We start from the raw sequence: 57,671 nt of genomic DNA on the forward strand, positions 1-57,671 counted from the left end.
CCCCTCTCCCATGAATGGGAGAGGGGAGCTAATCGAGCACTCTCTATGTGAACAGCATTACTGCCACGGCGGGGCTTTTCTTTGCCAATAAAAAAGCCCCGCCAAGAGGCGGGGCCGAGGAGTGAGGCGTCGAGCCTCCAAAGCACAGCTTGGTTCGTTACAGCAGCAGGGTGCGGATATCTCCCAGCACGTCGCCCAGGCGCTTGGTGAAGCGTGCGGCGGCGGCGCCGTTGATCACCCGGTGGTCGTAGGACAGCGACAGCGGCAGCATCAGGCGCGGCTGGAAGGCCTGGCCGTCCCACACCGGCTGCATTGCGGCCTTGCTCACCCCGAGGATCGCCACTTCCGGCGCGTTGACGATCGGCGTGAAGCCAGTGCCGCCGATATGGCCGAGGCTGGAGATGGTGAAGCAGGCGCCCTGCATGGCGTCCGGCGACAGCTTCTTGGTGCGCGCCTTCTCCGCCAGCTCGGCGGCTTCGCCGGCCAGCTGCAGCAGGCTCTTCTGGTCGACGTCGCGGATCACCGGGACCAGCAGGCCGTCCGGGGTGTCCACGGCGAAGCCGATGTGCACGTACTTCTTGCGGATCAGCGCCTTGCCGCTTGGCGCCAGCGAACTGTTGAAGTCCGGCAGCTCCTTGAGCAGGTGGGCACAGGCCTTGAGCAGCAGCGGCAGCACGGTCAGCTTGACCCCGGCCTTCTCCGCCACCGCCTTCTGCGCCACGCGGAAGGCTTCCAGTTCGGTAATGTCGGCGCTGTCGAACTGGGTCACGTGCGGCACGTTGAGCCAGCTGCGGTGCAGGTTGGCGGCACCGACCTGCATCAGGCGGGTCATCGGCACTTCTTCCACCGGGCCGAACTTGCTGAAGTCCACTTCCGGAATCGGCGGGATGCCGGCACCGCCGATGGCGCCGGGCGCCGGAGCGTTCTTGGCCTGTTGCAGCATGGCCTTGACGTAGTTCTGCACGTCCTCCTTGAGGATGCGACCTTTCGGGCCGCTGCCCGGCACGGCGGCCAGGTCGACGCCGAACTCGCGGGCGGTCATGCGCACGGCAGGACCGGCGTGGACCTTGCTGCCGTCACGTACCGGGGCGCTGACCGCAGCGGCAGCCGCGGACAGCGCGGCGATGGCGCCGACTTCGGCGGCCACCGCCGGCGCGGCGCCCGGCGGCGTGCTGTGCACGGCCGCTGGCGCAGGAGCAGTGGCGGCCGGAGCCGGTGCTGGTGCGGGCGCCGCGCCGGCAACCTTGAGCTTGAGAATCAGATCGCCGGTGCCGACTTCGGCGTCCAGCTTGACCAGCACTTCCTCCACCACGCCGGCGGCCGGCGAGGGGATCTCCATGCTGGCCTTGTCCGACTCCAGGGTGATCAGCGACTGGTCGGCGGTGATGCTGTCGCCAGCCTTGACCATGACCTCGATGACCTTGACCTTGCCGCTGGTGCCGATGTCCGGCACATGCACGTCCTGCACGCTCTCGCTGGCGGCCGCAGCCGCGCTCGGCTGGGGCGCCGGTGCGCTGGGCGCCTCGGCCTCGTCGACGGCCTGGGTCGGTTTGCTCGGTACCGGAGCCGCGGCGGGCTCGGCGGCCGAGGTGGCGCCCTCGACCTCCAGCTCCAGCAGCTCGTCGCCGGTCTTCAGCTTGTCGCCCAGCTTGACCTTCAGGCTCTTGATCACGCCGGCCTTGGGCGAGGGCACCTCCATGGAAGCCTTGTCGGATTCCAGGGTCAGGATGCTCTGCTCGGCCTCGACGCGATCGCCGACCTTGACCAGCAGTTCGATTACTTCACCTTCGCCGCCGATATCGGGTACGCGTATCAACTCGCTCACAATGCGTCTCCTCAGCAGTCCAGGGGGTTGGCTTTTTCGGGGTCGATGCCGAACCTGGCGATGGCATCGGCCAGCACCTTGGCTTCGATCTCGCCACGGTCGACCAGCGCCTCCAGCGCGGCCAGCACCACCCAATAGCGGTCCACCTCGAAGAAGTGGCGCAGTTTCTTGCGGCTGTCGCTGCGGCCGAAGCCGTCGGTGCCGAGCACCTTGTACTCCTTGCTGGGCACCCACTGGCGCACCTGCTCGGCGAACAGCTTCATGTAGTCGGTGCTGGCGACCACCGGGCCCTTACGGCCGGTGAGGCATTCCTGGATGAACGCCTGCCTGGGCTTCTGCCCCGGGTGCAGACGGTTCCAGCGCTCCACGGCCAGGCCGTTGCGGCGCAGTTCATTGAAGCTGGTGACGCTCCACACGTCCGAGCCGATGTTGAATTGCTCGCGCAGAATCTTCGCCGCCTCGCGCACTTCGCGCAGGATGGTGCCGCTGCCCAGCAGCTGCACATGGTGGGCGGCTTCCTTCTTGTCCTCTTCGAGCAGGTACATGCCCTTGATGATGCCGTCCTCGGTGCCGGCCGGCAGGGCCGGCTGCTGGTAGGACTCGTTCATCACGGTGATGTAGTAGAAGACGTTCTGCTGCTGCTCGATCATCTCCTTGATGCCGTGGCGAATGATCACCGCCAGCTCGTAGCCGTAGGTGGGATCGTAGGTGCGGCAGTTGGGGATGGTCGCGGCCATGATGTGGCTGTGGCCGTCCTCGTGCTGCAGGCCTTCGCCGTTGAGCGTGGTGCGGCCGGCGGTGCCGCCGATCAGGAAGCCACGGGCACGGCTGTCGCCGGCGGCCCAGGCCAGGTCGCCGATGCGTTGGAAGCCGAACATCGAGTAGAAGATGTAGAACGGCAGCATCGGCTGGTTGTGCGTGGAGTACGAAGTACCGGCGGCGATCCAGCTGGACATGGCGCCGGCCTCGTTGATGCCTTCCTCGAGGATCTGGCCCTTCTTGTCCTCGCGATAGAACATCACCTGGTCCTTGTCGACCGGCTCGTAGAGCTGGCCGACCGAGGAGTAGATGCCGAGCTGACGGAACATGCCTTCCATGCCGAAGGTACGCGCCTCGTCCGGCACGATGGGCACGATGCGCGCGCCCAGGTCCTTGTCCTTGACCAGCTGCGAGAGGATGCGCACGAAGGCCATGGTGGTGGAGATGTCGCGGTCGCCGGTGCCGTCGAGGATGGCCTTGAGGGTCTCCAGCGGAGGAGTCGGAATGCTGAAGCTCTGGTTGCGGCGCTGTGGCACGAAGCCACCCAGCGCGGCGCGGCGCTCGTGCAGGTACTTGTATTCCGGGCTGCCCGGCTCGGCGGTGACGAAGGGCAGGTTCTCCAGCTGGTCGTCCTTGACCGGGATGTCGAAGCGGTCGCGGAATTTCTTCAGGCTGTCGATATCGACCTTCTTGGTGTTGTGCGCGGTGTTCTTCGCCTCGCCCGCGCCGGTGCCGTAGCCCTTGATGGTCTTGGCCAGCACCACGGTCGGCTGGCCCTTGTGATTCACCGCCTGGTGGTACGCCGCGTACATCTTGTAGGGGTCGTGGCCGCCGCGGTTGAGGTTCCAGATTTCCTGGTCGGAGAGGTCCTTGACCATCTCCTTCAGCTCCGGGCTGTTGAAGAAGTGCTCGCGCACGTAGGCCCCGTCCTTGGCTTTGTAGTTCTGGTACTCGCCGTCGATCACTTCGTCCATGCGGCGTTGCAGGATGCCGTCGACGTCCTTGGCCAGCAGCGGGTCCCAGAAGCGGCCCCAGATGACCTTGTTGACGTTCCACTCGGCGCCACGGAACACGCCTTCCAGTTCCTGGATGATCTTGCCGTTGCCGCGCACCGGGCCGTCCAGGCGCTGCAGGTTGCAGTTGATCACGAAGATCAGGTTGTCCAGCTTCTCGCGGCCGGCCAGGGAGATGGCGCCGAGGGATTCCGGCTCGTCGCACTCGCCGTCGCCCATGAAGCACCACACTTTTTGCTTGCCAGCAGGGATATAGCCGCGGCTTTCCAGGTACTTCATGAAGCGTGCCTGGTAGATCGCCTGGATCGGGCCGAGGCCCATGGACACGGTGGGGAACTGCCAGAAGTCCGGCATCAGCCAGGGGTGCGGGTAGGAAGACAGGCCCTTGCCGTCCACTTCCTGGCGGAAGTTGTTCATCTGCTCTTCGCTGATGCGCCCTTCGAGGAAGGCGCGGGCGTAGATGCCGGGGGAGGCGTGGCCCTGATAGAAGATCAGGTCGCCGCCGTGCTCCTCGGTGGGGGCCTGGAAGAAGTAGTTGAAGCCGATGTCGTAGAGGGTCGCGCTGGAGGCGAAGCTGGAGATATGACCGCCCAGGTCCGGGTCTTTCAGGTTGGTGCGCATCACCATGGCCAGGGCATTCCAGCGCACCAGGGAGCGGATGCGGCGCTCCATGAACAGGTCGCCGGGCATGCGTGCCTCGTGGCCGACCGGGATGCTGTTGCGGTAGGGCGTGGTGATGGCGTAGGGCAGCTGGGTGCCGCTGCGGGTGGCCAGCTCGCCCATGCGGGTCAGCAGGTAGTGGGCGCGGTCTTCACCTTCTTTGTCGAGGACGGACTCGAGGGCATCCAGCCATTCCTGGGTTTCGACGGGATCGAGGTCTTGCATGGCTTGCTCCAGGGCGGAAAGGCTTCCAGAATCGGAGGCCTGGGCTCGTGCACGCTTTTTGGGCGGGCTACGGGAAGTCGTTATCGACCAGGGCGTTCATGGTCGTTTTTGTAGTTTTACTACATTTCGATGGCGCCTGTGGAGTCCGGGACACATTCTTTAGTAGTAAAACTACAGTTTCAGGAAGGGCAGTGGCGCCTGGGATAGATCGGGTCTGACTGCCCGCCCCCAAGGATAGACCATGAGTTTGCCGCCACTGGCTGCCCTGCCGACCACCCTGTTGCCCCACGCCGAACGCGCTGCCGCGCTGCTGCCATCCGACTGGTCGGGCGAGCGCGCGGAGGCGCTGCGGCGGGTCTGCGCGCTCAGCGATTTCGTTCATGAACAGGCCGTGCGTGCTCCCGAGCTACTGGCCGAGTTGGGCGCCAGCGGCGAGCTGGAGCGGCGTCTGCAGGGCGGCGAGTTGCGCGCCCAGTTGCAGGCCGCGCTGGCCGACTGTGCCGACGAGGACGAGCTGGGCCGGCGCCTGCGGCGCTTCCGCAACCGCCAACAGGTGCGCATCATCTGGCGCGACCTGACCCGCCAGGCCGACCTGGCCGAGACCTGCCGCGACCTCTCCGACCTGGCCGATGCCAGCATCGATGGCGCCTACCAGTGGCTGTTCCCGCGCCATTGCGAGCAGTTCGGCACGCCGATCGGTCGGCGCTCCGGCGAGGTGCAGCACATGGTCATCCTCGGCATGGGCAAGCTCGGCGCCCACGAACTCAACCTGTCCTCGGACATCGACCTGATCTTCGGCTACCCGGAAGGCGGCGAGACAGAGGGCGTGAAGCGCTCGCTGGACAACCAGGAGTTCTTTATCCGCCTCGGCCAGAGAGTGATAAAAGCGCTGGACGCGATCACCGTCGAGGGCTTCGTGTTCCGCGTCGACATGCGCCTGCGACCGTATGGCTCGGCCGGCGCGCTGGTGCTCAGCTTTAACGCCCTGGAACAGTATTACCAGGACCAGGGCCGCGACTGGGAGCGCTACGCGATGATCAAGGCGCGGGTGGTCGGCGGCGACCAGGCCGCCGGCAAGCAGCTGCTGGAGATGCTGCGACCCTTCGTCTATCGCCGCTACCTAGACTTCTCCGCCATCGAGGCGCTGCGTTCCATGAAGCAGCTGATCCAGCAGGAAGTGCGGCGCAAGGGCATGAGCGACAACGTCAAGCTCGGCTCCGGCGGCATCCGCGAGGTCGAGTTCATCGCCCAGGCCTTCCAGCTGATCCACGGCGGTCGCGACCTCAGCCTGCAGCAGCGGCCGCTGCTCAAGGTGCTGGCGACCCTGGAGGGGCAGGGCTATCTGCCGCCGCCGATCATCGCCGAGATGAAGGAAGGCTACGAATTCCTGCGCTACACCGAGCATGCCCTGCAGGCCATCGGCGACCGCCAGACGCAGATGCTGCCGGATAACGACATCGACCGCGCGCGGGTGGCCTGCATCATGGGCTGCGAGTCCTGGGCGCAGTTCATGGAGCACCTGGCGCAGTGGCGCGGGCGCATCGAGTGGCACTTCCGCCAGGTCATCGCCGACCCGGACGAGGACGAGGGTGGCGAGGTCGAGACCTGCGTCGGCGGCGAGTGGCTGCCACTGTGGGAAGAGGCGCTGGACGAGGAAATGGCCGGCCGCCAGTTGGCCGAGGCCGGCTTCAAGGAACCCGCCGCCGCGCTCAAGCGCCTGATCGACCTGCGCAGCGGCAGCCAGGTGCGCACCATGCAGCGCCTCGGGCGCGAGCGCCTGGATGCCTTTATCCCGCGCCTGCTGGCGCAGACCGTGGAACACGCCAACCCGGACCTGGTGCTGGAGCGCGTGCTACCGCTGATCGAGGCGGTGGCGCGGCGCTCCGCCTACCTGGTGCTGCTCACCGAGAACCCCCTGGCGCTCAAGCGCCTGCTGACCCTGTGCGCGGCGAGCCCGTGGATCGCCGAACAGATCACTCGCTTCCCGCTGCTGCTCGACGAGCTGCTCAACGAGGGTCGTCTGTTCAAGCCGCCGCTGGCGCCGGAACTGGCCGCCGAGCTGCGCGAGCGGCTGACGCGGATTCCCGAGGACGACCTGGAGCAGCAGATGGAGGCCCTGCGCCACTTCAAGCTGGCCCACGGCCTGCGGGTGGCCGCCTCGGAGATCGCCGGCACATTGCCGCTGATGAAGGTCAGCGACTACCTGACTTGGCTGGCCGAGGCCATCCTCGACCAGGTGCTGGCCCTGGCCTGGCGCCAGACCGTGGCCAAGTACGGCAACCCGCGCCGCGCCGACGGCAGCCTGTGCGACCCGGACTTCATCATCGTCGGCTACGGCAAGGTCGGTGGCCTGGAATTCGGCCACGGTTCTGACCTGGACCTGGTGTTCATCCACGACGGCGATTCCCAGGCCGAGACCGACGGCGCCAAGCCCATCGATGGCGCGCAGTTCTTCGCCCGCCTGGGCCAGCGCATCATTCACCTGCTGACCACCCAGACCACCTCCGGCCAGCTGTATGACGTCGATATGCGCCTGCGCCCTTCGGGTGCCGCGGGCCTGCTGGTCAGTTCCCTCGGCGCCTTCCAGCGCTACCAGGAAAGCGAGGCCTGGACCTGGGAGCACCAGGCGCTGGTGCGCGCTCGCGTGCTGGTCGGTTGCGCGCGGGTCGGTGCGGCCTTCGAGCGAGTGCGCGCCGAGGTGCTCGGCCGCGAGCGCGACCTGCCCAAGCTGCAGGCCGAAGTCAGCGAGATGCGCGCCAAGATGCGCGACAACCTGGGCACCCGGGAAACCGCCGCCGGCACCGCGGAAAATGCCTTCGAGGCGGCGTCTTCCTTCGATCTGAAGCAGGACGCCGGTGGTATCGTCGATATCGAATTTATGGTGCAATACGCGGCCCTGGCGTGGTCGCGGCAGCACCCCGAGCTGCACCGCTACACCGACAACATCCGCATTCTCGATGGCCTGCGTGACGTGGGATTGCTGCCCGCCGCAGACGTCGAACTGTTGCAGGAGGCCTACAAGGCCTACCGCTCCGCCGCCCACCGGCAGGCGTTGCAGAAACAGCCGGGCAAGGTCGGCGGTGACCAGTTCGCCGCCGAGCGCCGCAGCGTGATGCGCCTGTGGCGCGAGCTGGGCCTGAGCTGACCGACGATTTGAACGAGACGAACACTGAGGAGTGGCAACGATGTCGATGGCCGACCGCGATGGCGTGATCTGGTATGACGGCGAACTGGTGCAGTGGCGCGAAGCGACCACCCACGTGCTGACCCACACCCTGCACTACGGCATGGGCGTGTTCGAGGGCGTACGCGCCTACAACACCCCGCAGGGCACCGCCATCTTCCGCCTGCAGGCGCACACCGACCGCCTGTTCGACTCGGCCCACATCATGGGCATGAAGATCCCCTTCACCAAGGAGGAGATCAACGAAGCCACCCGCGCCGCCGTGCGCGAGAACAACCTGGAAACTGCCTACATCCGCCCGATGGTGTTCTACGGCAGCGAGGCCATGGGCCTGCGCGCTACCGGCCTGAAGGTGCACGTGATCGTCGGCGCCTGGCACTGGGGCGCCTACATGGGCGACGAGGCGCTGCAGAAGGGCATCAAGGTGCGCACCAGCTCCTTCACCCGTCACCACGTCAACATCTCCATGACCCGCGCCAAGGCCAACGGCAACTACATCAACTCGATGCTGGCCCTGCAGGAAGCCATTTCCGGCGGCGCCGACGAGGCCATGCTGCTGGATACCGAAGGCTACGTGGCCGAGGGTTCGGGCGAGAACATCTTCCTGGTCAAGAACGGCGTGGTGTACACCCCGGAAGTGACCTCCTGCCTGAACGGCATCACCCGCGCCACCGTGCTCACCCTGGCCAAGGAACTGGGCATCGAGGTGGTGGAGAAGCGCATCACCCGCGACGAGGTGTACATCGCCGACGAAGCCTTCTTCACCGGCACCGCCGCGGAAGTCACGCCGATCCGCGAAGTGGATGGCCGCCAGATCGGTATCGGCAGCCGCGGTCCGGTGACCGAGAAACTGCAGAAGGCCTACTTCGATCTGGTCACCGGCCAGACCAGCGCCCATGCCGAGTGGCGCACACTGGTCAAGTAAGGCCCAGACATTGAATGATCGTGACCAGAACCTTATGTATTGGTCACGATTGCCCCGTTCCGGGCTGCCGTGGTTCGCTCGGGGCATGTGAAACAGAGATAACAGGGTAGTGACTGGGGAGGCGTTAGCCTCCCCGCTCATTTCCGGAGTCGTGATGAGAATACTGATCGTGGGCCCCAGCTGGGTCGGTGACATGGTGATGGCGCAGACCCTGTTCGTCTGCCTCAAGCAACGCCACCCCGGCTGCGAGATCGACGTGCTGGCGCCCGAGTGGAGCCGGCCGATCCTCGAGCGCATGCCCGAAGTGCGCGCGGCGCTGAGCTTCCCGCTCGGCCACGGCGTGCTGGATATCGCCACCCGCCGCAAGATCGGCAAGTCCCTGGCCGGCCAGTACGACCAGGCGATCCTGCTGCCCAACTCGCTCAAGTCCGCCCTGGTGCCGTTCTTCGCCGGCATCCCCAAGCGCACCGGCTGGAAGGGCGAGATGCGCTACGGCCTGCTCAACGACATCCGCAAGCTGGACAAGCAGCGACTGCCGCTGATGATCGAGCGCTTTATGGCGCTGGCCTACGAGCCGGATGCCGAGATTCCCAAGCCCTATCCGCAGCCGCGCCTGGCGATCGACGAAGCCAGCCGCGCCGCCGCCCTGGCCAAGTTCGGTCTCGGGCTGGATCGCCCGGTGCTGGCGCTGTGTCCCGGCGCAGAGTTCGGCGAGGCCAAGCGCTGGCCGGTGGAGCACTACGCCAAGGTCGCCGAGATCAAGATCCGCGCCGGCTGGCAGGTGTGGCTGTTCGGCTCGAAGAACGACCATCCCGGCTGCGAAGACATCCGTAGCCGCCTGATTCCCGGCCTGCGCGAGGAGTCGGTCAACCTGGCCGGTGCAACCTCGCTGGCCGAGGCCATCGACCTGATGTCCGCCGCCGGTGCCGTGGTGTCCAACGATTCCGGCCTGATGCACGTGGCCGCCGCGCTCAACCGTCCGCTGGTGGCGGTGTATGGCTCCACTTCGCCGCAGTTCACCCCGCCGCTGGCGGACAAAGTGGAGATCGTGCGCCTGGGCCTGGACTGCAGCCCCTGCTTTGACCGCACCTGCCGTTTCGGCCACTACAACTGCCTGCGCGAACTCAAACCGCGCCCGGTGCTGGAGGCGCTGGATCGCCTGGTCGCCGACCCCATCGAGGTCGCCGGATGAGGGTGCTGCTGATCAAGACCTCGTCCCTCGGTGACGTGATCCACACATTGCCGGCGCTGACCGATGCGGCGCGGGCGATTCCCGGCATCCAGTTCGACTGGGTGGTGGAGGAGGGCTTCGCCGAGATTCCGGCCTGGCACCCGGCCGTGGCCCAGGTGATCCCGGTGGCCATCCGCCGCTGGCGCAAGCACCTGCTGCAGACCTGGAAGAGCGGTGAGTGGAAGCGCTTCAAGCAGCGCCTGGGCGAGGTCGATTACGACCTGGTGATCGATGCGCAGGGCCTGTTCAAGAGTGCCGTGCTGACCCGCTACGCCAAGGCGCCGGTGGTCGGCCTGGACCGCGACTCGGCGCGCGAGCCGATCGCCTGCCGCTTCTACGACCGCCTGTATGCCGTGGCCAAGGATCAGCATGCCCTGGAGCGCACCCGCCAGCTGTTTGCCCAGGCCCTGGGCTACGAGCTGCCGCAGCAGATCGGCGACTACGGCCTGGATCGCGCGGCCATGGCCGATGCGTCGGCGCAGCCCTATCTGCTGTTCCTGCATGGCACCACCTGGGCCAGCAAGCACTGGCCGGAGGCCGACTGGCGTGCCCTGGCCGAGCGCATGGCGGCGCAGGGCTGGGCGATCCGCCTGCCCTGGGGCAACGAGGTGGAACGCGAGCGCGCCCAGCGCATCGTGGCGGGCATCGATAACGCCGCGGTGCTGCCCAAGCTCAACCTGGCCGGCGTGGCCAAGGTGATCGCCGGCGCCACCGCCTGCGTCGCCGTGGACACCGGTCTCGGCCACCTGGCCGCGGCGCTGGATGTGCCGACCATCTCCCTGTACGGCCCGACCCTGCCGGGCAAGGTCGGCGCCTATGGCCGCGGCCAGGTGCACCTGTGCGCCACCGGCCCGCATGCGGGCCTGGGCGACCGCCGCAAGCCGTGCTTCGACGGCCTCGACGCCCGGCGCGTGGGCGATCAACTGAACGCCATGCTGTTGGCGCAGCAGGAGGCGGTCTGATGCAGCTGGCCTTCGTCCTCTACAAGTACTTCCCGTTTGGGGGATTACAGCGCGATTTCATGCGGATCGCCCTGGAGTGCCAGGCGCGTGGCCACGCCATTCGTGTCTACACGCCGATCTGGGAAGGCGAGATTCCCGCCGGTTTCGATGTGCGGGTGGCGCCGATCAAGGCGCTGTTCAACCACCACCGCAACGAGCGCTTCAGCGCCTGGCTGGCCGCCGACCTGGCGCGTGACCCGGTGGATCGCGTGGTCGGCTTCAACAAGATGCCCGGCCTAGACGTGTACTACGCCGCCGACGGTTGCTACGAGGACAAGGCGCAGACCCTGCGCGCGCCGATCTACAAGCGCTGGGGCCGCTACAAGCACTTCGCCGACTACGAGCGGGCGGTGTTCGCCCCCGAGTCGAAGACCGAGATCCTGATGATCTCCGAAGTACAGCAGCCGCTGTTTATCAAGCACTACCGGACGCCTGCGGCGCGCTTCCATCTGCTGCCGCCGGGCATCGCCCAGGACCGTCGCGCACCGGCCAATGCGGCCGAAATCCGCGCCGAGTTTCGTCGCGAGTTCAAGCTGGCGGACGACGACCTGCTGCTGGTGCAGATCGGTTCCGGCTTCAAGACCAAGGGCCTGGACCGCAGCCTCAAGGCGTTGGCCGCCTTGCCGCGCGAGCTTAAAAAACGCACGCGGTTGATCGCCATCGGCCAGGACGACCCCAAGCCCTTCCTGCTGCAGGTCAAGGCTTTGGGACTCTCCGACCAGGTGCAGGTCCTCAAGGGGCGCAGCGACATTCCGCGCTTCCTGCTCGGCGCCGACCTGCTGGTTCATCCGGCCTACAACGAGAACACCGGCACCGTGCTGCTGGAGGCTATGGTCTCCGGCCTGCCGGTGCTGGTCAGCGAGGTCTGTGGCTACGCCCGCTACATCGTCGAGGCCGATGCCGGGCGCGTGGTACCGGCGCCGTTCGAGCAGGATGCCTTCAACCGAATGCTGGCCGAGATGCTCGGTGATGGCGCGGCGCGGGTGAAGTGGGGCGCCAATGGCCTGGCCTTCGCCGCCAGTGCCGACCTGTATTCCATGCCGCAGCGCGCGGCCGATGTGATTCTGGCGGAGCGTGCATGAGTAGCGGGTTTTTCCTAGGAGCGAGCTCTGCTCGCGAAGCTTTTTCCGGGCCTGGTTCGCGAGCAGAGCTCGCTCCTACATGGAGGCTCGTATGCGCCTGATCCTCGCCGAACCGTTCCAGTCGCTGTGGGCCGGGCGTGATGCCTTCGCCGCCGTGGAGGCCCTGCAGGGCAAGGTCTACCGCGAGCTGGAAGGGCGCCGCACCCTGCGCACCGAGGTCGACGGGCGCGGCTACTTCGTCAAGATCCATCGCGGCATCGGCTGGGGAGAGATCGTCAAGAACCTGCTCACCGCCAAGCTGCCGGTGCTCGGCGCCGGTCAGGAATGGGCGGCGATCCAGCGTCTGACCGAGGCCGGCGTGCCAACCATGACCGCCGTAGCCTATGGCGAACGCGGCAGCAATCCGGCGGCGCAGCATTCGTTCATCGTCACCGAGGAACTGGCGCCGACCACCGACCTGGAGCAGTTGACCCTGAACTGGCTTCAGCAGCCGCCAGAGCCACGGTTCAAGCGCGCGTTGATCGCCGAGGTGGCGAAGATGACCGGCAACATGCACCGCGCCGGGGTCAACCATCGCGACTGCTATATCTGCCACTTCCTGCTGCACACCGACCGGCCGGTGACGGCGGACGACTTCCGCCTGTCGCTGATCGACCTGCATCGCGCCCAAGTGCGCAGCGCCACGCCGACCCGCTGGCGCAACAAGGACCTGGCCGGCCTGTATTTCTCCGCCCTGAACATCGGCCTGACTCGCCGCGACAAGCTGCGCTTCCTCAAGGCCTACTTCCAGCAGCCGCTGCGCGACATCCTGCGTGACGAGGCGGCGCTGCTGGCCTGGCTGGAGCGCAAGGCGGACAAGCTGCTGGCGCGTTACGCGCGCAAATACGCACCGGGAGCCCAGGGATGAGCGGTTGGCGGCTGAATGCCGAACTGCCAGCGCCCCTGGCGGCCGAGCTGGCCAGCCTGGAGCGAGTGTTCGCCCTGGAGGGCAAGCGCCTGACCCGCGACCCGTTGTCGGAAGTGATCCTGATCGAGCGCGACGGCGTGCGTTACTACGTCAAGCGCTACTGGGGCGCCGGCAAGGGGCTGCGCCGCTACCTGGGCCGGCCGCGGGTCAAGGCCGAGTGGCAGAACCTCAAGCACTTCGCCACATGGGGCATTCCCACCGCGCCCATCGTCGCCTACGGTCTGGAGCGCAAGGGCGGCGCGTTCCTGCGCGGCGCGCTGATCACCCGCGAGCTGGAAAACACCCAGGACATGGCGCTGCTGGCCAAGCGTCGTGACGAGCGCCTGCGCGATCCGCAGTGGGTGGACGGCATCAGCCGCCAGCTGGCGACGGCGACCCGGGCGCTGCATGACCACCACTTCGCCCACAACGACCTGAAGTGGCGCAACCTGCTGGTCAATGATCGCGCCGAGCTGTTCTTCATCGATTGCCCGACCGGCACCTTCTGGTGGGGGCCGTTCCTGCGCTACCGCATCGTCAAGGACCTGGCCTGCCTGGACAAGGTCGCCAGCCAGGTGCTGTCGCGCAGCCAGCGTCTGCGTTTCTACCTGCAGTATCGTGGCCGCGAGCGCCTGAGCGCCGGGGACAAGCGGCGGGTAAGAGAGATAGTGAAATTCTTCGAGGGCAGGGAATGAGCGACTTTATCGCCGCCGAGGATCGCGCGATCCTCGAACGCCACGGACTGGCGGACTACGACGCGCTGTGGGCGCTCAAGCTGGAGGCGGTGGACGAGCCCAACACCGAGCGCGGTGGTTGGAGCAGCGTCTATCGCCTGGACCTGGGCGAGGCGGCCTACTACCTCAAGCGCCAGAGCAATCACCTGACCCGCACCCTGACCCGGCCGTTCGGCGAGCCGACCTTCGCCCGCGAGTTTCGCAATATCCAGCGCTATAAAGAGCTGGGCGTGCCGGCCCTGCAGGCGGCCTTCTTTGGCGAGCGCCAGTTGCCCGGCGAGCAGCGGGCCATCCTGCTGACCCGCGCCCTGGATGGCTGGCAGGACCTCGACCAATGGCTGCAGCGCTGGCCGCAGCTGGCCGAGGCGCAGCGCAGCGCCATCCTGCAGGCCTGTGGCGAGCTGGCCGGACGCCTGCACGGCGCCGGCCAGGTGCATGGCTGCTTCTATCCCAAACATATTTTCCTGCGCGAGCAGGGCGCTGGCTTCGCCGCCCAGCTGATCGACCTGGAGAAGACCCGGCCGCTGCTGTTCGGCCGTCGCGACCGGATCAAGGATCTGGAGCCGCTGCTGCGCCGCGCCAGCGCCTGGAGCGAGGCCGACGTACGCCAGTTGCTGGTCGCGTATCTGGGTGCCGAGGCGGATATCGCGCCCTGGAGCCAGCGCCTCGGCGCGCGCCGCCGGCACAAGGAGGCACGCTGATGCAGCTCGCCGAGCTGGCGTCGTCCGGCCGCGCGCCGACCCTGCCGTTGGCGTTGCAGCTGGCTGGCGAGGAACTGGTCATCGAACGTCTGCTGCGGGTGCTGCCGGGGCAGCGCTATGTCGGCCTGGCCCGTTGGCAAGGCCGCGCCGTGCTGGCCAAGTTGCTGGTCGGGCCCAAGGCAGAACGCCACTTTCAACGTGAGCTGCTCGGCGCGCGCCTGCTCGCCGAGCAGGGCCTGACCACGCCGCAACTGCTGGCGCAGGGCTTTGCGGCGGAGCAGGGCGGCTGGCTGCTGTTCGACTACCTGGACGGCGCCGAGAGCCTGTGGGACGCCTGGCGCGCGGTGGAGCGCGAACCGCTGCTGTCCGATGCCCAGCAAGCGGTGCTGGGCGAGGCCCTGGCCGCCATCGGCCAGCTGCATGCGCGAGGGCTGTGGCAGTCCGACCTGCACCTGGACAACCTGCTGCGCCAGCAGGGGCAGCTGTACCTGATCGATGGCGGCGGTGTGCTGGCCGAAACGGCCGGCCAGCCGCTGTCGCGGGCGCGGGTGCTGGCCAACCTGGGTGTGTTCTTCGCCCAGCTGCCGGCGGAGCTGGAGCCCTTCACCGAAGAGCTGCTGGTGCACTACCTGCTGGTCAATGCCGAGCACGCCCTGCCGCTGGAGGCGCTGCTCGATGAGGTGGCCAAGGTGCGCCAGTGGCGCCTGCGTGACTACCTGAAGAAGGTCGCCCGCGATTGCAGCCTGTTCGCCGCGCAGATCGGCGCCTTCGGCCTGCGCGTGGTGCGCCGCGAGCGCGTCGAGCAGTTGCAGGCTCTGCTGGCCGATCCGGACGCGGCGATCTCCCGGGGCCAGGCGCTGAAGAATGGCGGCAGCGCCACGGTGGCGCTGGTGCAGGGCGAGAGCGGGCCGCTGGTGATCAAGCGCTACAACATCAAGAACTGGCGGCACTGGCTCAAGCGCTTCTGGCGGCCCAGTCGCGCCTGGCACAGCTGGGTCGAGGGTAATCGCCTGCAGCTGTTGGGCATCGCCACGCCGCGCCCGCTGGCGGTGCTCGAGCGGCGCTGGTGCTGGCTGCGCGCCCAGGCTTATCTGGTGACCGAGCATTGCGCCGGCGAAGACCTGCTCGCGCGCTTCGCTGCCCATGTCGACGGCGCACCGCCAGAGGCGGAACTGCAGGCCCTGGACCGGTTGTTCGCCGCGCTGCTGCGCGAACGCATCAGCCATGGCGATCTCAAGGGCACCAACCTGTTCTGGGACGACGGGCACTGGAGCCTGATCGACCTGGATGCCATGCAGCAGCACCGCGGCCAGGCCGGCTTCGTCCGTGCCTATGTCCGCGATCGGGCGCGTTTCCTGCGCAACTGGCCGCAGGATTCGGCCCTGCACCGCTTGCTCGACCAGCGCCTGCCGCGGCTCTAGAGGCCTCGGCGAGCGGACCGCATGGTCAGCTTCCTGGCGGAATACCCTAGGTCGGGTGCAGCGGCTATAATCCCCGGCTTTGTTTGGGCGAGCGCATGCTCGCCTTCCACCCTTCCGTGGCGGCACGCCCGCCCGCAGCTGCAAGAGGCTTTCCCGTGGCATTGACCATTCTCGGCCTGTCCGGCGCACTCAGCCATGACCCGTCCGCCGCCCTCTATATCGACGGCAAGTTGATCGCGGCGGTCGAGGAAGAGCGCTTCGTGCGCGACAAGCATGCGAAGAACCGCATGCCCTACGAGTCCGCCAAGTTCTGCCTGGAGCAGGCCGGGATCAAGCCTTCCGACGTCGACGTGGTGGCCATTCCCTTCGCCCCCATCAGCCTGTTCGGCAAGGCCCGCTGGCACTACGCCAAGCGCTACTGGTACGCCCCGGACCGCTCGCTCGACGCGATCCTGATGGGCAACCGCCGCTACAAGCGCTACCACAAGAAGATCCAGTGGTGCCTGGAGCAGCTCGGCTTCGACCTGAAGAAGGTCAAGATCGAGCCGGTCGAGCACCACCTGGCCCACGCCGCCAGTGCCTACCACTGCTCGGGCTTCAAGGAAAAAACCGCGATCCTCGGCATCGACGGCAAGGGCGAGTACGCCACCACCTTCTTCGGCTATGGCGAGAACGGCAAGATCCACAAGATCAAGGAATTCTACGATCCGGATTCCCTCGGCGGTCTGTACGGCGCGATCACCGAGTTCCTCGGTTTCGAGATGCTCGACGGCGAGTTCAAGGTCATGGGCATGGCGCCCTATGGCGATGCGGCCAAGTACGATTTCTCGCGCCTGGCCAAGTTCGAGAACGGCGAGCTGACTATCAACACCGACTACGCCAACGTCATCGGCTTCCGTCGCTACAAGGAAAACGGCAAGGGCTACTACTTCTCGCCCAAGCTGATCGAATGGCTGGGGCCGAAGCGCCAGGGCGACATCGCCGACGATCCTTACATCCACTACGCCGCCAGCATGCAGGCCCTGTTCGAGAAGCTGGCGCTGGAGATGATGGAGTACTACCTCGGCGACATCCTCAAGGAAACCGGCAAGATCGCCTTCGCCGGCGGCTGCGCGCTGAACGTCAAGCTGAACCAGAAGATCATCGCCCGCGACGACGTGAAGGAGCTGTTCGTGCAGCCCGCTTCCGGCGACGCCGGTACCTCGGTCGGCGCCGCCGCCTACGTTTCGCACCAGCGCGGCGTGCCGGTGGAGAAGATGGAGCACGTCTACCTCGGCCCGTCCTACTCCAACGAGGACGTGATCGCCGCCTGCGCCCGCCACCCGAACAAGCCGGTGTTCAAGCAGATCGACAACGTCGAGCAGCGCATCGCCAAGATCATGGTCGACGCCAACCCGGTGGCCTGGTTCCAAGGCCGCATGGAGTTCGGCCCGCGTGCCCTCGGCGGCCGTTCGATCATCGGCTGCCCGAGCGTGCCGGGCGTGGCCGACCGCATCAACGAACAGATCAAGTTCCGTGAGCGCTGGAGACCCTTCTGCCCGTCGATGCTCGACACCGTGGCCGCTCAGATGCTCAAGGTCGACCATCCGAGCCCGTTCATGACCTTCACCTTCGAAGTCAACGACGAGTGGAAAAACCGCGTCGGCGAAGTGGTACACGAGGACGGCACCTCGCGCGCCCAAGTGCTGGAACGCCAGTACAATCCGCGCTGGTACGACCTGATGCTGGAGCTGGAGAAGCTCACCGGCAACGGCGTGTCGCTGAACACCTCGCTCAACCGCCGCGGCGAGCCGATGATCTGCTCGCCAACCGACGCGCTGAACATGTTCTACGGCTCGGACCTGCAGTACCTGATCATGCAGGACATCCTGGTGGTCAAGGATGGCAAGGACTGGTATGACAACATCTGAGGGGGCTGGCCGTCGCCTGACTGAGCGAGCTAGCGCAGGGCTAGGCGAGGGGCGCCGAGGAAGCGGAGTTTACTGTGGTAAATGAGCAGTCCGAGGCGGCGCTCAACGACGCCCTGCCGACGCGCAGCCAGCCAGAGCAGTGGGTTCTGCAGTTCTGCCACGGCTATGACGGCCCCTTCCTCGATTGCGCGCGGCAGTACGCCGCGCTGTTTGCCGGTACGCCGTACAAGGTCTGCACCGTCTACCTGACCGGCGCGCCGAGCCGCGAGGTCGAGCAGGGCTCCGCTTCCGACGAAGTGATCTTTCTCGATTTCTCCAGTCGCCAGGTGCGCGGCCTCAAGCTCGCGGCCATTCGCGAGTTGCGGCGCATCGCGGCCTCGCGCGACTTCAAGCTGTGCATCGCCCATCGCTTCAAGCCGATCTACGTGGCGCTGCTGGCCACCGCGCTGCCGGTGATCGGCGTGCACCATGCCTTTGGCGTCTATGGCCGACTCAGCCGTCGGCTGTTCGTCAATCGCTTCCGCCGCCGTCTGCTCCTGCTCGGCGTATCCAGTGCGGTGCGCGATGAAATGCGCACGCACTTGGGCAACTGGCCGGTCGAGCGCATCGAGACGCTGTACAACCGTATCGACGTCGACGCCGCCCGCGCCGAGCTGGCGCCCCGCGAGGCGGCACGCGAGCATCTCGGCCTGCCGGCGGATGCCTGGGTGGTCGGCAACGTCGGCCGCCTGCACCCGGACAAGGACCAGGCCACGCTGATCCGCGGCTTCGCCCAGGCCCTGCCGCGGCTGCCGAGCGGTAGTCTGCTGGCGGTCATGGGCAGCGGCCGGCTGGAGGCGTCGCTGAAGGCGCTCGCCGCAGAGCTGGGCGTCGCCGATTCCGTGCGCTTCCTCGGCCAGGTGGCCAATGGGCGCCGGTATTTCCGCGCGTTCGATGTGTTCGCCCTGAGTTCGGATCATGAGCCGTTCGGCATGGTCCTGCTGGAAGCCATGGCCGCCGGGGTGCCGGTGATTGGTACCGACTGCGGCGGTGGGCGCGAGGTCATCGAGGGCGTGGGTGAGTTGTTCCCGCTCGGTGCGCCGGCCGATCTCGCGGAAGCTCTGGTGCGCCAGGCCCAGGTCCAGGATCTGCGGACGCTGCGTCAGGAAATGCTGGCGCGCCTGCAGCAGAGCTTCTCCGACCAGGCTGTGCGCCAGCGCTTCTGGGCATTGCCGCTACTTGCCGAGCTGAACTGAGGACGCCATGACGCAGGATGCCGTCGCCAACCCCTGGGCCGCCAAGGCCAGAGCCCTGGACCGCTACCGCTGGCTGCTGCTGCGCGAGCGTCATGGCCTGGTTGGCAGTGCCCTGCGCTTCGCCCGCGAGGCGCTGAGCGACTGGTGGTTCGGCGTGCGCGCGAAATGGCGTCTGGCCGAGGCGGGGCCTGCCGAGTCCTGCGATTTCCTGTTGCTGCAGTCGTCGCCCAAGGTGATCAAGCTGCAGCGCAAGAAACTGCTGATCGAGGCGTTGCGCGCACGCGGCCACCGCCTGATCGAGACCGCGCTGCAGGAGCCCAAGGTCCTCCTGCGCGAGCGGCAGCTCCAGCATCCGCCATTCCCAGTGCCGACCCGCTACTTCGGCATCGCCGCCCATGCCCAATGGCTGGTGGGGCATTATCAGCCGCGCGTGTTGCTTAATGATCGCAACGGCAGCCTGTATTCCCCTTTTCTGCGTCTGGCCCTGAACGCCCGGCAGAGCCTCCTCGTGCACCTGGCCCATGCCACCACGGGTGAAGGCTCGCGGCGCCTGGGCATGAACGACTACGACTACTACTTCCTATTCGGCCAGAGCTCGCTGGATGCCTTGCAGGCGCGCGAGCTGCGCTTCGGCACCTCGACGGCGGTGCTGGCCGGCTCGCACATGATCGACAAGGCCTTCGACCTGCCGCCGGCTGATCCGGCGCGGCGGGTGATGCTGGTGCTGGGCGTCGGTCCGGACAAGGAGAAGGAAGCCGGCTACCAGCGCACCTATGCCCTGTTGCGTGACTGGGCAGCGCGCAATCCCGACTATCAGATGCTAATCAAGGCCCACCCGCGCAGCCAGGTGCCGTTCTGGCAGGAGGAGGCACAAGCGCTGAGCAACATCGAGGTGCTGCCGCGCGAGTGTGGTCTTGCTGAGGCGCTGGCACGCTCCACAGTGGTGGTCAACATCATGTCCAACGCTGTGATCGAAGCCGCCTTGGCGCGGCGTCCGCTGGCCCATGTGAATGCCAGCGATGAGCCCGATATCTTTGGGCAATCTCATTTTTTCGGTGAGGCTGTGGGTTCAGTCGAGCGTCTTAGTGCCGCCGTTTCGGCTATTGAAGCCGATTACAGTCAGCATCTGTTGCAGGCCCAAGCTTTTGCTCATTATCACTTGACACATGGAAGCAAGGGGTTGGAGCACAATCTAGATCTGCTCGAGGCTCTGCTGCGAGGCGAGCCCTGCGCGGGCGAGACTTTGCCGGCTCGGGACCGGACGATTAACTTTTAGGAGGTTCCGCGATGAATCGACCCGCTCTGAGGCTGCTCGACTGCACCTTGCGCGATGGCGGCTATTACAACAACTGGGACTTCGATGCGGAGCTGGTACGTGACTACCTGCTGGCCATGCAGGCTCTGGGTATTGACTACGTCGAGCTGGGCTTTCGCAGTCTGGATCGCCAGGGCTTCCGTGGCGCCTATGCCTACACTACCGACAGCTTTCTACGCACTCTGAGCATCCCGGAGGGGCTGCATATTGGGGTGATGGTCAATGCCAGTGAGTTACTGCGCTATGCCGAGGGCTGGCAGAGCGCCGCCGCCCTGATGTTCGCCCCGGCCGAGCAGTCGCCGGTAGCACTAGTGCGCCTAGCCTGCCATGTGCACGAGTTTGCCGAAGCACTGCCGGTCTGCGACTGGCTCAAGGGTTTGGGCTACCTGGTGGGGATCAACTTAATGCAGGTGGCCGATCGACAGCCCCAGGAGATCGAGCTGCTGGCTCGGCGGGCCAGCGGGCATGGGTTGGACGTGCTCTATTTTGCCGACAGCATGGGCAGCCTCTCTCCGGCCAAGACCAGCGAGATTATCACTGCGCTGCGCAGGGGCTGGCAGGGCGAGATGGGTATTCACACCCACGACAATTGCTCCATGGCGCTGGCCAACACACTGCAGGCGATCGCCGATGACGTGCTCTGGCTGGACAGTACGGTCACCGGTATGGGGCGCGGCCCTGGTAACGTGCGCACCGAGTACCTGTTCATCGAACTGATGGCGCGCTATGGCCGCAGCGGCAACATCGCGCCCCTTATGAATCTGATCGCCCGGCATTTTCAGCCCATGCAGCGGCGATATGGCTGGGGGACCAACCCCTATTACTTTCTCGCCGGTACCTATGGCATTCATCCCACCTACATCCAGGAAATGCTTTCCGACTCGCGCTATGCCGAGGAGGATCTGCTGGTCGCCATCGAGTTTCTGCGCCAGCACGGCGGCAAGAAATACAACCCCGGCACCCTGGAGTCGGCCCGTCACTTCTTCAGTGGCGAGCCTCAAGGGCGCTGGGCGCCAAGCGCTCTGATCGAGGGGCGTGAGGTGCTGCTGCTTGCCAGCGGGCCCGGCGTGGCTCGACATCGCCAGGGACTGGAGGATTACATCCGTCGTGCCCGTCCTGTGGTCATAGCGCTCAATACCCAGAGCCAGCTGGCCTCCGAGCTGATCGACGTGCGTGCGGCCTGCCATCCGTTCCGGCTGATGGCCGACTGTCAGGAGCATCGCCGCCTGCCCCAGCCCCTGATAGTGCCGGCGCATATGCTGCCGGAGTCCCTCAAACAGGAGCTTTCCGGCAAGGAATTGCTGGATTTCGGCTTGTCGGTTCAGAGCGACCAGTTCGCCTTCGCCGAGCAGCACTGCATCCTGCCCACCTCACTGGTCGTAGCCTATGCCCTGGCCATTGCGGCCAGCGGCCGCGCGACCCGCGTACTGCTGGCCGGTTTCGACGGTTATGCCGCCGACGATCCCCGCGCCCTGGAGGTCCGGGGGCTGCTTGATGCCTACCAGCAGTTGCCGCAGACTCCTCCGTTGCTGGCCGTGACGCCGAGCCGCTATCAGGTGCCGAGCACCTCCATTTATGCCCTGTGAGGCCTGCATGACGAACTCCGTTCTCGACTATGCCGTCATCATTCCGGCCCGCTACGAGTCGAGCCGGCTGCCCGGCAAGCCGCTGGTCGAGCTCTGCGGTGTGCCCATGGTGGTGAGGACCTATCGTCAATGCCTGCAGGCCTGCCCGGCAGAGCTTATTTATGTGGCCACCGATGATGCGCGTATTGCCGATGTCTGCCAGGCCGAAGGTATTCAAGTCCTGATGACGAGTGCTGACTGCTTGACTGGCACCGACCGGGTGGCTGAGTGCGCCCGGAAACTCTCGGCACAGGTGCTGATCAACGTGCAGGGCGACGAACCGGTGTTCAATCCGCAGGATCTGCGCCAGATCATTGCCAGTCTCGCCGACTATCAAGGCGAGGTGCTCAATGGCTTCTGTGCCATCGAGGGCGAGATGATGTTTCGCAGCGTCACCATCCCCAAGGTAGTGATGCGTCCCGATGGGCGTCTGCTTTACATGTCACGCTCGGCGATTCCCGGCACCAAGCAGCAGTCCTTCGTGCGGGGCTGGCGGCAGGTCTGCGTCTATGCCTTCCCGCGGGCGGCGCTGGAGGCCTTCGCCGCTCAGCCGGGCAAGACTCCCCTGGAGGAGCTGGAGGACATCGAGATCCTGCGCTTCCTCGAACTGGGCTGGGAAGTGCGTATGCTGGAGATGTCGTCCGAATCGGTGGCGGTGGATACGCCGGAGGACGTTGCCAGAGCCGAGGCGGCAATCCGCGAGCGGGGGCTCTGATGGGCCCGCTCGAGCATTACCGTACCTTGGTCTTCGACTGCGACGGTGTTGTGCTGGACTCCAACCGAGTCAAGACCGAGGCCTTTCATGCCGCGGCTCTGCCCTACGGCAAAAAGGCGGCCTCGGAGCTAGTAGCCTATCACGTGGCGCACGGTGGCATTTCCCGCTACCGCAAGTTCGAATATCTGCTGCGGCATATTCTGGGCCGCCAAGAGAGTCTCGAAGAGCTTCAAGTGCTGCTTCAATGCTACGCCGGTTTGGTTCGCGAGGGGCTGCTCGGCTGCGCAGTGGCGCCTGGGCTGGTCGAGTTGCGCGAGCGTCTGCCCGATTGCCGCTGGATGATAGTTTCCGGCGGCGATCAGGCTGAGTTGCGCGAGATATTCGCTATGCGGGGGCTCGCGGAACTCTTCGATGGCGGCATCTTCGGTAGCCCGGATGCCAAGGACCTGATCCTCGAACGGGAGCTAAGGCGAGAGAGCATTCGCCAGCCAGCGCTGTTCATTGGGGATAGTCGCTTCGATCACCAGTGTGCGCGGCAGTCCGGCTTGGACTTTGTCTTTCTGCATGGCTGGAGCGAGTTCAAGAGCTGGCGCGAGTACTGCGACGCCGAGTCGATAGAGGCTCGCGGCCGCCTGCTCGACCTTCTCAGTTAAGAAGCCGCCCAAGGCGGTCGTTGTGTATTAGTGGATGACGTTTCTCATGCAAGCCTTTCTCTTCAATGACACTTCCTATGAGCAGCATCACGGCTCCCAGCTCGTGGTGCGGCAAATTTACCGCCTGGCCGCTGCTGCAGGCATTCGCATCAGTCGAGCCTGTCCCATGCGCTATGACTGGCAGGCGGACGAGCGCCTGAAGGCTGATATACGTCGTGTTGATCTGTGCCTGATCAATGGTGAGGGCACGATGCATGACGATGCGCGCCAGGCTCTGCGGCTGGGCGAACTGGCGGGCTACTGTAAGGCCCATGGCGTTCCTTGCTTTCTAATTAACAGCGTATGGCAGCGCAACGACAGGCTGAACGAACTGGCACGTGACTTCAGCGGGATATATGTGCGGGATCGTCTCAGCGCTCAGGAGCTTGAAAGCGCTGGAATGGTGGCGCAGGTGGTGCCTGATCTTACGCTGAGTCTGGATGAGCTGCCGCAGCCGGGGCCGCGCCTAGGCGGGCTGGTCAATGGCAGCGTGTTCGCCGAGCGTACCTGGGAGGCCTGGCAAGCGGCCAGGAACGCTGAGGTCGAGTACCTGAGCATCAAGGCGCCGCCCACTCTGCAGACGGGCAAAGGATTTCCCTCCTATGTGCTCAAGAGTCTGGCTCGGCGCATCAAGGCTGAGCTGAAACAACTCGCTAGCCGTGTCGCAGCTGTCCCCGAGGCTCGGAGCGAGAAGGCGCTGACTCACTTGCGTTGGCGTCACGCGACCAGAACGCTGTGGGCCTTTTTGCTGCGCCTGGGGCGTTCCGAATGGGTCGTGACTGGGCGTTTTCACTGCGTGACGCTCTGCCTGCTGACGCGCACGCCTTTCGTTGCCGTTGTTTCCAATACCCACAAGATCGAGTCGTTACTACAGGAGGCGGGCTTGCAACCCCGCTTGGCCGAGAGTTTCGCCGAAGCAGTAGAAAAGGCACCTCGCTGGCCGTTTTCTCCTGACGAGCTGCAGGCCCTGGAGGCTTTCCTGTTACGGTCCCGAGAGCAGGCGCAAGAGATGTTTCGCCAAATAGCCCATCACTGCAGTCAGCGGGAGTCGCGATGCTGATGGATTTTCGAGTGGTAACGGGGCGGCTGCCGCTGGTGTTTGCCTGGCTGTCTACGGCCGTGCTGTTGCTAGGTCGCTTCTGGTGGCCGGGCGAGACGTCGGCGTGGGCCAGTAGTCTTCGCATCTGTCTGGGCTTCTTTCTTCTTGCGGCGCTGCTGAACTGGCGTCAGGTCTGGTCTGAGCTCGCCGAACGTAACCTGCTGCTGGTGATGGCTGCCTTCACGCTTTGGGTCGTGGCTAGCGTGCTCTGGTTGGGGGGGGAGGCTGATATTCTGAGACGTGGACTGGTACTTTTGGTGTTCACCATGGCGGTTGCCTTCCTGACTAGTCGGTATCCCCAAGCATTCGTGCAGTTGCTGCAAGCGGCTGCAGTTCTCGGTGCCGTCGCCGCCTTGGTCACCCTCTACCTGGAGCTGCAGAAGAGCGGCTTCGGTTTCCGCTATCGGGCCTTTCGCTTGCACAGCTCGGGTATTCCCGGATTCGCCGAGTTCGGTAATCCGATCATCTCGGGCATGCATCTGGCTTTTGCCGGGCTTACCGTCTTTTGGTGCTTGTTGAGCAACCGGCGCTGGTCGTCTCGCCTATTCTGGGGGCTTCTGCTATTACCGCTGGGTGCCTATGCATTCTTCACATTTTCCCGTAGCGCCTGGCTGGCGCTAGCGGCCGGCGGTCTTTTTCTGCTATGGCGCCTTGGCAATCTAAGGGTATGGCTGTTGAGTGGCGCTGCGCTGATGGTGGTGCTGGCGTTAGTGCTGATGCAGTTTCCCGGCATGTTTGATATAGAGGCCTCCAGAAACGTGACCCATCGAGACCTGATCTGGCGGATGGTGCTGGATGCCATGCCCGGCTACTGGCTTCAGGGGCATGGAGCTGGGGTCAGCATGGAGGTGATGCACATTCCGGGTCAAACCGTGGTTAACACTCATAGTCTCTATCTTGAGGTGCTATTCCAATATGGTCTGACGGGTTTGCTGCTCTTCCTCGGCATGCTGCTGTTGGCGGTCAGGCGTCTCTGGCTGTGCTCGAACCCACTGGCGTTGCTGGCGCTTGCCCTACTGTCGGCAAGCGCGGCGGTGATGTTCTTCGAGTTGCATTCGTTCATTCACTCCCCGAATCTGATCTGGCTGTGGATTTGGTTGCCACTAGCCATGGCCTTGGGGTCACGAGGTAAGCCTACATGCTCGTTGGCATAGAAGCTTCCGGACGGCATTTGCAATTGACCGGCGGGGCTAGGGTCTGTCTGGGCGATCTCGCCAGCCTCCGTGGAAAGTTTTCGGGTTCGGTCTTCTTGGTAGCTTCCGGGCCCTCGGTTTCCCAGTTCCCGATGTCGCACTATCGTGATTGGCCAATGCTGGCGATGAACGGTTCCATCCAGCGCTTCCTCGAAGAAGGCATCAGCCCGCTGTTCTATCTGTGTGACGACAAAGGAGTTGCCCAACATAAGGGGCAGGCGGTCGCCGATGGTATTCGTCATTCACGATATGCTGCGCTGGGGCTTTCCTCTCTGGAACAGGTGGCACTAAATAGCCCGGATGCGTTGTGCAAGGAAGAGCTTTTTCTGCTCGAGCGGGTCAATCGCCTGCGTGGACAGGCTGAGCTATCGGATCGGCTTTTCGCCTGGAGCAACCGTCGCAACCCGGACATTTCGGTGAACTGGTCTCTGCTGCACCAGAAACGCAACCGTATTGGTTTTAGTCGTGATCTCTGCCAAGGCTATTTTAATGCGAGGACCATCGCTTATGCGGCCCTGCAGATGGCCTGTCACCTGGGGTTCAGTCGGGTATTCATGGTCGGGGTGGACATGAATCCGGCACATGGGCACTTCTACGACCCTGAAGGCAAGGTGATACCGAGCCGGCTGGCCGACGACTGGGATGACTACATTCGCCCGAGCTTCGATCTGCTGAAGGAAAAGGTGTTGGGGCCGGGCTTTCAGGTGTTCAATCTTTCCCAGCAGAGCCGCATTCCTGAGTCACTGGTGCCCAGGCTGGCTTGGGATCAATTGGATGCTGCGCTGCAAGCTGCAAGTTGATGCAGGAGCGTATGCCAGGAAGTATAAAATCTAGGTGATTTATCTGGCCGGGGGCGAAAGTGTGTGTTAGGGGCTCAATGGTTGGCTCTAGCGTGCGCTGATCGAGGATATCGAAAGCATCCCTGGCGGGCTGGCGTTGCTGGGCATAGGAGCACTGCTCAATCGGCGCTTCTGCGAGCAGATGCGAGATCCTGAGGTCGTCCATGTGCTTGGAACCGATGTCCATTCGTGGGCCCTTGGGTATGCACGCTGGAATCTGCTGGTGTCCGGTCTGTGCTGATAATGAGCTTGCGTGCCTGAACCTCAATCGCTTGCTTGGTATAGCGCCAGCAGCCGGTCGAGGGGAAAACGTTCCAGTTTGCGCCGCTGCAAGTAGCTGCGCAGGTGTTCGAAGTTGCGGCGGATCAGGCCACGGTTCAGCGGGAACGGATAGCAACGCAGATCCAGTACGTCGATCAGCCCGAACTGGCCAGGTGCAATCAGCAAAATGTTGCCAAGGTGAAGGGAGCGAAAGTATACGCCCTGGCAGTGTAGCAGGCGGAAGAAGCTTGCCAGCGCTGGCAGCTCCAGTGCTAGCCTCGGGTCATCATTGCGCAGCAGTTGTTCCAGCGACTCGCCTGGTAGGGGGGCGTAGAGGCAGGCGCTGAGCCCTTTGCGGCGGTTGAGCCAGAAAATCTCGCTGATGTCTGGGGTGGCGACGCCCCGCGCGCGCAGGCGCTCGGCGTTGTGGCGAAAGCGCCGGGCAGCGGGCCACAGGCGCGATTGCAAGAGCGGGCGTCGGGTGTGGAATATCTTCAGGAAGCGGCCATCGGAGAGCGCCACTACCTTAGGGCCGCGGGCGTCCCGCTCTAAAACCCTGCCGCTGGCTAGCCAGCTTTCCAGTTCCTGCGCTGTTACAATCCGCATCTCGTTCCTCTAGCCAGTCTATGGTGCCTCTCCGCATGGCCAATTCTACCCAGCAATCCAGCCTTAAGGTTTACCTGCGATTGCTGAAATACGTGGTGCCCTACTGGGGGCTGTTCGCCATCAGTATCCTGGGTTTTCTGATTTTTGCCTCCACGCAGCCCATGCTGGGCTACATACTCAAGTTCTTCGTTGACGGTTTGAGCAATCCGGATGCGGGTTTCTTCGCCACGGTTCCCTACCTCAAGGACTACGCCTGGCTTGCCGAGCTCAAGCTGCTGCAGGCGGTGCCGCTGTTGATCGTGCTGATCGCGGTTTGGCAGGGGCTCGGGTCCTATCTGGGCAACTACTTCCTGGCCCGGGTCTCGATGGGGCTGGTGCAGGACCTGCGCATCGCCCTGTTCAATAATCTGCTGACGTTGCCCAACCGCTACTTCGACAACCACAATTCCGGCCATCTGATTTCCCGCATCACCTACAACGTGACCATGGTGACGGGCGCCGCCACCGACGCGATCAAGGTGGTCGTGCGTGAAGGGATGACGGTGTTGTTCCTGTTCGCCAGTCTGCTGTGGATGAACTGGAAGCTGACCCTGGTCATGCTGGCCATCCTACCGGTGATCGGTGTGATGGTGGGCAGCGCCAGCAAGAAGTTTCGCAAGCAGAGCAAGAAGATCCAGGTGGCCATGGGCGATGTCACCCATGTGGCCTCCGAGACCATTCACGGCTATCGCGTGGTGCGCAGTTTCGGCGGGGAAGGCTATGAGCAAGAACGCTTTAGGGCGGCCAGCGAGGCTAACAAGGACAAGCAGCTGCGCATGGTCAAGACCAGCGCGGTCTACACCCCCAGCCTGCAGCTGGTGATCTACAGCGCCATGGCCGTGTTGATGTTCTTGGTTTTGCTGTTGCGTGGAGATGCTTCTACCGGTGATCTGGTGGCCTACATCACGCTTGCCGGTCTTTTGCCCAAGCCGATCCGCCAGTTGTCCGAGGTCAGCTCCACCATTCAGAAGGGGGTGGCAGGCGCGGAAAGCATCTTCGAGCAGCTCGACGAGGAGCCCGAGGTCGATCACGGCACTCAGGAGCGCGAGCGGGTCAGCGGCCGTCTGGAAGTGCGCAACCTGAGCTTCCAGTATCCGGGTGCGGAAAAGCCGGTGTTGCGCGACATCTCCTTCGTCGCCGAGCCGGGCCAGATGATCGCCCTGGTCGGCCGCTCCGGCAGTGGCAAGTCGACCCTGGCGAGCCTGATCCCGCGTTTCTATCACCATGAGCAGGGGCAGATCCTGGTCGACGATCTGGATGTCGAGGAATATCGCCTGCGCAACCTGCGCCAGCACATCGCCCTGGTCACCCAGCACGTCACCCTGTTCAACGACAGCGTGACCAACAACATCGCCTATGGCGATCTCGCGGGCGCTCCGCTCGAGCAGGTGCGCCAGGCGGCCGAGGCCGCCTATGCGTCCGAGTTCATCGACAAGCTGCCGCAGGGCTTCGATACCCTGGTCGGCGAGAACGGCGTGCTGCTCTCGGGTGGCCAGCGTCAGCGCCTGGCCATCGCTCGTGCGCTGTTGAAGAACGCTCCGCTGCTGATTCTCGACGAGGCCACTTCGGCGCTGGATACCGAGTCCGAGCGGCACATCCAGGCTGCCCTGGATCAGGTAATGAAGGGGCGTACCACGCTGGTCATCGCCCATCGCCTGACCACCATCGAGAAGGCCGACCTGATTCTGGTGATGGACCAGGGCGAGATCGTCGAGCGCGGCAGCCACGCCGGGCTGCTGGCGCAGAACGGCTACTACGCGCGTCTGCATGCCAAGCAGTTCGAAGATGGTGGCGAGCAGCCGCTGGAGCAGGAGTCCGTGTAAGCGTGCCGTCCCGAGCGCGGACGGCACCTGTCATCGGTAGTTCCCTTGCGGGCCGGCGCTGTTCGGGCGAGCGGGGGCCGGCCGGCGGGACTCGCATGCTATGATCCGCGGCGATTTTATTGCTGCCCCTGTCGAGAGTTCAGTGTCCATGAAGCTGTCCATGCCCCGTTACGATCAAGCCCCCGTTCTGGTGGTGGGCGATGTCATGCTCGACCGTTACTGGCATGGCGGCACGTCGCGCATTTCCCCGGAGGCGCCGGTGCCGGTGGTCAAGGTCGAGCAGATCGAGGATCGTCCGGGCGGCGCCGCCAACGTCGCGCTGAACATCGCCGCCCTCGGCGCGCCGGCTCTGCTGGTTGGCGTGACCGGTGAGGACGAAGCCGCCAACAGCCTCACCGATAGCCTCAACGCCGCCGGCGTGCGTGCGCACTTCCAGCGCATCGACGACCAGCCGACCATCGTCAAGCTGCGGGTCATGAGCCGTCACCAGCAACTGCTGCGCATGGACTTCGAAGAGCCCTTCCGCACCGATGCCGCCGCCCTGGCCAAGGACGTCGACAGCCTGCTCGCCGGGGTCAAGGTGTTGGTGCTGTCCGACTACGGCAAGGGCGCGCTGCAGAACCACCAGGCGCTGATCCAGCTGGCCCGCGCCCACGGCATCGCCGTGCTGGCCGACCCCAAGGGCAAGGATTTTTCCATCTACCGCGGCGCCAGCCTGATCACCCCCAACCTCAACGAGTTCGAGACCATCGTCGGCCATTGCGCCGACGAGGCCGAGCTGGTGGCCAAGGGCGCCAAGCTGATGCGCGAGCTGGAGCTGGGCGCGCTGCTGGTGACCCGCGGCGAGCATGGCATGACCCTGCTGCGCCCGGACCACGCACCACTGCACCTGCCGGCCCGCGCCCGCGAAGTATTCGATGTGACCGGCGCTGGCGACACGGTGATCTCCACTCTGGCCGCCTCCATCGCCGCCGGCGAGGAGCTGCCACAGGCCGTGGCCCTGGCCAACCTGGCCGCCGGCATCGTGGTCGGCAAGCTGGGGACCGCCGCCATCAGCGCCCCCGAACTGCGTCGTGCGGTGCAGCGCGAGCAGGGCTCCGAACGCGGCGTGCTGGGCCTGGAGCAACTGCTGGTGGCCATCGAGGACGCCCGCGCCCATGGCGAGAAGATCGTTTTCACCAACGGCTGCTTCGATATCCTGCATGCCGGTCACGTGACCTATCTGGAGCAGGCCCGCGCCCAGGGCGATCGCCTGGTGCTGGCGGTCAACGACGACGCCTCGGTATCGCGCCTCAAGGGCCCCGGCCGGCCGATCAACTCGGTGGACCGGCGCATGGCCGTGCTCGCCGGCCTCGGTGCGGTGGACTGGGTGGTGAGCTTCAGCGAAGACACCCCGGAGAACCTGCTGCGCGCGGTACAGCCGGACGTGCTGGTCAAGGGTGGCGATTACGGCATCGAGGGCGTGGTGGGCGCCGATATCGTGCGCGCCTATGGCGGCGAGGTGCGGGTGCTGGGTCTGGTGGAGAACAGCTCGACCACCGCCATCGTCGAGAAGATCCGCAGCAAGTGACAGTCGCGGCCACCCTCGGTGGCCGCATCCTCTTTACCCGGCCAGACGGCCGGGTTCCTTCTCCGCCTGATTCAGGCGTGCCTGCCAGTCCTTCCAGCGGATGCGCTCGTCGCGCACCAGCCAGCCGTCCTGGGCGGCAAAGCTCTCGGAGAGCCAGATACCGCGCGTGCTGGTCGGCAGCAGTGTGCCCTTGCGCAGGGTGAACAGCTCGGCGCCAGGTTTGCCGTGCTGCAGCGGTAGCAGGTAGATATCCGGGCGGCGGCGCTCCAGGCGCGCCACCAGCTCCGCGCCCTCCATGCGCTCATCGACATGGAACAGGCTGGGCTGGCGGCAGTCCTTCGGCAGCTCCAGGCGCAAGTCGTAAACCAGCTGCAGCGAGGCGGTGGGCAGGTGCACATAGGCACGCGGGCGTTCCATCAGCATCAGGTTGCCGCATTGCACCGGCCGCGCGGCACCGGACAGCGGGCTGAGGCGAAAGTGGTCGCTCTCGCGGTAGCGCAGCGCGCCCTGGTAAGGCGCAGGCAGCCAGGTGTCGGCGTAGCGGCCGGCCAGCCAGGTGCCGTCGTTCTCGATCAGGCATTCCTCGGCCACTTCCTGGATGGCGGTGAGCAGCGGCAGGTTCATCTCGTGGGTTGGCACGTAGCCGGAGATCAGCTTGAGAACCACGTCGCCGCGATCCGGGCGCTGCTGGCGCACCAGCAGCCAGTAGTCGCGGCCCTGCCAGGCCAGGGTCAGGCGTACCGAGATGCCGAGATTGGCCAGCTCCAGGGCGAAGCGCTGGTTGTCCGCGAGTTGCACCGGGCGACGCCGTTCGAGCATCTGGGCGAAGTTCAGCGGCAGGCCGAGGCCGCGATAGCTGAGTGCGTCCGCGCTGGCCTCGACATGTAGCGGCAGTGTCTTGAAATGACCCGGTGCTTTGCGGGCCAGCAGTCTCGACATATCGGCTCCTCGGTCGGCAGCCGTGCGGCTGCGGCGGATGGATGGGGCATGCGAGGTTCAGAGCGCGCCCAGAGCCCTGCAGTTTAGCCGCGGATCACCGCAGCGGCGGTGGCCGCGTTTGCCGCCAGATGTTGCGGGTTGATGGTGCCGACGATGGCGGCGGTGACGCCGGGGTGGCCGAACACCAGCTCGAAGCTGGCGCGCACCGGGTCTTCGCCGGCGAGTACCGCATGCCCGCTGGCCAGGGCTTTCTTGACCAGGATGCCCTTGTGGTGAGCGGCGGCGTGGTCGAGCACGGCGCGCTCACCCTGCTCGGCCAGGTTGTAGGTGACCATGGCGCAGTCGCCTTGCTGCAGAGCCAGCAGGCCGCCGTCCACGGTCTTGCCGGAGAGGCCGAAGGCGCGGATCTTGCCCTCGCGCTTGAGCTCGGCCAGGGTCTCGTACACCCCGCTGTCGCGCAGGATGGCGACATCGTTGCCGTCCGAATGGACCAGCAGCAGGTCGATGCGGTCGGTTTCCAGGCGCTGCAGGCTGCGCTCCAGGGAATAGCGCGCATGACGCGGCGAGAAGTCGAAGCTGGACTGGCCGCCGATGAATTCCTCGCCGACCTTGCTGACGATCACCCAGTCCTCGCGCTGGCCGCGCAGCAGCGGACCTAGGCGCTCCTCGCTGACACCATAGGCCGGCGCCGTGTCGATCAGGTTGATGCCCAGGCCGCGCGCCTGGTCGAGCAGGGCGCGGGCGGCGGCGTCATCGGGAATGGTGAAGCCGTTGGGGTACTTCACGCCCTGGTCGCGGCCCAGCTTGACCGTGCCCAGGCCCAGCGGCGAGACGATCAGGCCGCTGTCGCCCAGCGGGCGGTGCAGGTCGTGCAGGCTCATGGCAGTAGCTCCTCCCACACCGGCTTGGCCAGCGGCGGGCGCGGCAGTTCGGGCAGCGGAGCGTTGCCACCAGGCTGGATGCCGTCGCGCTGCAGCGCCGCAATGACCCGGTCACTGAAGTCCGGCGACAGTGCCAGCTTGGTCGGCCAGCCCACCAGCAAACGGCCTTGGTCGGCGAGGAAGGCGTTGTCCGGACGCACCAGGCCGGACTGCGCCGGTTCGGCGCGGTCGACGCGCAGGGTGGCCCAGCGCGCGCTGGACAGGTCGACCCAGGGCAGCAGATCGCCCAGCTCCTTCTGTGCGGCGCGGATCTGCGCCGCTTCGTCGCGGGCCACGCCATCGGCCTCGGCGATGTCGCCGCCGAGGTACCACACCCACTGGCCGTCGGCGGCCGGGTGGCTGGTCACGGTGATGCGCGGCTTCGGCCCGCCGCCCAGGCAGTGGGCGTACAGTGGCTTCAGGCTCGGGCCTTTGACCAGCACCATGTGTAGCGGGCGCAGTTGCTGCCTGGGTTGTTCCAGGCCAAGGCTGGCGAGCAGCTCGGCATTGCCCGAGCCGGCACTGAGCACGATGCGCTGGGCGCGGATCTCGCGGCCGTCGATCTGCAGGCCGATCAGCTCCTGACCCTCACGCAGCGGCGCGATCTCGCGAGCGGCCAGCAGGCTGTCGCCGGCCAGTTTGGCCAGGCGGGCGATCAGGCTGGGCACGTCGAGCACCAGCTCGGCCAGGCGGTAGACCTTGCCCTTGAATTTGGGGTGTTGCAGCGCCGGCGGCAGCTGGTCGCCCTTGACCTGGTCGACCCGGCCGCGCACCGCTTTGCTGGCGAAGAAGCTGGTCAGGTTGCCGGCCAGGCTGCCGGGCGACCACAGGTAATGGGCCTCGGACAACAGGCGCACGCCGGACAGGTCCAGCTCGCCATGGCCGGCCACGGCCTCGCGCCAGCGCTGCGGCATGTCGGCGATGGCTTCCGAGGCGCCGGTCAGCGCGCCGTGCAGGGCGTACTTGGCGCCGCCATGGATGATGCCCTGGGACTTCAGACTCTGTCCGCCGCCGAGACTGGCGCTTTCCACCAGAACGGTGGAGTAGCCGAGCTGGCGCAGGCGGGCATTGAGCCAGAGGCCGGCGATGCCGCCGCCGACGATCAGGATATCGGTGCTGAGGGATTGGGACATGCCGGGGCTCGCTGTGGAACAGGCGCGCAGTATAACCCGCGTCCGTCAGTGCCCGGTGCTGCCGGAGAACAGCTGGATCACCAGCACGCCGGCGATGATCAGGCCGATACCCGCCAGGGCGGCCAGATCGAGTTTCTGGCCGTAGATCACCAGGCCGGCGATGCTGATCAGCACGATGCCCAGGCCCGACCAGATGGCGTAGGTGACGCCCACCGGGATGCTCTTCATCACCAGGCTGAGCATCCAGAAGGCGATGCCATAGCCGATCACCACCAGGATCAGCGGCAGCGGTTTGCTGAAGCCCTCCACGGCCTTAAGCGCGGTGGTGGCGATGACTTCGGCGACGATGGCGATGGCCAGGTACAGATAACCGCTCATGGGGCTTCTCCTCGGGGGCGGCGCGCATTGTGGCACGTCCCTTTGCTAAGCTGCGCGCCCATGAACAGAACCCTCTACACCTTGATCCTGCATCTGGCTCTGCCGTTCATCTTCCTGCGTCTGCTGTGGCGCGCCTGGCGTGCGCCGGCCTACGGCAGGCGCATCGGTGAGCGTTTCGCCGTCGGCCTGCCGGCCTTCAGGGAGGGCGGCATCTGGATTCACGCCGTGTCGCTGGGCGAGAGCATCGCCGCGGCGCCGCTGATCCGCGAGCTGCTGGCGCGTCATCCCGAGCTTCCGATCACCGTGACCTGCATGACGCCGACCGGCTCCGAGCGCATCCAGGCGCTGTTCGGCGAGCGCATCCAGCACTGCTACCTGCCGTATGACCTGCCCTGGGCCTGCGCGCGTTTCCTCGATCGCCTGCAGCCGAAGCTGGCGGTGATCATGGAGACCGAGCTGTGGCCCAACCATATCCACGCCTGCCATGTGCGCGGCATTCCCGTGGCGCTGGCCAATGCACGGCTGTCCGAGCGCTCGGCGCGCGGCTATGCGCGCTTCGCCAGGCTGACCGCGCCGATGCTGGGTGAGCTGTCGCTGATCGCCGCGCAGACCGAAGCCGAGGCCGAACGCTTCCGTCAGCTGGGCGCCCGCCCTGCGAGCGTCGAGGTTACCGGCTCGATCAAGTTCGATCTCAGCGTCGAGGCCGAGCTGCCGCGCCGCGCCGCCGAGCTGCGTGAGCGTTGGGGCGCGGTCGCGCGGCCGGTGTGGATCGCCGCCAGCACCCATGCCGGCGAGGATGAGGTGATGCTGCAGGCCCATCGCCGGTTGCTCGACGAGCACCCGGATGCGCTGCTGATCCTGGTGCCGCGCCATCCCGAACGCTTCGACCAGGTGTTCGAGCTGTGCCGCCGGGAAGGCTTCGCCACGGTGCGCCGTTCCACCGCAGAGGCGCCGGGCGCCGGGGTGCAGGTTCTGCTCGGCGATACCCTGGGCGAGCTGTTGTTCCTCTATGCCCTGGCCGATCTGGCGCTGGTCGGCGGCAGCCTGATCGCCAATGGCGGGCACAACCTGCTGGAGCCGGCGGCGCTGGGCAAGCCGCTGCTCAGCGGCCCGCACCTGTTCAACTTCCTGGAGATCGCCGCCCAGTTGCGTGGCGCAGGTGATCTGCTGGAGGTAGGGGATGCGGCCCAGCTGCACGCGGCGCTGCGCATGCTGTTCGCCGATTCGGCGCAGGCGCAGCAGCGGGCGGATGCGGGGTTGGCGGTGCTGCGGGCCAACCAGGGCGCGCTGGCGCGCCTGCTCGGCGGGCTAGAGCGCTTGCTGGCGCGGGCGTAGCAACGCGCGCAGGACGACACCGACACAGGCCAGGGCCAGGCAGGGCAGCCAGACCCAGCGTGCCTCCGAGATCAGCACGTCCAGCCCGCGCTGGCTGAAGAAGCCATGCACGAAGGGCGATACCTCGATCGGCCGCCAGGGCAGGAAGAAGCGCTGCTCGCTCCAGGGCCAAAGCCAGGCCACGCCCAGACCGCCATCGGTAGCCGCATCCAGCAGGCTGTGCGAGGCGGTGGCCAGGCTGATCCACAGGAAGGCCTTGAGCGGTCCACAGTCGAGCAGGCGGCAGCACAGTGCGCCGAGCGCCCCGGCCAATCCGGCGAATAGCAGCGAGTGGCTGAAGCCCCGATGGCCGAAGGCGTCGGCATAGGCGATGCCGAACTTGAAGGCCAGCACATCGGCATCCGGCAGCAGTGTGAACAGCAGGCCCGCCAGCAGCAGGCGCGGCGGCACGAGGCGCGGGCCGAGGGCGACACCCAGTGCCAGCAACGGCAGCGGGTGGCTGATCAGGGTGGTCACGAGTGTTCGTGCATGCGCGCCAGCTGGCGCTCCAGCAACGATGGGTAGGGCTCGAGCAGGCGTTCGACGCAGCTGGCGCCCTCGGGGCTGGCTATGGCGCGGATGCGCGCGCGCTGGCGCAGCAACGGATCATCGGCCACGCTGCGCTGCACCAGCAGCAGGTTGCGGCTGTGCTGGGCCAGGGCCAGGGCATCCTGGGCCGCCTCGCTGAGCAGCACCTCGGCCTGGCTCGGGCTGATTTCCTCGTCGCTACGGGTCAGGCCCAGCTGCAGTTGCAGGGTGATGCCGCTGTCAGCCACCTCGATCTGCAGGGCGTGGCCGAGGGCGCGCAGCAGCTCGCCGCAGCACAGGGCGTGGGTCAGGTAGTCCTCGCCGCTCTGGGTGCTGTCGAATAGCAGCAGGCTGCTGCCGTCGTTGAGGGTGAACAGCTTGCCCTGGTACAACGCGGCGGCCTGCTCCAGGCAGTCGCGGTAGCGCTGCAATAGCTCCATCAGGCGCGCGCGCGGCAGGTGACGCAGCTGCTCCTGGGCGCCCAGCTGGATCGCCAGCACGGCGCTGCTGACCTGCTCCTGTGGCTCGTACGGGTCTAGCGGTGCTGGCGTTGGTAGCGCTGCTGGCTCTGGCTCCTGGATATCCTGATGCAGATCGCGCAGGTCGGCGAAGGGGTCGTCCTCGTCGTGGCGCACGGCCGGCACAGGGCGTGGCGCCGGCTCGGCGAATTCGTCCTGGTGGTAGTCGTCGCTATCGGCGCGCAGGTTCGGCATGTCGAAACCTGGTTCGCGCGGCTCGTCCTCGTGGAAGTCCTGCTCGTCATGCAGGTCGAGGTCGGCGTACTCGTCGTGCTCTTCGATCTGCGGTTCGGGCTCCGGCTTCTCCGGTACCAGGCGGGCCTGCAGTTGGCGGGCGAGGTCGCCGATCTCGTCTTGGCGGCCGGCGCCGGGGGCAGGGTCGTCCGGGTCGCGCAGCCACACGCGCAGCTGCATCAGCGGCGTGGAGATATGCCGGCCGAGGCGCAGGCTCAGGGACATGGCCAGGGCCAGCAGGATCAGGCTGAGCAGGCCCATGCTCTGCAGGCTGATGGTCATCGGCTGCTGGAACTGCTGCATGTCCAGGCTGATGCGCAGCTGGCCGGCGATGACTTCCTGGAAGGTGATCGGAGTGGAGTAGAGCCCGTCGGCTTCACCGAGGATGCTCTGGGTCGGGCGCGATCCGGCCTCGGCGAGGATGCGGTTGTCCACGCTGTAGATGGCGGCATGGGCCACCAGCGGGTTCTTCGCCAGGTTGCTGAGCAGCACGTTGAGGCTGAGGATGTCGTTGGACACCAGCAGTTCGGTGGCCGAGGCGGCGGTCTGCACGGTCAGGCTCTGGCCGAGGGCGTCGGCCTGCTGCTGCATGGCCTGCTTGAACTGCATGCCCATCACCCAGGCGTAGATCACCAACGCCAGGGCGACCAGCAGCAGGCTGTGGCTGGCAATGCGCAGGGCGAGCGGCACGCGGCGCTGGCGCAGGGCATTGAACAGCAGCAGGAAGAAATTGTCGGGCTTGACCTGAACGGGCCGGTTCACGGAGCGCGGCTCTTATCGACTGGAATTGCCGCGCAGTATAACCACCGCCCCCAGGCGGGCAAAGCGCCGCCCGTGCCATGCGCCAGGCGAAACGGGTTAGAATGTGCGCCTTTTCGCTGACCCATTTGCAAGCTGGAGTGTGCGCCTTGCGCGAAATCGTCCTGATCAACATCACCGGGGAAGATCGCCCGGGCCTGACCGCGGCCATCACCGGCGTGCTGGCGCAGGGCGGGGTGAACATCCTCGATATCGGCCAGGCGGTGATTCACGACACCCTCTCGTTCGGCATCCTGGTCGAGATCCCGGATACCGAGCAGGCCTCCTCGGTGCTCAAGGATGTGCTGTTCACCGGCTACGAGCTGGACCAGCAGGTGCGCTTCACCCCCGTCTCCGAGGCGGACTACCAGCAGTGGGTTGGCGGCCAGGGCAAGACCCGCTACATGGTCACCCTGCTGACGCGCAAGGTTACCGCCGAGCAGCTGCAGCGGGTCAGTTCGATCACCGCCAAGTACGGCCTCAATATCGACCATATCGATCGCCTGTCCGGGCGCATGCCGCTGGACATGCCGGCCGACCAGGGCAAGGGTTGCATCGAGTTCTCCGTGCGCGGCGAGCCGGCCGATGTCGACGCGCTGCGCGCCGAGTTTCTCAGTGTGGCCCAGGAGCTTGATGTCGATATCGCCTTCCAGCGCGACTCGGTGTTCCGCCGCAATCGTCGTCTGGCTGTGTTCGACATGGACTCCACGCTGATCGAGGCGGAAGTTATCGACGAACTGGCCAAGGCGCATGGCGTCGGCGACAAGGTGTCCGAGATCACCGAGCGCGCCATGCGAGGCGAACTGGATTTCCGCGCCAGCTTCAAGGAGCGCATGGCGCTGCTGCAGGGCCTGCCGGAAACCGTGCTGGCCGAGATCGGCGCCTCGCTGCGTCTGACCGAGGGCGCCGAAGTGCTGTTTGCCGAGCTCAAGCGCCTGGGCTACAAGACTGCCATCCTCTCCGGCGGCTTCACCTATTTCGCCAAGCAGCTGCAGGCCAAGCTGGGCATCGACTACGTGTTCGCCAACGAGCTGCAGATAGTCGACGGCAAGGTCACCGGCGTGGCGATCGAGCCGATCGTCGACGCCCAGCGCAAAGCCGATCTGCTGCGCGAGCTGGCCGAGAAGGAAGGACTGCGCCTGGAGCAGACCATCGCCGTGGGCGATGGCGCCAACGACCTACCCATGCTCGGCCTGGCCGGTCTCGGCGTGGCCTTCCGCGCCAAGCCGCTGGTCAAACAGTCGGCCAAGCAGGCGATCTCCACCCTGGGCCTCGACGGCATCCTCTACCTGCTCGGCTTCCGTGATCGCGACGGGCAGGACTGAACGCCGCTGCAATGAAAAACGGCAGGACAACCGTTCTTCACAGCGCAGCTGCTCGAAGGGCGGTGCACAGGGATATGCGCCATGAAAAAGCCCCGCGATTGCGGGGCTTTTTTGTGGGACGGGATTATTCGTCGCCGGCGGAGAAGTCGTAATCCATCGACTGGCTCGGGCCCTGCAGGTAGTGGCCCTGGATGTAGTTGACCCCGGCCTGCCAGAGGGTTGCCAGTACGGTGGCACTCTCCACGCAGGGCACAATGGTCAGCTTGGCCTGGGCATGCAGGCTGGCCAGCAGCGTTTTCAGCGCCTCCTGGTTCTCCGCGCTGGACAGATCCTGGGAGAAGGAACCGTCGACCTTCACGAAGTCCACGCTGAGGTGTTTGAGCGTGTTGAACGGGTTGATGGCGCAGCCGAACTGGCCGAGGGCGACTTTGCAGTGCAGCTCGGCCAGGCCCTGGGTGAGGGCCTTGGCCTGCTTGAGGTAGGCCACGGCGTCCGGTTCGCTGATCTGGAACACCAGCGAGTCCGACGGCAGTCGCGCGGCTTTGAGCGCCACGCTGAGCCAGGGCAGCAGGGTCTGGTCCTGCAGGCTGTTGGCCGACAGGTGCACGAACAGGCGGGTATTGTGGCCCTTGCTGCGGTGCTCGGAGAGCAGCTTGACCGAGTTGAGCACCACCCAGCGGTCGATCTTCTCGGCCAGGCCGGCGTCCTTGGCTGCGGCGAGGAAGTCCGCTGCCGGCACTTCTTCGCCCTGCGGGCTGAGCAGGCGCAGCAGCACTTCGTAGTGCTCGTCGCTGTCGCCGCGCAGACTGATGATCGGCTGGAACAGCAGGCGGAAGCTGTTGTTGTCCAGTGCCTGCTGGACCATCGCCACCAGACTGCCACGGCTGGCCGCGGCGGCCAGTTCGTCGGCCGGGTTGTACACCTTGATCGCGTTGCCTTCGACTTCGTCGGCGCAGCGGTGGGCGCGATCGATGACTTCCTGGGCCTTGCTGGTCTGCTCGCTGAGGCCGGCGACGCCGATCGACAGGGTGGTCTGCACGGTGCGTCCGGAAACGTCGAACAGATGGCCCTCGGTCTTCTTCAGCAGGCCGGTCAACTGCTCCTGGCTCTGCTGGGGCGCCACGCCCGGCAGCAGAACGGTGAACACGTCGTCGCCGAAGCGCGCCAGCTGGCTGGCCTCGCCGAAGTGGTTGCGCAGCAGGTTGGCCAGGTCGGTCAGCAGCAGATCGATGCCGGCCAGGCCGACTTCGCCGATGACCTCGCTGTAGCGGTCGACGCGGATATAGGCGAGGCTGGCGACCTGACCCTCGGTCACCGCGCGCTGGGCGGCACTGTCCATCAGTTCGAGGAAGTACGAGCGGTTGAACAGGCCGGTCACCAGGTCCTGACTGCTGATCTCGCGCAGTCTCTCTTCCAGTTCGGCGTTGTCGTTCTCGGCGCGGATCACCACCTGGATGCACGGCTCGCCATCATAGGTGGCCGGGGAGAACGACATGCGTGCTGCGAAGCGCTGGCCATCGGGCTTGACCCCGCCGCAGCTGAGTTCGGCGCTGCCTTCACCGTTGGCGTAGCTCTTCAGGAAGTCCTTGAAGCGGGTCTGGTCCTCGCCGGCGATCAGGTCGATCATCGGCATGCCTTCCAGCTCCTCGGCATCCTCGTAGTCGAACAGCTTGAGATAGGCACGGTTGGCATAGATGTGCATGCCATCGTGGACGTAGGTGATGGCGTCCACCGAGCTGTCCAGCAGCAGCTGGCAACGTTTCTCCGCTTCCCGCAGGGCCACTTCGGCAGCGCGGCGGGCGCGGCGTTCCTCGAGGTTGGCCAGTTCGCGGTTGGCCACCAGGATCAGGCGTTCGTCATCGCCTTGCGGCAGGGCATCCTGGGCGCCGAGCATCAGGGCTTCGGTGATGGCATCGGATTCGTTGTCGGCCACCAACTGGATCACCGGGATATCCTTGGCCTGGCGGCGGATGGCGGTGATCGCTTCGTTGGGGTCGATGTGCTCGCTGGTCGGCGCGCTGATCAGTAGATCCCAGCTCTGTTGCAGGGCCTCTGCCAGATTATCGCTGGACGTGATGCGGTGAACGCGGGTCGCTCGTCCGGCATTGCGGAACAGGCTGACCAGGCGTTCGGCCTCGTTCTGCGAATCCTCGAGGATCAGCAGCCGTATGGTTTTTTTTTCGATGGCCATGAGGTTTTGCTTGGAAGGCGCCGAAGAACGGGCGCAAAAAGGCGACGGATGGTCTGTTCCGGCAATCTACAGCGACTTCCAGAGTGAGTCAAAGTCTTCATCTCCGCCCTTGCCAGGCTCCTTCGGTGCTGTGACGGAGGTCCCGGATGGAGCCTTGGTCTCGTCCAGCACGCGGTATTCGAACTGGCTGAAACTGCCGGTGCTGGTCTGCTTGCGACTGAGTATGGCGCGGGTTTCTTCGCCGTTGTGGTTGATCACCACCTTGTTGCTTTCCTGGAAGGGCAGTCGGGGTGTGATCAGCGTAGCCGGACGCGAGATCACGCGAATCTCAGGCAGCAGCAGGGCGCGCAGGTATTGGCTGTTCTGTTCGCTCTTGCGCACCAGTTGCACGCCGCAAGGTTGCGCATGGGGCGCGATCAGCTCGATGCCCATCTGTGTGCCGCCGCCACGCACCTGGCGAATCCAGCGCACCACTGCCACGCTCCAGCCCTGATCGGGGGCGTCCTGGGTGCCCAGCAGCTCGCCGGCCTGCAACTGCACCGGGACTTCCTTGGGCCAGCTCAGGCAGTAACCGCCGGGGCTGTGGTTGACGATGGGCAGCTCGTAGCTGGGATAGGCGCCCGCCACTTCCTCGGCGGGTTGCTCGCCGGCCTTGGGGGCGGCCTTGTACTGAATCTCCTCCATGGGAATGCCGTCTTCCCACTGGCTCTCGCGTTGGGCGTCGAAGGCGACGGCCCAGACGTCCGGTCCTCCGCCCGAGCCCGGTTTGGCGGCCTTGAACTGAGCGCCGCGGGGCGTCTCCTGCTGTTTCAGTACGTCGGAGAAGCCGCGCTTGCCGGCCAGGTTGAAGTGCACGGCCGACATGCCGATGCACAGAGTCAGGCTGCCGCGTCCCGGGTTGCGCTGGAAGGTGCGCTCGGCGATGTCGCCCCAGGCCGAGGCCAGGTGCTGCAGCAGGTCGATGGGCATGCCCTCGGGAATCTGCAGGCGGCGTGGCTCGCTGCTATCCGGCGGTAGCAGCAGATGCTCCTTGAGTGCGTCGACCAGTGCGTGTGGATCGAGGCCCAGCAGGTTATGGCGCTCGCCATCGCCGAACAGCGATTTGTAACGTGGCGGGCCATCCAGTTGCGGGGCGATGGCGAATAGGCTGTTCGGATCATCGGCGCGGTGCAGGCTGGCCAGCGAACTCCAGCTTTCCAGGGCCTCGGCCAGGCGAGCGATGCCACTCTGGCGCATCTGATTGCAGCGTGCACAGCCGAGCAGCAAGGCGCCGAGGTAGATCTGCTCCTGGCTCAGGCTCTTGCCGTTGCGGGCCAGGTCATCACGCACTTGCACCTGCTGCAGACCATGCAGGCGAGCGATGCGGTACAGCTGGTGCAGTTCCAGCCACAGGCCTTCGGGAACCGGGCAATACAGCTGACTGGCGCGTATCAACGGGCCGCACAGGGCATGGCTGGCACGCTGCAGGGCGACGGTCAGCAGTTGTGCGCGCTCCTTGGCGAAGCGTGGCAGCTCCTGGGTGATGATCAGCTTGTAGCCAATGGCCATGTGGTTCTGCAGGGCCTGGCACAGGTTGGCCACCTTGCGCGGGCGCTCGTCAAGCACGATGGACTGATTGAGGAAGTGGCGCTCCAGATGGCTGGTGACGAAGTACACCTCGGGGCGCAGCAGTTCAAGCAGTTGCAGGCGGTTGTCGCTGGGCGTGATCAGCTGGTTCAGCTCGATCAGGCTCTGGTACAGCTGGCGCGCGGTCTCGCCGATGTTGGCCTTGGGCAGGGCGGCGATCCAGCGCTTCAACTCGCGCGGGTTGGCATCACAGAAGGACAGGCCCTGTCTGTCAGGAGTTGGGACGCGAAGGAGCAGGTGAGGGCTCTGTTTATCCATACCAGGGAGAGATCCGTAACTGGCGGGGCGGCGTCCTGGCCACCGGGTTTTTCGGAACTCTAGCAGCATCGCGGCAGGGCCGCAGCCCTGCTCGGGACAATTGCGGAGTCTTGCCGATTCTGACTCCGAGCGCCGCGGGATGTTCCTTAAGCCGTTCGACGAGGCCGCCGCCGATTGCCTGGCAGAAGCCCGGGGAGAAGGCTCAGGTGCGCGGCAGTGCCAGTGCCTGGCCCATGCGCACCGGGCTGCCGGCGACCACGCCTTCGGCCCACTGCACCTGTTGAGGTCCGAACAGCACGATGGCGGTCGAGCCCAATTTGAAACGACCCAGCTCGCCACCCTTGCTCAGCTCGATGGCGGCGCGGGCCGCCTCGTCGTAGCGGGTGGTCTTCAGCTCGCGCTTGGGCGGGGTCACCAGGCCGGCCCACACCGTCTCGACGCTGGCGACGATCATGGCACCGACCAGTACCACGGCCATCGGCCCGCGCTCGGTATCGAACAGGCACACCACGCGCTCGTTGCGGGCGAACAGCTCGGGGACGTTCTCCGCGGTGGTCTGGTTGACCGAGAACAGGCGCCCCGGCACATAGACCATCTCCTTCAGCGTGCCGGCCAGCGGCATGTGCACGCGGTGATAGTCCTTGGGTGACAGGTAGACGGTGGCGAAGTCGCCACCCATGAACGGCGCGGCGCGCTCGGCATCGCCACCGAGCAGTTCCTGTACGCTGAAGCTGTGGCCCTTGGCCTGGAAGCAGCGGCCCTGCTCGATAGCGCCGAGCTGGCTGATCGCGCCGTCGGCCGGGCAGAGGATGGCGCCGGGCGTCTCGTCCAGCGGGCGGGCGCCGTCTTTCAGGGCGCGGGTGAAGAAGGCGTTGAAGTGCTCGTACGCGGTCAGCTCCTCGACCTGGGCCTCGGCCATGTTCACCTGGTACTGCTTGGCGAACCAGCCGATCAGGCGATCCTTGAACCAGGCGGCGCGGCACTCGGCGGCGAAGCCGATCAGGCGCGACAGCAGGTGGTGCGGCAGCAGGTACTGGCTGAGGATAAACAGGCGCTGTTTCATCGGTATTCCTTGCATCAATGTTCGATCGGGGTGTCGGGCAGGTTGCCCCATTCGGACCAGGAGCCGGCGTAGGCCCTGACTCGCGGATAGCCCAGCGCCTTGGCCACCAGGTAGGTGAAGCCGGAGCGGCGATGGGTCTGGCAATGGGTGATCACTTCCTTGTCCTTGGTGATGCCGAGACCTTCCAGGACTTCGGCCATATCGGTGCGGATGCGCAGGCCGCGCTGCGGGTCCATGCCGGCAGTCCACTCGAAGTTGACCGCGCCGGGTACGTGGCCGCCGCGTGCGGCGAGCACCTTCTCGCCGCTGAACTCGGCTGATGAGCGGGCGTCCCACACCGCCAGGTCGGCTGCGCCCAGGCGGCTCTGCAGATAGTCGCGGCTGGCGGTCGGGCCGTCATGCAAGGTCAGGCTCGCGCTGTCGGTGGCGACCGGCGGAGTCGCCTGGCTCAGCTCGCGACCCTCGCTCAGCCAGGCCTGCAGACCGCCGTTGAGGAAGTGGTAGCGGCCGTGGCCGATCACGTCGAGCAGCCAGATGAAGCGCCCGGCCCAACCGCCACCCTCGTCGTCGTACACCACGTAGACCGCGTCGGGGTTGTGGCCCAGCTCGCCGAACAGGGCTTCCAGCTGCGCCTGCTGCGGCAGCAGTCCGGGTGCCGGCGGCTGACCCAGCTGGGTGCGCTTGCTGTCGATCCAGCGGGCGCCAGGTATGTGCCCCTCGGCATAGCGGGCGGCCGGGCTCAGGTCGACCAGAATCAGCTCGGGTGCCTGCAGGCGGGTAGCCAGGTCGGCCGGCTCGATCACCAGCGGCAGGCCGGAGAAGGCGGACATGCGGAGCCTCCGGAAATGGGAAAGGGCGGATTGTAGCGGAAAGGTCAGGTGCCGCGGCGGGCAAAGGTGGCCAGGGCGCGCTCGATGCATTGCACGGTTTTGCCGAACACTTGCAGGGGCGTGGCGCCGATATCGCCGCCGCCCTGGTCCGCCACCAGCAGCATCACCACCCGACCATTGCTGGCCAGTGAGCGCAGCAGCAGGTGCTCGCCATTGAACAGGGCCTTGAGCGTGCCTGGCAGCAGAGCGGAGACCTGGGCCAGGTTTTCCGGGCTCAGGCGCAGCTGGCCGGGCTCAGCCAGCAGGCGGCGCAGTACCTGGCTCTGTGCCGGATCGAGGCGTAGCTGCGCCGCTGCGTCCGGCAGGCCGGCGACCTGCTGGGCCATCAGGCGGCTGTGGGTGCGGTCGGCCAGCAGTATCAGCACCCGCTGCATGCCGCTGGCTTGCAGGGCCTGGCAAGCGCTGTCGGTCAGCTGCAGCACGTTGGCGAATGGTGAGGGTTGGGCTAGGAGCTTGCTGCAGTGCTGTTTCCACAAATCCAGTTGTGGGTTGACCGCCGGGGCGGGGGCCTGCAGGTCCTTCAGGCGACAGGCGTCCCAGGGCCACAGCAATGCTTCGGCCGGGTGCCATAGGTCGGGCATTTCGTACTGGCGGGCGCTCTGTGCGGCCTGCTGGTGAACCAGTTGTTGCATCTCCGGCAGGGCGACCTGCAGGTACAGTCCGGTCAGGCGCTGCCAGCGCAGGTGGTGCTCGCAGGCCCAGTTGTGGTGGCTGGAAATGGCCAGACCGTTGGCCAGCAGAATGCTGTTGCCCGGTTGGGTCAGCCAGCGGCGCAGGTTGGTATCTTCGTCGAGTACCTGCTGCTGGTGCAGCGGATGCTCGTTGTCGCGGGCGATGTGCAGGGCCTTGACCAGCAGGCGGCGATCCTCCACCAGCAGGCGATAGCCCTGGACGATCCACTCCGGCATGCGCCAGTGCCGGGCCAGGGCCAGGCACAGCGTCGGCAGCGACACGCCGAGCAGTTCGCGTTCGACCTTGCAGGGCGGCTCGCCGCGGCCGAGCACGCGGCGCTCCCAGGCCTCGAACAGCTGCGGATGGATGGCCACCAACGGCCACAACGGGGCGAGGAACAGCAGGCTGCCCCAGTGAATTTCCTGCCACAGGCGTGCCAGGCGGCCGGCGAACAGGCCATTGGCCTGTTGCGCGGCGTGCAGGCTGATCAGCTGCAACTGGCGCAGGGGCAGGGGGATCTGCGCCTCGTCCAACACCGGCATCTGCTCGACAAGCGTTTCCGCACGTTTCAGCCCGAGGCGATTGAGCGCCATCTCCAGGCTCTCGGCCGGCTCGCCAAGACTGCCGGTATGGCGATTGGTCTCGCGCAGGACGGCCAGGGCAATGGCCGGGCTGTCCTGCATCTGCTCGGCGATCTCGCGCAGGGATTTGCGACTGTCCTGCAGGGTGCGGCGCACCGCCTCGTGGTGGCGAGCGGCGATGGGCAGGCGAACCTCGTCCAGCTGCTTGAGCCAGGCGTCGAGACTGCGCGGTATGGGCTTGTCTGTGGGCATGCGGGTTGAGCCAAACTGGCTTTTCGCCTTTACTGCCTATAGTCTGGCGCAATACTTCCGATAATTAGAAGGGTTGTTTTACAGAACCCTTTCGACTGACTCTTCAAGCTTAAATTCCCATGGTCAAGATCATCGGCATCCTGGTTGTTTTCGGCTGCGTTTTCGGCGGCTTCATTCTGTCCGGCGGCAAGTTCATGGCGCTGGTGCACCCCTTCGAGGTGATGATCATCGGTGGCGCTGCCCTGGGGGCCTTCCTCCAGGCCAACCCCGGCAGCGCCTTCATGACCGTGTTCAAGAAGTCGCTGGCGATGTTCAGCAGCCGCTTCACCCACGCCTTCTATCTGGAAGTGCTGAAGCTGCTCTACGAGATCCTCAACAAGAGTCGCCGCGAGGGCATGATGGCCATCGAAGCCGACGTCGAGGATCCCAACGCCAGCCCGATCTTCAGCAAGTACCCGGCCATCCTCAAGGATGCGCAGATGACCGCGTTCATCTGCGATTACCTGCGCATCATGTCTTCCGGCAACATGGCGCCGCACGAGCTGGAAAACCTCTTCGACATGGAAATCTCCAGCCTAAAGGAAGAGCTGGAACACCCGGCCCACGCAGTGTCCAAGGTGGCCGACGGCATGCCGGCCATGGGTATCGTGGCGGCGGTACTGGGTATCGTGATCACCATGTCCATCCTCGCCACTGCGGACAACGCGCAGATCGGCGAAAAGGTGGGTACGGCGCTGGTCGGTACCTTCCTCGGTATTCTCGCCTCCTATGGCTTCTTCGCTCCGCTGGCCGACGCCCTGACGCACGACGCCAAGGAAGAGCTGAACCTGTACGAGTCGATCAAGGCCACCCTGGTGGCATCCGCCTCCGGCATGCCGCCGACGCTGGCCGTGGAATTCGGCCGCAAGGTGCTGCTACCGGCGCATCGGCCGAGCTTCAGCGAGCTCGAACAGGCCATGCGTGGCAACTGAGTTGGGTTGCTGAGCCATGGAGAACAACCAGCCTATACTGGTCAAGCGGGTCAAGAAGGTTGCCGGTGGCCACCACGGTGGTGCCTGGAAGATCGCCTTCGCCGACTTCGCCACGGCCATGATGGCGTTCTTCATGGTGATGTGGCTGATGTCCTCGGCCACGCCTGAACAGAAGAAGGCCATTTCCGGCTACTTCCAGGACCCCATCGGCTTCACCGAAAGCGCCAGCCCCTACGTCATCGACCTGGGCGGCACGCCGACGCCGGCGCCCGACCGAACCCTCAATCCCGAGTTGAAGGACGCGCCGGACGCCGCCGAGGCGGCGGTCGATGCCAAGGACGACCAGGCCGAGATGGATGCCAGCAAGGCCGAGACGCTGGCCGAGCAGGTCGAGCGCGAGCGTCTGGAGTTGCTGTTGCAGGAGCTGCAGACCAAGGTCGACGAAGATCCGCAGCTGCAGAAGTTCAAGGACCAGATCCTCTTCGAGATCACCCAGGACGGCCTGCGCATCCAGATCATGGATGCCGAGAACCGGCCGATGTTCGACATCGGCAGCGCCCGCCTGCAGCCCTATTTCGAAGACATCCTGCTGATCCTCGCCGAGACCATCAAGGCGGTGCCGAACAAGATCAGCGTCAGCGGCCATACCGACGCCAAGCCCTTCGCCGGCCAGGCCGAGTTCGGCAACTGGGAGCTGTCGGCCAGCCGCGCCAACGCCGCGCGGCGCACCCTGGTCGCCGGCGGCTATCCGGAGCCGCGGGTGGCGCGGGTGGTGGGGTATGCTTCGTCGGCACTGTTCGACCGCAAGGACCCGTTCAACCCGGTGAATCGCCGGATCGACATCATCGTCCTGACCAAGAAGGCCCAGCGCGCCATCGAGGGCGAGCAGGATGGCGACGGCGCGGCTGAGACCGCCGAACCGCCTGCGCCCACCGAGGCGGTGGCCCCGGGCTCGGAATCGGCGGCGCCGGGCGAGCCGGCCCAGGCGGACGAACTGCGCCAGCGCCTGAACATCTTCGAGGACGGCGCGCTGCAGTTCGACCAGCCCCAGGAATGAAAGAGGCCGCGATCATCGCGGCCTCTTCGTTTAGCGTCTCTATCAATAGTCGGGTTCGGGCAGGCTGGCCAGGATGTGCCGGTAGCTGGCCATCCGCTGTGGCTGGATGCGCCCCTCTTCCAGGGCCTTGAGCAGGGCGCAGCCCGGCTCGCGGTCGTGCTTGCAGTCGCGGAAGCGGCAGGTGCCGAGCAGGTCGCGGAACTCGATGAAGCCGGCTTCCACATCGTCACGGCTGACATGGCCGAGGCCGAACTCGCGGATGCCGGGCGAGTCGATCAGCTCGCCGCCGCCGGGGAAGTGGAACAACCTGGCGGTGGTGGTGGTGTGGGTGCCCTTGCCGGTGACTTCCGACAGTGGCCCGACGCGGGTATCGACGCCCGGCAGCAGGCTGTTGACCAGCGACGACTTGCCGACCCCGGACTGGCCGACGAACACGCTGACATGGCCGTCCAGGCGTGCCCGCAGCTGGTCCATGCCGTCGCCTTCGTGGGCCGATACTTCCAGCAGCGGATAGCCCAGCTGACGGTAGGTGGTGAGCAGGCCGTTGAGGTGTTCGGAGTTTTCCTCATCGACCAGGTCGGCCTTGTTCAGCAGCAGCTGCGGCTGGATGCCGGCGTGCTCGGCGGCGATCAGGTAGCGGTCGATCAGGTTGGCGTGGGCGTGCGGCAATGGGGCGAAGACGATCACGATCAGGTCGACGTTGCCGGCCACCGGCTTGAGCACGCCGCGCATGTCCGGGCGGCACAGTTCGGAAGTGCGTGGCAGCTGGGCGACGATCACCCCGTTGCCCTGGTTGCCGGGGCGCCACACCACGCGGTCGCCGGTGACCAGCGCCGGCAGGTTGGCGCGCAGGTGGCAGCGTTGCACCTGGCCGGCCAACTCGCCTTCCAACGCCTCGACTTCCACCTGCACGCCGAAGTGGGCGATCACAAGGCCGGTCTGCTCCGGGCCCAGGTCGCCACCCTCCAGCTCTTCGAGCATGCGCGACTCGCGCTTGGCGGCACGAGCGGCGCGCTCTTCCTGGACCTTGTCGATGCGCCAGTTCTGCCGGCGGGTGAGTTGGCGTTTGGCCATGGCCTTTCCGATCAATAAGAAAACGGCGGCGAGTTTAGCACGGGCCCCGGCTGGCCTCGGCTTCGGCCTGCTGGTACAACAGGCGCCATGTTCGAACTTCTGCGCTCCCGCTATCCTGCCGCCGTCGCGCTGCTGGCCCAGCTCCTGGCTGTGCTCGGCGTGGCGTTGGCGCTGTTTGCCCTGGCGCGTCTGGGGGGCTGGCGTCCGACGCTGTGGCAGGCGGCGTTGGTGCAGGGCGTGCTGGCGGCGGCCCTGGGGCACTGGCTGGGGCTGCGTCGCTGGTGGCTGCCGCTGAACCTGGCCTTCGTGCCCGGGTTGCTGGCGCTGCAGAGCCGCGAGTGGCCGGCCTGGTGGTTCCTCGCGGCCTTCGTCCTGCTGCTGCTGGTCAACTGGAACAGCTTCCGCGAGCGCGTACCGCTCTATCTAAGCGGCGCGCGTACGCGCCAGCGCCTGAGCGAGCGGTTGGCCGGGCTGCCAGCAGATTTCCGCTTCGTCGACCTGGGCTGCGGCCTGGGCGGCACCCTGGCGCAGCTGGCGCGCGACTATCCGGCCGCGCGGCTGGTGGGCGTGGAGACGGCGCCGCTGGTGTTCCTCTTGGCCTGGCTGCGCTGCCTGCCGTACCGCAACTGTCAGGTGCGCTACCGCAGCCTGTGGCAGGAAGACCTGGCCGCCTACGACGCCGTGTACTGCTTCCTCTCGCCCGCACCCATGGCCGAGCTGTGGGCCAAGGTGCGCCGCGAGATGCGCCCCGGCAGCCTGCTGATCAGCAATAGCTTCGAGATTCCCGGCGTGGCACCGGGTGAAGTCATCGAGCTGCACGACTGGCGCGATTCGCGATTGCTGCTCTGGCACCTCTGAGCGGCTAAACTGGCGCCTATCTAGAAGGAGCCGACCATGCCGCAGAACCCCAACAACCTGATCTGGATCGACCTGGAAATGACCGGGCTGGAGCCGGAGCGGGACGTGATCATCGAGATGGCCACCATCGTCACCGACAGCGAGCTGAACATCCTCGCCGAGGGCCCGGTGATCGCCGTGCACCAGAGTGACGAGCTCTTGGCCGGCATGGACGAGTGGAACACCCGCACCCATGGCGACAGCGGCCTGACCCAGCGCGTGCGCGAGAGCAAGATCGGCCCGGCCGAGGCCGAGGCGCAGACCATCGCTTTCCTCGAACAGTGGGTGCCGAAGGGCAAGTCGCCGATCTGCGGCAACAGCATTGGCCAGGACCGGCGCTTCCTCTACAAGTACATGCAGAATCTGGAAGCCTACTTCCATTACCGTTACCTAGACGTGTCGACCCTGAAGATCCTCGCCGGTATGTGGGCGCCGCAGGTCAAGGACTCGTTCCAGAAGCAGGGCACCCACCAGGCGCTGGACGATATCCGCGAGTCCATTGCCGAGCTCAAGCACTACCGCCAGCACTTCCTGAAAGTGTGAGAGGCAAAAAAGGCCCGCTAATGCGGGCCTTTTTCATGGTGGCGGGCCAGCGCCCAGTCCACATGTTCGCGCACCAACTCTGAGGGATGCTCGCGGCGCGCCTGCAGGGCTTCGAGCACCGGAATGGTCGAGGGCGCGTTGCCCAGGCCCACGGCCAGATTGCGCAGCCAGCGTTCGTAGCCGGCGCGGCGCAGTGGCGAGCCCTCGGTGCGGCTGAGGAATTCTTCCTCGCTCCACAGGAACAGCTCGACCAGGCCGCCACTGTCCAGGCCATGGCGCGGCTGGAAGTCGCCCTGCTGGGTGGGGCGGGCGAAGCGGTTCCACGGGCAGACGATCTGGCAGTCGTCGCAGCCGAACACGCGGTTGCCGATCGGCGCGCGCAGCTCCTCGGGAATCGGGCCCTTCAGCTCGATGGTCAGGTAGGAGATGCAGCGCCGCGCGTCCAGTACATAGGGGCCGACGAAGGCGTTGGTCGGGCATATATCTAGGCAGGCGCTGCAGCGCCCGCAGTGTTCGCTGGCGTGCGGTGCGTCGACCGGTAGCGGCAGGTCGACGAACAGCTCGCCGAGGAAGAACCAGCTGCCGGCCTTGCGGTTGAGCACCAGGGTGTTCTTGCCGATCCAGCCGAGGCCGGCCTTCTCGGCGATGGCCTTTTCCAGCACCGGGGCGCTGTCGACGAAGGCGCGGTGGCCGAACGGGCCGACGACGCCTTGGATGCGCTCGGCCAGTTGCTGCAGGCGCTTGCGAATCAGCTTGTGGTAGTCGCGGCCCAGGGCATAGCGCGACACATAGGCGCTCTCCGGCTCGGCCAGGCGCTGGGCCATCTGTGTGTCGCCAGGCAGGTAGTCCATGCGCAGCGACACAACGCGCAGGGTGCCGGGCACCAGTTCGTCCGGGTGCGAGCGCTTGCTGCCGTGGGCGGCCATGTAGTCCATCTCGCCCTGGTGGCCTGCGTCCAGCCAGCGCTGCAGGTGTTGCTCGTGCTCGCCCAGCTCGACGTCGGTGATGCCGACCTGCTGGAAGCCCAGCTCGCGGCCCCAGTCCTTGATGGACTGCGCCAGTTGAGCGAGGTCGAGGGTGGAATCGGGCATGACGGGACGGCAGGGCAGGGGAGATGGGTATAATTCTGCCAGACCTCGCCCGAATCGCCGAACCATGCCTGTCAGTCACGACCTGCCTCTTCCTCTCTATAGCGCCGCCCAGGTGCGCGAACTGGATGCCCGCCTGATCGCTGCCGGCACGCCTGGCTTCGAGTTGATGCAGCGCGCTGCCCATGCCGTCTGGCGCGCGTTGCGCCAGCGTTGGCCTCAGGCCGGGGCAATCACCGTGCTGACCGGCGCCGGCAACAATGCCGGCGACGGCTACCTGGTGGCCGAGCTGGCGCACAAATTCGGCTGGAGCGTGCGCGTGCTGGCCGTCGCTGCACCGGAGAAGCTGAGCGGCGATGCGGCGGCGGCTCGCGATGCTGCGCGGGCGGCCGGAGTCGCCATAGAGGGTTGGAGCGACAGCAGCGAACTGCGCGGCGTGCTGGTCGATGGGCTGCTGGGCACCGGCTTCAAGGGCGACCTGCGTCCGCCTTATGACAGCGCCGTCGAGGCGATCAATGCCTCCGGCCTGCCGGTGCTGGCGCTGGACCTGCCTTCCGGCCTGTGTGCCGATACCGGCCGGGTGGCCGAGCAGGCGGTGCGCGCCGATCTGACCGTCAGCTTTATTGGCCTCAAGCTCGGCCTGTTCACCGGCGATGCGCCGGACTGGGTTGGCGAGCTGTCGTTCGACGATCTGCAGGCCGATCCGCAGTTGGTTGCCCAGCAGGCATGCGTGGCCATGCGCTTGGCCGGTGCGGCGCTGCCGCAACCGGCGCCGCGCGCGCGTACCGCGCACAAGGGCCAGTTCGGTCATGTGCTGGTGATCGGTGGCGATCGCGGCTTTGGTGGTGCCGCCCTGCTCAGCGCCGAGAGCGCCCTGCGCGCCGGCGCCGGCCTGGTGTCGTTGGCGACCCGCCCGGAGCATGTGGCGGCCAGCCTGGCGCGTCTGCCGGAGGTGATGTGCCAGGCCAGCGAATCCACCTATCAGCTGCCCGGCCTGTGCGAGCGTGCCGATGTGCTGGTGGTCGGCCCCGGTCTCGGTCAGCGCGCCTGGGGCCGCAGCCTGCTCAGCGCGGCGGCGGCCAGCCCGCGGCCGCAGGTGTGGGATGCCGATGCGCTCAATCTGCTGGCGGATGGAGTCGTGACGTTGCCGGCCGACAGTGTGATCACCCCGCATCCGGGCGAGGCTGGCCGGCTGCTGGGGTGTTCGACGGCCGAGGTGCAGTTCGATCGTCCCGCAGCGGCATTGGCGCTGGCGCAGAAGTATCAGGCGGTGGTGGTGCTCAAGGGCGCCGGCAGTCTGGTGGCCGCGCCAGACGGTCGCCTGCGTCTGTGTGATCGCGGCCATCCGGCTATGGCCACCGCCGGCCTCGGCGATGTGCTGGCCGGTCTGATCGGCGCGTTGCGCGGCCAGGGCTTGGACGCCTTCGACGCCGCCTGTCTGGGCGTCTGGCTGCACGCCTGTGCCGGCCAGCAGCTCGGCGAGCAGGGCCGCGGTCTGGCGGCCAGCGATCTGATTCCGACCATTCGTCAGTTGTTGCAGGAGCATGCGCCGTGTCTGAGGTGACCCCGTCCAAGGCGATTCCACCAGTAGTGACTCTCTATGCCGAAGGCGAAGACGCCATGCACGCGCTGGGCGCCCGCATCGCCCAGGCGACCGGCGGTCGTGGCGTGATCTACCTGCATGGCGATCTCGGTGCCGGCAAGACCACCCTGTCGCGCGGCATCCTGCGTGGCCTGGGCCATGGCGGTGCGGTGAAGAGCCCGACCTTCACCCTGGTCGAGCCTTACGAATTGGGCGAGGTGCGGGTGTTCCACTTCGACCTGTATCGCCTGGCCGACCCGGAGGAGCTGGAGTTCCTCGGCATCCGTGACTACTTCGAGGGGGACGCCCTGTGCCTGATCGAGTGGCCGCAGCGCGGCGCCGGCGTTTTGCCAAAGGCGGACCTGGACATTACCATTAGCCCGCAAGGAGTCGGCCGCGCGCTGCAGTTGCAGCCACATAGCGCGAGGGCCGAGGCGTGGTGTGCTGCCTTATAAGAGTTTGTAAATAAAAATGGGGAAGGCTATGCGCATGCGTGCGCTGTTTGGCGGGATCGGGGTAATGCTGGCCGCGCTGGCTGCCGATGTACTGGCCGCCACGGAAATCCGCAGCGTGCGGCTGTGGCGTGCCCCGGATAACACGCGCCTGGTCTTCGACATGTCCGGCCCGGTGCAGCACAGCGTGTTCACCCTGGCCGCCCCCAATCGCATCGTCATCGACGTCAACGGCGCCCTGCTCTCCACCAAACTGGAGCAGCTGTCGCTGAGCAACACCCCGATCACCGGTATCCGTTCGGCCCAGCGCTCGCCCACCGATCTGCGCCTGGTTCTCGACCTGTCCGCCGCCGTGACGCCGAAGAGTTTCAGCCTGGCGCCCAATCAGCAGTACGGCCATCGCCTGGTGGTCGACCTGTTCGATCAGGAAGCCGGCGCGGCGCCGAGCGTGCCCCAGGCGCCACAGGTCAACGCACCGAACGTCGCTAGCAATCCTCCACCCGTGGTCGCCGCGCCTGGCGTCGCGCCGGCCAAGCTGCCGCCAGTGCCCGGCGGCAAGCGCGATATCGTCATCGCCATCGACGCCGGCCATGGCGGCGAGGACCCCGGCGCCCTCGGCCCGGGCCGCAAGATATACGAGAAGAACGTGACCCTGGCCATCGCCAAGGAGTTGCAGCGCCAGATCAACGCCGAGAAAGGCTTCCGTGGCGAGTTGGTGCGCACCGGCGACTACTTCATCCCGCTGCGCAAGCGCACCGAGATCGCCCGCAAGAAGGGCGCCGACCTGTTCGTCTCCATTCACGCCGACGCCGCGCCGCGTGCCGCCGCCTTCGGTGCCTCGGTGTATGCCCTGTCCGACCGTGGCGCCACCTCCGAGACCGCGCGCTGGCTGGCCGACAGCGAGAACCAGTCCGACCTGATCGGCGGCGCCGGCAGCGTCAGCCTGGACGACAAGGACCGCGTGCTGGCCGGCGTGCTGCTCGACCTGTCGATGACCGCCTCGCTGTCGTCGAGCCTCAACGTGGGGCAGAAGGTGCTCAGCAACATGGGCAGCATCACTTCGTTGCACAAGCGCCGGGTCGAGCAGGCTGGGTTCATGGTGCTGAAGTCGCCGGACATTCCGTCGATCCTGGTGGAGACCGGTTTCATCTCCAACCCCAACGAGGCGAAGAAGCTGTCCACCGTGGGTCACCAGCAGGCCCTGGCGCGCTCGATCACCGCGGGCGTGCGGCAGTTCTTCCAGCAGAACCCGCCGCCCGGCACCTACATCGCCATGCTGCGTGACTCCGGCAAGATCGCCGCTGCCCCGCGCGAGCATGTGGTCACCTCCGGCGAGAGCCTGGCGCTGATCGCCCAGCGCTACCAGGTCAGCCTGGCGTCGCTGCGTAGTGCCAACTCGCTGCGCAGCGACACCATCAAGGTCGGCCAGACCCTGAGCATTCCGGCGACCGCCCTGGCGGCCCAGCCATGAGCGAGCTGCGTCGCATCCAGCTGCTGAGCCCGCGGCTGGCGAACCAGATTGCCGCCGGTGAAGTGGTCGAACGCCCGGCCTCGGTGATCAAGGAGCTGCTCGAGAACAGCCTGGACGCCGGTGCGCGCCGGGTCGACGTGGAAGTCGAGCAGGGCGGCATCAAGCTGCTGCGGGTGCGCGACGACGGCGGCGGCATTCCCGCCGACGACCTGCCGCTGGCCCTGGCCCGTCACGCCACCAGCAAGATCCGCGAGCTGGAAGACCTGGAGGCGGTCTGTAGCCTGGGCTTCCGCGGCGAGGCATTGGCCTCGATCAGCTCCGTCGCCCGCCTGACCATGACCTCGCGCACCGCCGATGCCGAGCAGGCCTGGCAGGTGGAGACCGAGGGGCGCGACATGGAGGCCAGGGTACAGCCCGCGGCGCACCCGGTCGGTACTTCGGTGGAAGTGCGCGACCTGTTCTTCAATACCCCCGCGCGGCGCAAGTTCCTGCGTGCCGAGAAGACCGAGTTCGATCACCTACAGGAAGTCATCAAGCGCCTGGCCCTGGCCCGCTTCGACGTGGCCTTCCACCTGCGCCATAACGGCAAGACGGTGTTCGCCCTGCACGAGGCGCCGGACGCCATCAGTCGCGCCCGTCGCGTGGCCAGTGTCTGTGGCCCGGCCTTCCTCGAGCAGGCGCTACCGATCGAGGTCGAGCGCAGCGGCCTGCGCCTGTGGGGCTGGGTCGGGCTGCCAACCTTCTCCCGCAGTCAGGCGGACCTGCAGTACTTCTACGTCAACGGCCGCATGGTGCGCGACAAGCTGGTGGCCCACGCCGTGCGCCAGGCCTACCGCGACGTGCTGTTCAACGGCCGGCACCCGACTTTCGTGCTGTTCCTCGAGATCGACCCGGGCGTGGTCGACGTCAACGTGCACCCGACCAAGCATGAAGTGCGCTTCCGCGACAGCCGCATGGTCCACGACTTCCTCTACGGCACCCTGCACCGTGCGCTGGGCGAAGTGCGCCCGGAGGATCAGTTGGCGGCGCCTGCCGCCGTGCAGCAGATGGTTCGCCCCAGCGGCCTGGCCGCCGGCGAATTCGGCCCCCAGGGTGAGATGGGCCTGGCTGCCCAGGTGCTGGAGCAGCCGGTGGCCCAGGTGTCGGTCTGGCGTTCACCGGGTGCCGGCTACCAGGCGCCGCGCAGCGAGTCGGCGTTGCCGGCGGCCGAGGCCCAGGGCGCCTATCGCGAGTATTTCGCGCCGTTGCCCGAGTCCCAGGCGCCGGTTGGACTGCCGCAGAGCCAGGGCGATATCCCGCCGCTGGGCTATGCGCTGGCGCAGCTCAAGGGCGTGTACATCCTCGCCGAGAACGCCGTCGGCCTGGTGCTGGTGGACATGCATGCGGCCCACGAGCGCATCACTTACGAGCGGCTGAAGACCGCCATGGCCAGCGAAGGCCTGCGCGGTCAGCCGCTGCTGGTGCCGGAATCCATTGCCCTGAGCCAGCGCGAGGCGGATTGCGCCGAGGAGCATGGCCAGTGGTTCCAGCGTCTGGGCTTCGAGCTGCAGCGCCTGGGCGAGGAAAGCCTGGCGATCCGGCAGATTCCGGCGCTGCTCAAGCAGGCCGAGGCCACCCAGCTGGTGCGCGATGTGCTCGCCGATCTGCTCGAATACGGCACCAGTGACCGCATCCAGGCTCATCTCAACGAGCTGCTGGCGACCATGGCCTGTCATGGCGCCGTGCGCGCCAACCGCCGCCTGACCCTGCCGGAGATGAACGCTCTGCTGCGCGACATGGAACACACCGAACGCAGCGGCCAGTGCAACCACGGCCGCCCGACCTGGACGCAGCTGGGCATGGACGATCTCGACAAGCTGTTCCTGCGCGGCCGCTGAGGCCGCGACTCCGCCATGACCGAGCGCCTGCCTCCCGCCATCTTCCTGATGGGACCGACTGCTTCCGGCAAGACCGATCTGGCCCTGGCGCTCGCCGACGAGCTGCCCTGCGAGCTGATCAGCGTCGACTCTGCGCTGATCTACCGCGACATGGACATCGGCACGGCCAAACCGGACAAGGCCACGCTGGAGCGCTATCCGCACCACCTGGTCGACATCCGCGACCCGGCCGAAAGCTACTCGGCGGCCGAATTCCGCGCCGATGCCCTGGCGGCCATGGCGGAAATCACCGCTCGCGGGCGTATTCCGCTGCTGGTCGGCGGCACCATGCTTTATTACAAGGCGTTGCT

Annotated in this window: 47 protein-coding genes (1 of these 47 running past the window's edge); 31 read left to right on the forward strand and 16 right to left on the reverse strand. The window is 66.2% G+C overall.

Going from position 1 to position 57,671, the window contains the following annotated elements; all coding sequences use genetic code 11:
* Window positions 1–157: 157 nt before the first annotated feature.
* Together aceF and aceE are read right to left on the reverse strand one after the other, a co-directional pair.
* Entirely contained in the window at window positions 158–1,825 is a 1,668-nt protein-coding gene (gene aceF / locus N7607_RS13495; protein ID WP_279868479.1) for a dihydrolipoyllysine-residue acetyltransferase, read from the reverse strand.
* A gap of 11 nt (window positions 1,826–1,836) precedes the next feature.
* A complete protein-coding gene (gene aceE, locus N7607_RS13500; RefSeq protein WP_279868478.1) occupies window positions 1,837–4,482 on the reverse strand; it encodes a pyruvate dehydrogenase (acetyl-transferring), homodimeric type in 2,646 nt (881 codons plus the stop codon).
* Between the two features lie 241 nt (window positions 4,483–4,723).
* Here aceE and glnE point away from each other — a divergent pair, with 241 nt between their 5' ends.
* From glnE to N7607_RS13590, 18 genes are all read left to right on the forward strand, one after another.
* Entirely contained in the window at window positions 4,724–7,627 is a 2,904-nt protein-coding gene (gene glnE, locus N7607_RS13505) for a bifunctional [glutamate--ammonia ligase]-adenylyl-L-tyrosine phosphorylase/[glutamate--ammonia-ligase] adenylyltransferase (RefSeq protein WP_279868476.1), read from the forward strand.
* Window positions 7,628–7,667: 40 nt separating this feature from the next.
* Window positions 7,668–8,591, forward strand: coding sequence for a branched-chain amino acid transaminase (locus N7607_RS13510; RefSeq protein WP_137975112.1), 924 nt, complete (start codon window positions 7,668–7,670; stop codon window positions 8,589–8,591).
* Between the two features lie 154 nt (window positions 8,592–8,745).
* On the forward strand, window positions 8,746–9,783 hold the full coding sequence (gene waaF / locus N7607_RS13515; RefSeq protein WP_279868475.1) for a lipopolysaccharide heptosyltransferase II: 1,038 nt from the start codon (window positions 8,746–8,748) through the stop codon (window positions 9,781–9,783).
* Window positions 9,780–10,784 (forward strand): lipopolysaccharide heptosyltransferase I, encoded by a 1,005-nt coding sequence (gene waaC / locus N7607_RS13520; protein ID WP_279868474.1) that lies wholly within the window; start codon window positions 9,780–9,782, stop codon window positions 10,782–10,784. Before waaF ends, waaC begins: the two co-directional genes overlap by 4 nt.
* Window positions 10,784–11,905 (forward strand): glycosyltransferase family 4 protein, encoded by a 1,122-nt coding sequence (locus tag N7607_RS13525; protein WP_279868473.1) that lies wholly within the window; start codon window positions 10,784–10,786, stop codon window positions 11,903–11,905. Before waaC ends, N7607_RS13525 begins: the two co-directional genes overlap by 1 nt.
* Before the next feature lie 91 nt (window positions 11,906–11,996).
* Window positions 11,997–12,812, forward strand: coding sequence for a lipopolysaccharide core heptose(I) kinase RfaP (gene rfaP / locus N7607_RS13530; RefSeq protein ID WP_279868471.1), 816 nt, complete (start codon window positions 11,997–11,999; stop codon window positions 12,810–12,812).
* On the forward strand, window positions 12,809–13,546 hold the full coding sequence (locus N7607_RS13535; RefSeq protein WP_279868468.1) for a lipopolysaccharide kinase InaA family protein: 738 nt from the start codon (window positions 12,809–12,811) through the stop codon (window positions 13,544–13,546). Before rfaP ends, N7607_RS13535 begins: the two co-directional genes overlap by 4 nt.
* Window positions 13,543–14,286: a lipopolysaccharide kinase InaA family protein gene (locus N7607_RS13540; protein WP_279868465.1), complete on the forward strand. Its 744-nt coding sequence runs from the start codon at window positions 13,543–13,545 to the stop codon at window positions 14,284–14,286. The genes N7607_RS13535 and N7607_RS13540 overlap by 4 nt, the downstream gene beginning before the upstream one ends.
* Window positions 14,286–15,707: a lipopolysaccharide kinase InaA family protein gene (locus tag N7607_RS13545; RefSeq protein WP_279868464.1), complete on the forward strand. Its 1,422-nt coding sequence runs from the start codon at window positions 14,286–14,288 to the stop codon at window positions 15,705–15,707. The genes N7607_RS13540 and N7607_RS13545 overlap by 1 nt, the downstream gene beginning before the upstream one ends.
* A 155-nt stretch (window positions 15,708–15,862) precedes the next feature.
* Window positions 15,863–17,617: a carbamoyltransferase gene (locus N7607_RS13550; RefSeq protein WP_279868462.1), complete on the forward strand. Its 1,755-nt coding sequence runs from the start codon at window positions 15,863–15,865 to the stop codon at window positions 17,615–17,617.
* A 113-nt stretch (window positions 17,618–17,730) separates the two neighbouring features.
* Window positions 17,731–18,852: a glycosyltransferase gene (locus N7607_RS13555; protein WP_279868503.1), complete on the forward strand. Its 1,122-nt coding sequence runs from the start codon at window positions 17,731–17,733 to the stop codon at window positions 18,850–18,852.
* A gap of 7 nt (window positions 18,853–18,859) precedes the next feature.
* Entirely contained in the window at window positions 18,860–20,128 is a 1,269-nt protein-coding gene (locus N7607_RS13560; protein ID WP_279868460.1) for a capsule biosynthesis protein, read from the forward strand.
* An 11-nt stretch (window positions 20,129–20,139) separates the two neighbouring features.
* On the forward strand, window positions 20,140–21,753 hold the full coding sequence (locus tag N7607_RS13565; protein WP_279868458.1) for an aldolase catalytic domain-containing protein: 1,614 nt from the start codon (window positions 20,140–20,142) through the stop codon (window positions 21,751–21,753).
* A gap of 7 nt (window positions 21,754–21,760) precedes the next feature.
* Window positions 21,761–22,507, forward strand: coding sequence for a 3-deoxy-manno-octulosonate cytidylyltransferase (locus N7607_RS13570; protein ID WP_279868457.1), 747 nt, complete (start codon window positions 21,761–21,763; stop codon window positions 22,505–22,507).
* On the forward strand, window positions 22,507–23,160 hold the full coding sequence (locus N7607_RS13575; RefSeq protein ID WP_279868455.1) for an HAD family hydrolase: 654 nt from the start codon (window positions 22,507–22,509) through the stop codon (window positions 23,158–23,160). The genes N7607_RS13570 and N7607_RS13575 overlap by 1 nt, the downstream gene beginning before the upstream one ends.
* Before the next feature lie 46 nt (window positions 23,161–23,206).
* Entirely contained in the window at window positions 23,207–24,259 is a 1,053-nt protein-coding gene (locus tag N7607_RS13580) for a polysaccharide pyruvyl transferase family protein (protein ID WP_279868453.1), read from the forward strand.
* A complete protein-coding gene (locus tag N7607_RS13585; protein ID WP_279868452.1) occupies window positions 24,253–25,452 on the forward strand; it encodes an O-antigen ligase family protein in 1,200 nt (399 codons plus the stop codon). Before N7607_RS13580 ends, N7607_RS13585 begins: the two co-directional genes overlap by 7 nt.
* Complete coding sequence (locus N7607_RS13590; RefSeq protein ID WP_279868451.1) at window positions 25,437–26,291, forward strand: lipopolysaccharide core biosynthesis protein; 855 nt, start codon at window positions 25,437–25,439, stop codon at window positions 26,289–26,291. The genes N7607_RS13585 and N7607_RS13590 overlap by 16 nt, the downstream gene beginning before the upstream one ends.
* A gap of 303 nt (window positions 26,292–26,594) precedes the next feature.
* On the opposite strand, the gene N7607_RS13595 is transcribed toward N7607_RS13590, so the two are convergent.
* A complete protein-coding gene (locus tag N7607_RS13595) occupies window positions 26,595–27,197 on the reverse strand; it encodes a toluene tolerance protein (RefSeq protein ID WP_279868450.1) in 603 nt (200 codons plus the stop codon).
* Between the two features lie 35 nt (window positions 27,198–27,232).
* Between N7607_RS13595 and msbA the strand changes: the two genes are divergently transcribed.
* Window positions 27,233–29,059 (forward strand): lipid A export permease/ATP-binding protein MsbA, encoded by a 1,827-nt coding sequence (msbA, locus tag N7607_RS13600; protein WP_279868449.1) that lies wholly within the window; start codon window positions 27,233–27,235, stop codon window positions 29,057–29,059.
* 148 nt (window positions 29,060–29,207) lie between these two features.
* Window positions 29,208–30,629, forward strand: a complete 1,422-nt coding sequence (hldE, locus tag N7607_RS13605) for a bifunctional D-glycero-beta-D-manno-heptose-7-phosphate kinase/D-glycero-beta-D-manno-heptose 1-phosphate adenylyltransferase HldE (protein WP_279868448.1) — start codon at window positions 29,208–29,210, stop codon at window positions 30,627–30,629.
* Window positions 30,630–30,662: 33 nt separating this feature from the next.
* Here hldE and N7607_RS13610 read toward each other — a convergent pair whose 3' ends face one another.
* From N7607_RS13610 to N7607_RS13625, 4 genes are all read right to left on the reverse strand, one after another.
* On the reverse strand, window positions 30,663–31,568 hold the full coding sequence (locus N7607_RS13610; protein ID WP_279868447.1) for a metal ABC transporter ATPase: 906 nt from the start codon (window positions 31,566–31,568) through the stop codon (window positions 30,663–30,665).
* A gap of 83 nt (window positions 31,569–31,651) precedes the next feature.
* The gene (locus tag N7607_RS13615) at window positions 31,652–32,449 is read right to left on the reverse strand and encodes an aldo/keto reductase (RefSeq protein ID WP_279868446.1); all 798 of its coding nucleotides are present in this window, start codon (window positions 32,447–32,449) and stop codon (window positions 31,652–31,654) included.
* Window positions 32,446–33,621 (reverse strand): FAD-dependent oxidoreductase, encoded by a 1,176-nt coding sequence (locus tag N7607_RS13620; protein ID WP_279868445.1) that lies wholly within the window; start codon window positions 33,619–33,621, stop codon window positions 32,446–32,448. Before N7607_RS13620 ends, N7607_RS13615 begins: the two co-directional genes overlap by 4 nt.
* A gap of 45 nt (window positions 33,622–33,666) precedes the next feature.
* Window positions 33,667–33,999, reverse strand: a complete 333-nt coding sequence (locus N7607_RS13625) for a multidrug efflux SMR transporter (RefSeq protein ID WP_279868443.1) — start codon at window positions 33,997–33,999, stop codon at window positions 33,667–33,669.
* A 60-nt stretch (window positions 34,000–34,059) separates the two neighbouring features.
* Between N7607_RS13625 and waaA the strand changes: the two genes are divergently transcribed.
* Window positions 34,060–35,334 carry a lipid IV(A) 3-deoxy-D-manno-octulosonic acid transferase gene (gene waaA / locus N7607_RS13630; protein WP_279868442.1) on the forward strand — a complete coding sequence of 425 codons (1,275 nt, stop codon included), beginning with the start codon at window positions 34,060–34,062 and terminating at the stop codon, window positions 35,332–35,334.
* Here the strand turns inward: waaA and N7607_RS13635 are convergent.
* Together N7607_RS13635 and N7607_RS13640 are read right to left on the reverse strand one after the other, a co-directional pair.
* Entirely contained in the window at window positions 35,308–35,850 is a 543-nt protein-coding gene (locus tag N7607_RS13635) for a metal-dependent hydrolase (protein ID WP_279868441.1), read from the reverse strand. The two genes, waaA and N7607_RS13635, sit on opposite strands and share 27 nt — an antisense overlap.
* Complete coding sequence (locus tag N7607_RS13640; RefSeq protein WP_279868440.1) at window positions 35,847–37,415, reverse strand: histidine kinase; 1,569 nt, start codon at window positions 37,413–37,415, stop codon at window positions 35,847–35,849. Before N7607_RS13640 ends, N7607_RS13635 begins: the two co-directional genes overlap by 4 nt.
* Window positions 37,416–37,561: 146 nt before the next feature.
* Here N7607_RS13640 and serB point away from each other — a divergent pair, with 146 nt between their 5' ends.
* Window positions 37,562–38,776 carry a phosphoserine phosphatase SerB gene (gene serB, locus N7607_RS13645; protein WP_279868438.1) on the forward strand — a complete coding sequence of 405 codons (1,215 nt, stop codon included), beginning with the start codon at window positions 37,562–37,564 and terminating at the stop codon, window positions 38,774–38,776.
* 124 nt (window positions 38,777–38,900) lie between these two features.
* Here the strand turns inward: serB and N7607_RS13650 are convergent, their stop codons facing one another.
* The 5 genes from N7607_RS13650 to N7607_RS13670 all read right to left on the reverse strand — a co-directional run bounded on the left by N7607_RS13650 (window position 38,901) and on the right by N7607_RS13670 (window position 46,309).
* Window positions 38,901–40,967 carry an EAL domain-containing protein gene (locus tag N7607_RS13650; RefSeq protein WP_279868437.1) on the reverse strand — a complete coding sequence of 689 codons (2,067 nt, stop codon included), beginning with the start codon at window positions 40,965–40,967 and terminating at the stop codon, window positions 38,901–38,903.
* A gap of 66 nt (window positions 40,968–41,033) precedes the next feature.
* Window positions 41,034–42,851, reverse strand: a complete 1,818-nt coding sequence (locus tag N7607_RS13655) for a molecular chaperone (RefSeq protein WP_279868436.1) — start codon at window positions 42,849–42,851, stop codon at window positions 41,034–41,036.
* Between the two features lie 202 nt (window positions 42,852–43,053).
* The gene (gene asd, locus N7607_RS13660) at window positions 43,054–43,920 is read right to left on the reverse strand and encodes an archaetidylserine decarboxylase (protein WP_279868501.1); all 867 of its coding nucleotides are present in this window, start codon (window positions 43,918–43,920) and stop codon (window positions 43,054–43,056) included.
* An 8-nt stretch (window positions 43,921–43,928) separates the two neighbouring features.
* Window positions 43,929–44,744 (reverse strand): rhodanese-like domain-containing protein, encoded by an 816-nt coding sequence (locus N7607_RS13665; protein WP_279868435.1) that lies wholly within the window; start codon window positions 44,742–44,744, stop codon window positions 43,929–43,931.
* Between the two features lie 44 nt (window positions 44,745–44,788).
* The gene (locus tag N7607_RS13670) at window positions 44,789–46,309 is read right to left on the reverse strand and encodes an HDOD domain-containing protein (RefSeq protein WP_279868434.1); all 1,521 of its coding nucleotides are present in this window, start codon (window positions 46,307–46,309) and stop codon (window positions 44,789–44,791) included.
* A gap of 119 nt (window positions 46,310–46,428) precedes the next feature.
* On the opposite strand from N7607_RS13670, the gene motA reads away from it, so the two are divergent.
* Both motA and motB read left to right on the forward strand, forming a co-directional pair.
* Window positions 46,429–47,280 (forward strand): flagellar motor stator protein MotA, encoded by an 852-nt coding sequence (gene motA / locus N7607_RS13675; protein ID WP_137975086.1) that lies wholly within the window; start codon window positions 46,429–46,431, stop codon window positions 47,278–47,280.
* Between the two features lie 16 nt (window positions 47,281–47,296).
* Window positions 47,297–48,337 (forward strand): flagellar motor protein MotB, encoded by a 1,041-nt coding sequence (motB, locus tag N7607_RS13680; RefSeq protein WP_279868433.1) that lies wholly within the window; start codon window positions 47,297–47,299, stop codon window positions 48,335–48,337.
* 42 nt (window positions 48,338–48,379) lie between these two features.
* On the opposite strand, the gene rsgA is transcribed toward motB, so the two are convergent.
* Window positions 48,380–49,411, reverse strand: a complete 1,032-nt coding sequence (rsgA, locus tag N7607_RS13685) for a small ribosomal subunit biogenesis GTPase RsgA (protein ID WP_279868431.1) — start codon at window positions 49,409–49,411, stop codon at window positions 48,380–48,382.
* Window positions 49,412–49,498: 87 nt separating this feature from the next.
* Between rsgA and N7607_RS13690 the strand changes: the two genes are divergently transcribed.
* Window positions 49,499–50,269 (forward strand): class I SAM-dependent methyltransferase, encoded by a 771-nt coding sequence (locus N7607_RS13690; protein ID WP_279868430.1) that lies wholly within the window; start codon window positions 49,499–49,501, stop codon window positions 50,267–50,269.
* 36 nt (window positions 50,270–50,305) lie between these two features.
* Window positions 50,306–50,851: an oligoribonuclease gene (orn, locus tag N7607_RS13695; RefSeq protein ID WP_279868428.1), complete on the forward strand. Its 546-nt coding sequence runs from the start codon at window positions 50,306–50,308 to the stop codon at window positions 50,849–50,851.
* Window positions 50,852–50,868: 17 nt separating this feature from the next.
* Here the strand turns inward: orn and queG are convergent, their stop codons facing one another.
* Complete coding sequence (queG, locus tag N7607_RS13700) at window positions 50,869–51,942, reverse strand: tRNA epoxyqueuosine(34) reductase QueG (RefSeq protein ID WP_279868427.1); 1,074 nt, start codon at window positions 51,940–51,942, stop codon at window positions 50,869–50,871.
* A gap of 64 nt (window positions 51,943–52,006) precedes the next feature.
* On the opposite strand from queG, the gene N7607_RS13705 reads away from it, so the two are divergent.
* The 5 genes in view from N7607_RS13705 to miaA are tightly spaced (at most 56 nt apart) and all read left to right on the forward strand, a layout consistent with a single transcriptional unit that may run on beyond the window.
* The gene (locus N7607_RS13705) at window positions 52,007–53,503 is read left to right on the forward strand and encodes an NAD(P)H-hydrate dehydratase (RefSeq protein ID WP_279868426.1); all 1,497 of its coding nucleotides are present in this window, start codon (window positions 52,007–52,009) and stop codon (window positions 53,501–53,503) included.
* Window positions 53,504–53,559: 56 nt separating this feature from the next.
* Entirely contained in the window at window positions 53,560–53,976 is a 417-nt protein-coding gene (gene tsaE, locus N7607_RS13710) for a tRNA (adenosine(37)-N6)-threonylcarbamoyltransferase complex ATPase subunit type 1 TsaE (protein WP_279868500.1), read from the forward strand.
* A 16-nt stretch (window positions 53,977–53,992) separates the two neighbouring features.
* The gene (locus N7607_RS13715; RefSeq protein ID WP_279868425.1) at window positions 53,993–55,444 is read left to right on the forward strand and encodes an N-acetylmuramoyl-L-alanine amidase; all 1,452 of its coding nucleotides are present in this window, start codon (window positions 53,993–53,995) and stop codon (window positions 55,442–55,444) included.
* Entirely contained in the window at window positions 55,441–57,321 is a 1,881-nt protein-coding gene (gene mutL, locus N7607_RS13720; RefSeq protein WP_279868423.1) for a DNA mismatch repair endonuclease MutL, read from the forward strand. The genes N7607_RS13715 and mutL overlap by 4 nt, the downstream gene beginning before the upstream one ends.
* Window positions 57,322–57,336: 15 nt before the next feature.
* A protein-coding gene (gene miaA / locus N7607_RS13725) for a tRNA (adenosine(37)-N6)-dimethylallyltransferase MiaA (RefSeq protein WP_279868422.1) crosses the window boundary here: on the forward strand, window positions 57,337–57,671 show its beginning. The gene runs 637 nt beyond the window's last position; the window shows 335 of its 972 coding nt (coding positions 1–335); its start codon is at window positions 57,337–57,339; its stop codon lies off the right edge, out of view.

The organism is Pseudomonas sp. GD04019 (genome assembly GCF_029837695.1).
Lineage (GTDB): Bacteria > Pseudomonadota > Gammaproteobacteria > Pseudomonadales > Pseudomonadaceae > Aquipseudomonas.

Coding starts and splice junctions, on each gene's coding strand:
- N7607_RS13585 (WP_279868452.1), top strand. CDS start 24,253: ATGCTGATGGATTTTCGAGTGGTAACGGGGCGGCTGCCGCTGGTGTTT.
- N7607_RS13535 (WP_279868468.1), top strand. CDS start 12,809: ATGAGCGGTTGGCGGCTGAATGCCGAACTGCCAGCGCCCCTGGCGGCC.
- N7607_RS13665 (WP_279868435.1), bottom strand. CDS start 44,744: ATGTCCGCCTTCTCCGGCCTGCCGCTGGTGATCGAGCCGGCCGACCTG.
- msbA (WP_279868449.1), top strand. CDS start 27,233: ATGGCCAATTCTACCCAGCAATCCAGCCTTAAGGTTTACCTGCGATTG.
- N7607_RS13510 (WP_137975112.1), top strand. CDS start 7,668: ATGTCGATGGCCGACCGCGATGGCGTGATCTGGTATGACGGCGAACTG.
- N7607_RS13545 (WP_279868464.1), top strand. CDS start 14,286: ATGCAGCTCGCCGAGCTGGCGTCGTCCGGCCGCGCGCCGACCCTGCCG.
- waaA (WP_279868442.1), top strand. CDS start 34,060: ATGAACAGAACCCTCTACACCTTGATCCTGCATCTGGCTCTGCCGTTC.
- waaC (WP_279868474.1), top strand. CDS start 9,780: ATGAGGGTGCTGCTGATCAAGACCTCGTCCCTCGGTGACGTGATCCAC.
- motB (WP_279868433.1), top strand. CDS start 47,297: ATGGAGAACAACCAGCCTATACTGGTCAAGCGGGTCAAGAAGGTTGCC.
- N7607_RS13580 (WP_279868453.1), top strand. CDS start 23,207: ATGCAAGCCTTTCTCTTCAATGACACTTCCTATGAGCAGCATCACGGC.
- N7607_RS13595 (WP_279868450.1), bottom strand. CDS start 27,197: ATGCGGATTGTAACAGCGCAGGAACTGGAAAGCTGGCTAGCCAGCGGC.
- N7607_RS13560 (WP_279868460.1), top strand. CDS start 18,860: ATGACGCAGGATGCCGTCGCCAACCCCTGGGCCGCCAAGGCCAGAGCC.
- N7607_RS13690 (WP_279868430.1), top strand. CDS start 49,499: ATGTTCGAACTTCTGCGCTCCCGCTATCCTGCCGCCGTCGCGCTGCTG.
- N7607_RS13705 (WP_279868426.1), top strand. CDS start 52,007: ATGCCTGTCAGTCACGACCTGCCTCTTCCTCTCTATAGCGCCGCCCAG.
- orn (WP_279868428.1), top strand. CDS start 50,306: ATGCCGCAGAACCCCAACAACCTGATCTGGATCGACCTGGAAATGACC.
- N7607_RS13620 (WP_279868445.1), bottom strand. CDS start 33,621: ATGTCCCAATCCCTCAGCACCGATATCCTGATCGTCGGCGGCGGCATC.
- N7607_RS13540 (WP_279868465.1), top strand. CDS start 13,543: ATGAGCGACTTTATCGCCGCCGAGGATCGCGCGATCCTCGAACGCCAC.
- N7607_RS13590 (WP_279868451.1), top strand. CDS start 25,437: ATGCTCGTTGGCATAGAAGCTTCCGGACGGCATTTGCAATTGACCGGC.
- N7607_RS13625 (WP_279868443.1), bottom strand. CDS start 33,999: ATGAGCGGTTATCTGTACCTGGCCATCGCCATCGTCGCCGAAGTCATC.
- N7607_RS13565 (WP_279868458.1), top strand. CDS start 20,140: ATGAATCGACCCGCTCTGAGGCTGCTCGACTGCACCTTGCGCGATGGC.
- N7607_RS13670 (WP_279868434.1), bottom strand. CDS start 46,309: ATGCCCACAGACAAGCCCATACCGCGCAGTCTCGACGCCTGGCTCAAG.
- N7607_RS13615 (WP_279868446.1), bottom strand. CDS start 32,449: ATGAGCCTGCACGACCTGCACCGCCCGCTGGGCGACAGCGGCCTGATC.
- rsgA (WP_279868431.1), bottom strand. CDS start 49,411: ATGGCCAAACGCCAACTCACCCGCCGGCAGAACTGGCGCATCGACAAG.
- hldE (WP_279868448.1), top strand. CDS start 29,208: ATGAAGCTGTCCATGCCCCGTTACGATCAAGCCCCCGTTCTGGTGGTG.
- tsaE (WP_279868500.1), top strand. CDS start 53,560: ATGCACGCGCTGGGCGCCCGCATCGCCCAGGCGACCGGCGGTCGTGGC.
- glnE (WP_279868476.1), top strand. CDS start 4,724: ATGAGTTTGCCGCCACTGGCTGCCCTGCCGACCACCCTGTTGCCCCAC.
- N7607_RS13715 (WP_279868425.1), top strand. CDS start 53,993: ATGGGGAAGGCTATGCGCATGCGTGCGCTGTTTGGCGGGATCGGGGTA.
- rfaP (WP_279868471.1), top strand. CDS start 11,997: ATGCGCCTGATCCTCGCCGAACCGTTCCAGTCGCTGTGGGCCGGGCGT.
- queG (WP_279868427.1), bottom strand. CDS start 51,942: ATGCCCGATTCCACCCTCGACCTCGCTCAACTGGCGCAGTCCATCAAG.
- N7607_RS13650 (WP_279868437.1), bottom strand. CDS start 40,967: ATGGCCATCGAAAAAAAAACCATACGGCTGCTGATCCTCGAGGATTCG.
- mutL (WP_279868423.1), top strand. CDS start 55,441: ATGAGCGAGCTGCGTCGCATCCAGCTGCTGAGCCCGCGGCTGGCGAAC.
- N7607_RS13575 (WP_279868455.1), top strand. CDS start 22,507: ATGGGCCCGCTCGAGCATTACCGTACCTTGGTCTTCGACTGCGACGGT.
- aceE (WP_279868478.1), bottom strand. CDS start 4,482: ATGCAAGACCTCGATCCCGTCGAAACCCAGGAATGGCTGGATGCCCTC.
- N7607_RS13525 (WP_279868473.1), top strand. CDS start 10,784: ATGCAGCTGGCCTTCGTCCTCTACAAGTACTTCCCGTTTGGGGGATTA.
- N7607_RS13570 (WP_279868457.1), top strand. CDS start 21,761: ATGACGAACTCCGTTCTCGACTATGCCGTCATCATTCCGGCCCGCTAC.
- N7607_RS13610 (WP_279868447.1), bottom strand. CDS start 31,568: ATGTCGAGACTGCTGGCCCGCAAAGCACCGGGTCATTTCAAGACACTG.
- waaF (WP_279868475.1), top strand. CDS start 8,746: ATGAGAATACTGATCGTGGGCCCCAGCTGGGTCGGTGACATGGTGATG.
- N7607_RS13655 (WP_279868436.1), bottom strand. CDS start 42,851: ATGGATAAACAGAGCCCTCACCTGCTCCTTCGCGTCCCAACTCCTGAC.
- motA (WP_137975086.1), top strand. CDS start 46,429: ATGGTCAAGATCATCGGCATCCTGGTTGTTTTCGGCTGCGTTTTCGGC.